Genomic DNA, 57171 nt, shown 5'->3' with positions numbered 1-57171 from the left:
CATGAGGCCACATTTGAATCGAGGCCTCACCCATGCAAACTGTCATCCGCGTCGAGAAACTGAGCAAGACCTTCCATCACAATAAGGCTCTGCATGCCGTTGATCTGACCGTCCAGCAGGGCGAAATGGTAGCGCTGCTGGGGCCATCCGGTTCAGGTAAATCCACCCTTCTGCGCCACTTAAGCGGCCTTATCACCTGCGATAAAACCTCAGAAAGCCACGTTGAGCTGCTGGGCAACACCGTGCAGCGCGCGGGTCGTCTGGCGGGTGATATCCGTAAAAGCCGTGCGCAGACCGGCTACATCTTCCAGCAGTTCAACCTGGTGAATCGCCTGACGGTGCTGGAGAACGTGCTGATCGGCGCGCTCGGCAGCACCCCGTTCTGGCGCACCTGTCTGCGCTGGTTCTCTCCTTCCCAGAAGCAAGAAGCGCTGCAGGCCCTGACCCGCGTTGGCATGGCCCACTTAGCCCACCAGCGCGTCTCCACCCTGTCCGGTGGACAACAGCAGCGCGTAGCGATTGCCCGGGCGCTGATGCAGAAAGCCAAAATCATTCTCGCCGATGAGCCGATTGCCTCGCTGGATCCGGAGTCGGCCCGCATCGTGATGGAAACCCTGCGCGACATCAACCAGAAGGACGGCATCACCATCGTGGTGACGCTGCATCAGGTGGATTACGCCCTGCGCTACTGCGAGCGCATCGTCGCCCTGCGCCAGGGGCACGTGTTCTTTGATGGTGCCAGCCATCAGTTTGATAACGACCGTTTTGACCATCTCTACCGCAGCATTAATCGCGTCGAAGAGAACGCGCAGGCTGCTTAACTAAACCCGATCCGAGGAAAGTCCATGAGCTACAAAGCCGTTGCCGCGCTGGCCTTTACCAGCATGTTCAGCCTCAGCACCCTGTTAAGCCCGGCGTACGCCCAGGAACAGGAAAAAGAACTGAACTTTGGCATCATTTCGACGGAATCACAGCAGAACCTGAAGCCGCAGTGGGAACCCTTCCTGAAAGACATGGAAAGCAAACTGGGCATCAAAGTGAACGCCTTCTTCGCACCGGACTACGCGGGCATCATTCAGGGGATGCGCTTTAACAAGGTCGACATCGCCTGGTACGGCAACCTCTCCGCCATGGAAGCGGTGGATCGCGCCAACGGTCAGGTCTTCGCTCAGACGGTAGCCGCCGACGGCTCCCCGGGTTACTGGAGCGTGCTGATCGTCAATAAAGACAGCCCGATCAACAACCTCAACGACATGCTCGCCAAACGTAAAGATCTGACCTTTGGCAACGGCGACCCGAACTCCACCTCAGGCTTCCTGGTCCCGGGCTACTACGTCTTCGCCAAAAACAACGTCTCCACCAGCGAATTCAAACGCACGGTCAACGCGGGGCATGAAACTAACGCCCTGGCCGTCGCCAACAAGCAGGTGGACGTTGCCACCAACAACACCGAAAACCTCGACAAGCTGAAGACCTCCGCTCCGGACAAGCTGAAAGAGCTGAAGGTGATCTGGAAATCCCCGCTGATCCCGGGCGACCCGATTGTGTGGCGCAAAAACCTCTCCGAAAGCACCAAGGACAAGGTGTACGACTTCTTTATGAACTACGGCAAAACCGCGGAAGAGAAGACCGTGCTGGAACGCCTGGGCTGGGCACCGTTCCGCGCCTCCAGCGACCTGCAGCTGGTGCCGATTCGCCAGCTGGCGCTGTTCAAACAGATCCAGGGCGTGAAGGACAACAAAGGCCTCAAGGAAGAAGAGAAGAGCAGCAAGATGTCTGAAATTCAGGCTCAGCTGGACGATCTCGACCGCCTGACCGCCGCGCTGGGCGCGATGACCAGCGTGAATAAAGTGGTGCAGTAGTGCCTTTCTCCCTCTCCCTGTGGGAGAGGGCCGGGGTGAGGGCATCAGCGCGCACATTTCCCCCCTCACCCTAACCCTCTCCCTCAAGGGAGAGGGAACTTAAACACCAAGGAACCGACATGCAAACCATTACTCTCCCACCGCCCAAACGCAGCTGGTTCTCGCTAATTAGCTGGGCCATCCTGCTGGCGGTGCTGGTTGTCTCCTGGAAGGGGGCGGAAATGGCGCCGCTCACGCTGATTCAGGATTCCGGCAACATGGCGACCTTTGCCGCCGACTTCTTCCCGCCGGACTTTAGCCAGTGGCAGGACTACCTCAGCGAAATGGCCGTCACCCTGCAAATCGCCGTCTGGGGCACCGCGCTGGCGGTGGTGCTCTCCATTCCGTTTGGCCTGATGAGCGCCGACAACATCGTGCCATGGTGGATTTACCAGCCGGTGCGTCGCCTGATGGACGCCTGCCGCGCCATCAACGAAATGGTCTTCGCGATGCTGTTCGTGGTGGCCGTCGGTCTCGGGCCGTTCGCCGGGGTGCTGGCGCTGTTCATCCACACCACCGGCGTGCTCTCCAAGCTGCTGTCGGAAGCGGTAGAAGCCATTGAGCCCGGCCCGGTGGAAGGCATTCGCGCTACCGGCGCTAATAAGCTGGAAGAAATTCTGTACGGCGTCCTGCCGCAGGTGATGCCGCTGCTCATCTCCTACTCCCTATACCGCTTTGAGTCCAACGTTCGCTCCGCAACGGTGGTGGGCATGGTCGGCGCGGGCGGGATTGGCGTCACCCTGTGGGAAGCGATTCGCGGTTTCCAGTTTCAGCAAACCTGCGCCCTGATGGTGCTCATCATCGTGACGGTTAGCCTGCTGGATTTCCTTTCTCAACGTTTGCGTAAGCACTTCATCTGAGAAGCGAGGCTTTGATTTGTATGCACTTATCCAGACATCCGACCAGTTACCCCACCCGCTGGCAAGAGATTGCCGCGAAGCTCGAAGTGGAGCTGCGCACCCACTACCGCTGCGGGGACTACCTGCCTGCTGAGCAACAGCTCGCCGACCGTTATGAAGTGAACCGCCACACCCTGCGCCGCGCCATTGACCAGCTGGTCGAGCGCGGCTGGGTGCAGCGCCGCCAGGGTGTCGGCGTGCTGGTGCTGATGCGCCCCTTCGACTACCCGCTCAACGCCCAGGCGCGCTTCAGCCAGAACCTGCTGGATCAGGGCAGCCACCCCACCAGCGAAAAACTCCTCTCGGTGCTGCGCCCGGCCTCCAGCCACGTTGCGGACGCGCTGGGGATTTCGGAGGGCGATAACGTCGTCCACCTGCGCACCCTGCGCCGGGTCAACGGCGTGGCGGTATGTCAGATCGACCACTACTTCGCTGACCTGGCCCTCTGGCCGGTGCTGCAAAACTTCGCCAGCGGCTCGCTGCACGACTTCCTGTTTGCGGCCACCGGGATTGCGCTCAAGCGCACCCAGACCCGCATCAGCGCCCGCCGCGCGCAGGCCAAAGAGAGCAAGGTGCTGGAAATTCCCAACATGGCGCCTCTGCTCTGCGTACGCACCCTTAACCACCGTGACGGCGAGATCAACGCGACGGAGTACTCCGTCAGCCTGACCCGCGCCGACATGATTGAATTCACCATGGAGCACTGAATGCATTTCGATACCTCCACCCGCCAGCACTGGATGGCCGTACTGGCCCACAGCCAGCCTGCGGCCCTTGCCGGGCGGATGTCGGCGCTGAGCCTGACGCCCGCTTATGAACCGATCCGCGCCCCGGAAACCGGGCTGGTGCAGATCCAGGCGCGGATGGGCGGCACCGGGGCACGCTACTTTGCCGGTGATGCCACCCTGACCCGCGCCGTGGTGCGCCTGGCCAGCGGCACGCTCGGCTACAGCTACCTGCTCGGGCGCAACAAAGCGCATGCCGAGCTGTGCGCCGTCGTGGACGCCCTGCTGCAGGAAGCCCCGCACTTTCAGACCTTAATGGAAACCCTTATTGCCCCGCTGGAAGCCGACCGCGCCGCACGCCTTGCCGCGCGCCAGGCCGAGGTCAACACCAGCCGGGTCGACTTCTTTACGCTCGTTCGCGGAGACAACGCATGACCCTTCAACCTGCTTTTACCCTTGCCGTGCAGGATGCCCAACACAGTTTTCGCCGTCTGCTGAAAGCGATGAGCGAACCGGGGGGTGATCGTCTCCCTGCACCAGCTGAAACACGGCTGGCAGCCGCTGAACCTCGCCACCACCAGCGTCCTGTTGACCCTGGCCGATAACGACACCCCGGTCTGGCTGTCGGGCGCGGTGAGTAACGATATCGTCAGCTCTAACCTGCGTTTTCACACCAGCGCCCCGCTGGTGGATCAGCCCCAGCTGGCAGTGTTCGCCGTCGCGGACGAGCAGATTAGCCACGAGCAGCTCAACGCCCTGAGCGAAGGCAGCGCCGTCGCGCCGGAGACCAGCGCCACCCTGATTTTGCAGGTCCCGAGCCTGAGCGGCGGGCGCATGCTGCGCCTGACCGGAGCCGGAATTGCCGAAGAACGCATGGTCGCCCCGCAGCTGCCGGAGTGCATCATCCATGAGCTGACCGAACGCCCGCACCCATTCCCGCTGGGCATCGACCTGCTGCTGACCTGCGGCGAACGCCTGCTGGCGATCCCGCGGACCACCCATGTGGAGGTGTGCTGATGTACGTTGCCGTTAAAGGGGGCGAGAAGGCGATCGCCGCCGCCCATGCTTTGCAGGAGCACAGACGCCGGGGCGATGAGCAGCTACCCGAGCTGAGCGTCGCCCAGATCGAACAGCAGCTCAACCTCGCCGTGGATCGGGTGATGACCGAAGGCGGCATTGCCGACCGCGAGCTGGCGGCGCTGGCGCTGAAGCAGGCCAGCGGCGATAACGTCGAAGCCATCTTCCTGCTTCGCGCGTACCGCACCACCCTGGCGAAGCTGGCGGTGAGCGAGCCGATTAACACCGCGGAGATGCGCCTTGAGCGCCGTATTTCGGCCGTTTATAAAGACATCCCCGGCGGCCAGCTGCTCGGCCCGACCTACGACTACACCCACCGCCTGCTCGATTTCACCCTGCTGGCGAACGGCGAAAATCCGCCTCTGAAAACCTCAGACGCCCCGCAGGATGCGGCCCCGCACGTCTTTAGCCTGCTGGCCAACCAGGGGCTGGCGAAAGCGGAAGAGGATAATGGCAGCGAGCCGGACGACATCACCCGCACCCCGCCGGTCTACCCCTGCTCCCGCGCCTCGCGCCTGCAGCAGCTGATGCGCGGCGACGAAGGCTATCTGCTGGCGCTGGCCTACTCCACCCAGCGCGGCTACGGGCGTAACCACCCCTTTGCCGGCGAGATCCGCAGCGGCCACGTCGATATTGAAATCGTGCCGGAAGAGCTGGGTTTCGCGGTAAACGTCGGCGAACTGCTGATGACCGAGTGCGAAATGGTCAACGGCTTTGTCACCCCGGATAACGACGCCCCGCACTTCACCCGCGGCTACGGGCTGGTGTTCGGCATGGGCGAGCGCAAGGCGATGGCGATGGCGCTGGTCGACCGGGCGCTCCAGGCCCCGGACTACGACGAAACGGTTTCAGGCCCGGCGCAGGACGAGGAGTTCGTGCTGGCCCATGCCGATAACGTTGAGGCCGCCGGGTTTGTCTCGCACCTCAAGCTGCCGCACTACGTCGATTTCCAGGCCGAGCTGGAACTGCTGAAACGTCTGCAACAGGAGCGCGAACATGGCTAACCTCAGCGGCTATAACTTTGCTTATCTGGATGAGCAAACCAAACGCATGATCCGCCGCGCCATCTTAAAAGCGGTGGCCATCCCCGGCTATCAGGTACCGTTCGGCGGGCGTGAGATGCCGATGCCCTACGGCTGGGGCACCGGCGGGATCCAGATCACCGCCAGCGTGATTGGCGAAGCCGACGTGCTGAAGGTCATCGACCAGGGCGCTGACGACACCACCAACGCCGTGTCGATCCGCCAGTTCTTTGAGCGCGTCACCGGGGTGAATACCACCGAGCGCACCGAAGACGCCACGCTGATCCAGACCCGCCACCGCATCCCGGAAACCCCGCTGGTTGAAGATCAGATTTTGATTTTCCAGGTGCCGATCCCGGAGCCGCTGCGCTTTATCGAGCCGCGCGAAACCGAAACCCGCACCATGCACGCCCTGGAAGAGTACGGCGTGATGCAGGTGAAGCTGTACGAGGACATCGCCCGCTTCGGCCATATCGCCACCACCTACGCCTACCCGGTGAAGGTCAACGGGCGCTACGTGATGGACCCATCGCCGATCCCGAAATTCGATAACCCGAAGATGGACATGATGCCCGCCCTGCAGCTGTTCGGTGCCGGGCGCGAGAAGCGCATCTACGCCGTGCCGCCGTACACCCGGGTCGAGAGCCTCGATTTCGACGACCACCCGTTCAGGGTCCAGGAGTGGGACGAGCCGTGCGCCATCTGCGGATCGAAACACAGCTATCTCGATGAAGTGGTGCTGGATGACAGCGGCAACCGAATGTTTGTCTGCTCCGACACCGATTTTTGCCGCCAACAGAGCGAGGCCAACAGCCAATGAAACCGCTGCTTTCGGTCAATAACCTGACCCACCTCTATGCGCCGGGCAAAGGCTTCAGCGACGTGTCGTTTGACCTCTGGCCGGGCGAAGTGCTGGGGATTGTCGGCGAGTCCGGCTCCGGCAAAACCACCCTGCTGAAGGCGATCTCCGCCCGTCTGGCCCCACAGCATGGCGAGATTTTGTATGAAGACCACTCCCTGTACGGCATGAGCGAGGCCGAACGCCGCCGCCTGCTGCGCACCGAGTGGGGCGTGGTGCATCAGCACCCGATGGACGGCCTGCGCCGCCAGGTATCGGCGGGGGGCAACATCGGTGAGCGGCTGATGGCCACCGGCGCGCGCCATTACGGCGATATCCGCGCCACCGCGCAGAAGTGGCTGGTCGATGTGGAGATTCCGGCATCGCGCATCGACGACCTGCCGACCACCTTCTCCGGCGGGATGCAGCAGCGTTTACAGATTGCCCGCAACCTGGTCACTCATCCGAAGCTGGTGTTTATGGACGAGCCCACCGGCGGGCTGGACGTGTCTGTTCAGGCGCGTCTGCTGGATCTGCTCCGCGGTCTGGTGGTGGAGCTGAACCTGGCGGTGGTGATTGTCACCCACGATCTGGGCGTTGCCCGCCTGCTGGCGGACCGTCTGCTGGTAATGAAGAGCGGCGAGGTGGTGGAAAGTGGGCTGACCGACCGGGTGCTCGACGATCCGCACCATCCCTACACCCAGCTGCTGGTGTCATCGGTATTGCAGAACTGAGTTTCGCCGGGTGGCGCTGCGCTTACCCGGCCTACGGACCGCGCTCTTTGTAGGCCGGGTAAGCGAAGCGCCACCCGGCAAGAAAACGCCACGAGGCCAAGATGATCCACGTACAAAACGTCAGTAAAACCTTTGTGCTCCACCAGCAAAACGGCGTGCGCCTGCCGGTGCTGCAAAATGCCTCCCTTGAGGTCAACAACGGCGAATGCGTGGTGCTGCACGGCCACTCCGGCAGCGGCAAATCCACCCTGCTGCGCTCCCTGTACGCTAACTATCTGCCGGACGAAGGCCACATTCATGTTCGGCACGGTGACGAATGGGTGGATCTGGTGCAGGCCCCGGCGCGCAAGGTGCGGGACGTTCGCCGCACCACCATTGGCTGGGTCAGCCAGTTTTTACGGGTTATCCCCCGCGTCCCGGCGCTGGAGGTGGTGATGCAGCCCCTGCTGGATCTCGGCGTGCCGCGCGACACCTGTGCCGCCAAAGCCGCCAGCCTGCTGACGCGCCTCAACGTGCCGGAGCGCCTGTGGCATCTCGCCCCCTCGACCTTCTCCGGCGGGGAGCAGCAGCGGGTGAACATCGCCCGCGGCTTTATTGTCGATTACCCGATTTTACTGCTCGATGAACCGACCGCTTCGCTGGATGCGAAAAACAGCGCGGCAGTTATAGAACTGATCGAAGAAGCCAAAGCGCGCGGCGCGGCGATCGTCGGGATCTTCCACGACGACGCGGTGCGGGATCGCGTGGCGGATCGTCTGCACCCGATGGGGATCACCGCATGATCGTAAACAACGTAAAACTGGTGCTGGAAAACGAGGTCGTTGACGGCTCGATCGAGGTTCAGGACGGCATCATCCGTACTTTTGCCGAAACCCAGAGCCGCCTGTCGGAGGCGATGGACGGCGAAGGCGGCTGGCTGCTGCCGGGGCTGATCGAGCTGCACACCGACAACATGGACAAGTTCTTCACCCCGCGGCCAAAGGTGGACTGGCCCGCCCATTCGGCGATGAGCAGCCACGACGGGATGATGGTCGCCAGCGGCATCACCACCGTGCTGGACGCGGTAGCGATTGGCGACGTCCGCGACGGCGGTGACCGGCTGGAGAATCTGGAGAAAATGATCAACGCCGTGGAGGAGACGCAGAAGCGCGGCCTCAACCGCGCCGAGCACCGCCTGCACCTGCGCTGTGAGCTGCCCCATCACACCACCCTGCCGCTGTTCGAGAAGCTGGCGGGCCGCGAGCCGGTGACCCTGGTGTCGCTGATGGATCACTCCCCGGGCCAGCGTCAGTTCGCCAACATCGAGAAATATCGCGAATATTATCAGGGCAAATACTCCCTCAATGACGAACAGATGGCGCGCTACGAAGAGGAGCAGCTGGCCCTTGCTGCACGCTGGTCGCAGCCTAATCGCCAGGCCATTGCCGCCCTGTGCCGGGAGCGTAATATCGCGCTGGCCAGCCACGACGACGCCACCGCCGATCATGTGTTTGAATCCCGGCAGCTTGGCAGCACGATCGCCGAATTTCCCACCACCTTTGCCGCTGCCGAAGCGTCACGCCAGCACGGCATGAACGTGCTGATGGGCGCACCGAACATCGTGCGCGGCGGCTCGCACTCCGGCAACGTGGCGGCCAGCTCGCTGGCGTCGCTCGGGCTGCTGGATATTCTGTCGTCCGATTACTACCCGGCCAGCCTGCTGGATGCGGCGTTCCGGGTGGCTGACGACGAGGACAACGCTTTTACCCTGCCGCAGGCGATCCGTCTGGTGACGAAAAACCCGGCGCAGGCCCTGAACCTGCACGATCGTGGCGTGATTAGTGAAGGCAAGCGGGCGGACCTGGTGCTGGCGCACCGCAAAGGCGAGCATATTCATATCGACCACGTCTGGCGTCAGGGAAAACGGGTGTTCTGATGGGAAGAGTGATCTGGTTAATGGGGCCGTCGGGCTCCGGAAAGGACAGCCTGCTGGAGGCGTTACGCCAGCAGACCCACCCGCAGCTGCTGGTGGCGCACCGCTACATCACCCGCCCCGCCAGCGCGGGAAGTGAAAACCATATCGCCCTCAGCGAGCCCGAGTTTTTTACCCGCGCCGGGCAGCAACTGTTTGCCCTGAGCTGGCACGCTAACGGCTATTATTATGGGGTGGGTCTGGAGATCGACCTCTGGCTGCACGCCGGGTTCGACGTGGTGGTCAACGGCTCGCGCGCCCATCTGCCGCAGGCTCAGGCGCGCTATGCAGAGGCGCTGCTGCCGATCTGCCTGCAGGTATCGCCAGAGATCCTGCGCCAGCGCCTGCAAAGCCGTGGCCGGGAGAACGCCCGAGAGATCGACCAGCGGCTGGAGCGCGCCGCCCGCTATACCCCGTCCGATTGCCCTGTCCTGAATAACGACGGCAGTTTGCTCCAGTCTGTCGAACACTTTCTTTCACTCATTCACCAGAAGGAGAAAACCCATGCCCGAGTGTGAGTTGCGTCCCGCCACCGCGGAGGACGTCGACGCCGTCTATGGCCTTATTTGTGAGTTAAAACAGGCGGAGCTGGATCGGTCAGCGTTTCATGCCGGTTTTGCGGCCAATCTGCAGGATCACAATATGCGCTACCAGCTGGCCGAGCAGGATGGACACATCATCGGCATGATCGGCCTGCATATGCAGTTTCACCTGCATCACGCCAACTGGATCGGCGAGATCCAGGAGCTGGTGGTGATGCCGCAGGCGCGCGGGCTCAGGGTTGGCAGCCAGCTGCTGGCCTGGGCAGAAGAAGAGGCCCGCCACGCCGGGGCGGAGATGACCGAGCTTTCCACCAGCGTAAAGCGCCTCGACGCGCACCGCTTTTATCTTCGTGAAGGGTACACACAGAGCCATTTCCGCTTTACCAAACCGCTGTAAGGGGGCGCGATGAGTCTGACCATGACGTTAACAGGAACCGGTGGTGCCCAGCTGGTGCCCGCTTTTGGCTGTGACTGTCCGGCATGTCGCCGGGCGCGTTTGCAGGACGACTATCGCCGTCGCCCCTGTAGCGCGGTGGTCAAATTCAACGACGCGGTGACGCTGCTGGATGCGGGGATCCCGCACCTGATGGACGACTGGCCGGCGGGCAGCTTTCAGCAGATTTTACTCACCCACTACCATATGGATCATGTCCAGGGGCTGTTCCCGCTGCGCTGGGGCGTGGGGGCGACCATTCCGGTCTACGGCCCGCCGGACGACGCCGGCTGCGACGATTTGTTTAAGCATCCCGGCATTCTCGACTTTAGCCATACCCTGGAGCCCTTTGTGGTGTTTGAACTGCAGGGGCTGCGGGTGACCCCGCTGCCGCTTAACCATTCTAAGCTGACGTTTGGCTATCTGCTGGAGAGCGCCCACAGCCGGGTGGCCTGGCTGTCGGACACCGCCGGGCTGCCGGACAAAACGGTGAAGTTTTTACTTAACAACCACCCGCAGGCGATGGTGATTGACTGCAGCCACGAGCCGCGAACGGAGACGCCGTGCAACCATTGCGATCTGAATACGGTGATCGCCCTGAATAAGGTCATTGGCTGTCCGCGGGTGATCCTGACCCATATCAGCCATCAGTTTGACGTGTGGATGATGGACAACCCGCTGCCGGAGGGGTTCGAAGCGGGATATGACGGGATGGTGCTGGTACTGGATTAACGATTTTCTCCCTCTCCCTGTGGGAGAGGGCCGGGGTGAGGGCATCAGGCCGCACGTTACTGCCGGGTGGCGGCTACGCCTTACCCGGCCTACGGTTCGCGGCCATTTGTAGGCCCGTGCAAGCGAAGCGCCGCCGGGCATCAGCGCCGATCGTAATCATCCTCTAACCGACGCTCGTCATCTTCCAGCCGACGTCGGTCTTCGTCCAGCTGGCGCTGGCGCTCATCTAAACGCTGGCGTCGGTCCTCAAGCTGCCTGCGACGATCGTCATACTGACGGCTGTCGCTGCTGCGACGGCTATCTTCATAGCGATCGTCATCGGAATCACGATTGTTGCTGTTGGGGTTGTAGGCGTCGTTGATCGCCTGCTGAATATTGCCGATCGCATCATCAACGACGTCGGCATGCGCCAGCTGGCTGGTTAAAGAGAGCAGACCAAATAACAGAGCAGTAGAGGTACGTTTCATAAAGCCAGTCTCGCAGGATAAGCTGGCCTTACGGTAATAAACGGCAGGTAGAGCGAGTAGCGGAGGAATCTCAAATTCTGTCGCGTGAACTCTCCTCCATCATTTGATTCGCTCGTTGCCTGTTTTCCGCCACTAAAACGACACCATGACATTTTTGGTCAGGCGAAATACTCCAGATACGCTCCTCAGGAATACAGCCGCCATCGTAAATCACTTTGCTGCCATCACAGGGCCAAAATGCGCCTTGCTCAGTATCCAGGACGAAAACAGCGATTTGATCGGACTCACGCGCTATCTTTTGCCAAAGCATCTTACCGCCTTCGTACTGGTCGAAATCGCTTACCAGTGTGATACCACAGCGCAGGATCAACGCCTCATACAACCGGGTTGCCAGCCCTTTATCTCGCTCTGCGGGATCGACACATATCCCCTCGACCTGAATAATATTGGCATCTTCCCAGCAGCGTTCGACAGCAACAATATCTTTGCCCAGGGTGGGTTTTCGCTGCAAATCCAGCGCCGCCACCACCCGATGGCGCGGTACTCCCTCAAAGGTTTCGATATCCGCTTCAATAATGGCCGCACGAGGCGTCTGTGGATCGTAAATAACATGCAGCAGTCGCCCGGAGAGTTCAAACTCTTCCACCTGTTTAAAGGCGCGTGCGACTGTCATCGGGCTATAGGTTGTAGGCATCACGATCATATGTGAGTCCCCTCTCGTCAGTACCGGCATAATTCCCTTTATATCCTAATCCGCTTATTTTTGCGCAGATTAGCACCACCGATACCGCAGAAACGATTGATTAATTCTTAAACACTGCGGCGGATTTTCTCCGCATTCGTACCGATTTTACGCAGCGCCTGCGCCAGCTGCCCGCGGGTGAACGGCTTACGCAGCAGCTCCACCTCGGGCAGCTGCGGGTTGTGCGCCGGACGCAGATCCTGACCGCTCATCAGCAGCACCGGAAGATGGGGAAAATGCTGGCGCACATGCTGGATCACCTCCGCGCCGCTCAGATTGCCGGGCAGCATTAAATCGCTGATAAACATCTCGATATCCGCAGAGGCGTCCAGCATCTCCAGCGCCTGCTCGCCGGTTTCAGCCTCCAGGGTCAGGTAGCCCAGCTGGTGGAGCTGCTCGCACAGCGTCTGTCGGACGTCGGTCTGATCGTCCAGCACCAACACCAGCCGGTCGCCTGGCGGCGAAGTCAAAGTAGCACCGGCTTCCGGGGAGGGGACCGCCTGTAAGGTGGCGCGCGGCAGATGCAGCCGCACGGTGGTGCCCTGTCCCGGGGCACTTTCGATCTCCACCCGTCCGCCGGACTGGCGCACGAAACCGTAGACCATCGACAGCCCCAGCCCGCTGCCGCTGCCGGTCTGTTTAGTGGTGAAGAAGGGTTCAAAGACCTGGGATTTGATCGCCTGCGACATCCCGGCGCCGTGGTCGATGACCTCCAGCGCCACCATGTCCTGCCTGCGCCCGTCGCTGCGGGTGACACGCTGGTTCCAGGTGCGGATTTTGATGGTCCCGCTGTGCCCTTCCATCGCATCGCGGGCGTTCATTACCAGGTTGATGATGGCGTTTTCCAGCTGGCCAACGTCAATCCACGCCGGCCACGCCGGGGACTGCGCTTCGATATCCAGCGCCACCGTGGCGGGCAGGGAGTGGCGCATCAGCTCGGCCAGGTTCTCCAGCAGGGGCTTCATCTCCACGGCGTGTGGGTTCAGGGACTGTTTGCGGGAGAAGGCCAGCAGGCGCTGGGTCAACAGCGCCCCGCGCTCGGCGGCCTTCAGCGCGCGGCCGATGCGCGGGGCATCCGGCGAATGGGGATCGGCCAGCTCCAGGCTGCCGATGATCACCGCCAGCAGGTTATTGAAATCATGCGCCAGCCCGCCCGTCAGTTGCCCAACCGCCTTCATCTTCTGGCTGTGCAGCAGCGCCTCCTCCAGCCCCTGGCGTTCGAGGCGATCCACCTCCATCTGCGAGGTCTTCTCCTTCAGCAGCCGGGTGGTGTGCTCCAGCGAGGCGGTATTGCGGGCAAAGACGTTAAACGCCCGCGCCAGCTCGCCCAGCTCATCCCGTCGTTGCAGCGCAGGCACCGAGACATCCTGTTCGCCGTGGGCCAGCCGCGACATCGCCCGGGAGATGGCGGTCAGGTTGGTGCCCAGATTGCGGTAGATATACCAGCAGGCAAAGGCGGTGATGATCAGCGCCAGCACGGCGAACAGGGTGATAAAGACGCTGATGGAGCGTAGCTCCTGATGACTCTCGGCGGTGCGTAATTGCGAGGCCTGGGCCACCTGCTCCACGTAGCGGTTGATATCGCTGTTCAGGATCGCCACTAGCGCCTTGATGTGGAACATATACCAGTTGATCGACAGATCGCTCTCTTCCAGCTGCCCGGAGAGCGGGCCGAGCTTGTTGAGTTCGGCATTAAAATCGGGCAGGACGAAGCTCACCACCGGCTGCGTGGCCTGGCGGGGCAACATCGCCGTCACCGTATCCAGCTGCTGAAGGGTTGCGCGCGGCGAGGGGGTTTCGATGGCGGCGACGATCAGCCGGTCCATCTCGCTGAGCAGCCGGGCGTCAGGCAGGTTACTGGCATCGCGGCGGTTGATGTCCTGCAGATGGCGAAGATAGCTCTGGCTCTGGTAGAGCGAACTGAGCAGGGCGTTACGCTGCAGGTGGCGTCGCTGCCCGCGCTCCAGCATGCCGGTCACGCTTTGCTGAAGTTCGTTGCTGCGCTGGATGATCCGCGCCACCAGCCCCGGCTCCTGCTGCGCCAGCGGCGCATCGGCAAGCTGCTCCAGCGCGTGACCGAGCGCCGTCTGGGTCTGTTTCAGGCGGTTGGCTTCGTCTTTATACTCCAGCGCCCCCACCACCTGCGACAGCCGCACCGCCGCCGTCGCCACGTTGGCGGTTTCCCGCGCCAGGTTCATGCTGCCGGTCATGTCATCCAGGGTCTGACGCTGCACCTGCTCCTGGATATGACTGGCATGGCGAAAGCCCAGCACCGCCACGCCGCTGACCATTAACGTCACCGCCACCACCAGCAGATTGAAGATCAGCAGGCGGCCACGGGCGCTGGTGAAGAAGGGGGGACGGCGTGAGGGCATTTATGTCAGCTCCTGTGCGGTGTGATGCCCTTACCCCTCACCCTAACCCTCTCCCCAAAGGGGAGAGGGAACGATTACACCCTCTCCCCTTTGGGGGAGAGGGCCGGGGTGAGGGGAGAAAGCGATTAAGTAGCGTAACTGTGATCCACATTAACTATTCATAACTATGACAAATATGAACGACTTCTGACATTTTGCATTTACCGGGGTGTGATGAAGTGCGGATATCGAACGTCACAGGAGATCCGCCATGAGCAGAACCCCGGTTTTAGAGATGCGCAACATTGCCAAAACCTTTGGCAACTTCCACGCGCTGAAGGGTGTGGATCTGACGGTCTTCCCCGGTGAAATCCACGCCTTAATGGGCGAAAACGGTGCCGGAAAAAGCACCCTGATGAAGATCCTCGCCGGGGCCTACATTGCCAGCGGCGGTGAGATCCTGATCGACGGCAAGCCGTTTCATATCAAAGGCCCGAAAGACGCCCTGGCGGCAGGCATTACTCTGATCTATCAGGAGATGCAGCTCGCCCCCAACCTCACCGTGGCAGAGAACATCTTCCTCGGCAGCGAGCTATCGCGCGGCGGGCTGGTACAGCGCAAAGAGATGGCGGCCCAGGCCCAGGCGGTGATCGATCGCCTCGGCGCTAACTTCAAAGCCACCGACCTGGTGATGAAGCTGACCATCGCCGAGCAGCAGCAGGTGGAAATCGCCCGCGCCCTGCACCGCAACAGCCGCATCCTGGTGATGGATGAACCCACCGCCGCCCTCTCCTCGCGCGAAACCCACCGTCTGTTCGAGCTGATTTTGCGCCTGCGCGACGAAGGGATGGCGATTATCTATATCAGCCACCGCATGGCCGAAGTCTATGAACTGTCGGATCGCGTTAGCGTGCTGCGTGACGGCCAGTACGTCGGCAGCCTGACCCGCGACAAGCTCAACGCCTCTGAACTGGTGCGGATGATGGTCGGGCGGCCGCTGAGCGATCTGTTCAATAAAGAGCGCGATATCCCGCTCGGCAGCCCGCGCCTTAACGTCCATCACCTGACCGACGGCGGCAAAGTGCAGCCCTGCAGCCTGCAGGTGCGTTCCGGCGAAATCGTCGGCCTCGCCGGGCTGGTGGGGGCCGGACGTTCCGAGCTGGCGCAGCTAATTTTCGGCGTGCGCAAGGCCACCGGCGGGATGATTGAGGTGGATGGCGAGCCGGTGGTGATCCACTCACCGCGCGCCGCCATCGATCACGGGATCGGCTTTTTAACCGAGAACCGCAAGGAGCAGGGGCTGTTTCTCGAGCTGGCGGCGCAGGAGAATATCACCATGGCGACCCTGGAGCGCGACGCCAGTTTCGGCATGCTGAACCGCAAAAAAAGCCCAGTCGATCTCCGATGACGCCATCGCCCTGCTCAATATTCGCGTGCCGCACTCTCAGGTGCGGGCAGGCGGTCTCTCCGGCGGCAACCAGCAGAAGCTGCTGATCTCCCGCTGGGTGGCGATTGGCCCGCGCATTCTGATCCTCGACGAGCCGACCCGCGGCGTGGACGTCGGGGCCAAAAGCGAGATCTACCGGATCATGAACCAGATGGCGCGTAAAGGGGTGGCGATCCTGATGATCTCCAGCGAACTGCCGGAAGTGGTCGGCATGAGCGATCGCGTGTACGTCATGCGTGAAGGGAGCATCGCCGGGGAACTTCATCGGGCCGATATCACACAAGAAAACATCATGACGCTGGCGACCGGCGTTAACGACTCTCACCATCGGGCGGTATAACCATGACGCAACCTAACACTCCGCAACAGGTGGCCAAAGCGGCCTCCGCCAAAAAAATGCTGATGGGCGATCTGATGCAAACCATCGGTATCCTGCCGATATTGATCCTGATTGTCGCGGTATTTGGCTTTATCGCGCCGAACTTCTTTACCGAGAGCAACCTGCTGAACATCACGCGTCAGGCGTCGATCAACATCGTGCTGGCGGCAGGGATGACCTTCATCATTCTGACCGGCGGCATCGACCTGTCGGTGGGCTCGATTCTGGGCACCACCGCGGTGGCGGCGATGGTGGTCTCGCTGATGCCGGAGCTGTCGATGCTCTCGGTGCCGGCGGCGCTGATGCTCGGTATGGTGCTGGGGCTGTTCAACGGCGCGCTGGTGGCTTTTGCCGGGCTACCGCCCTTTATCGTCACGCTCGGCACCTATACGGCGCTGCGCGGGGCGGCCTACCTGCTGGCCGACGGCACCACGGTGATCAACTCCAGCATCAGCTTTGAGTGGATCGGCAATAACTATCTCGGACCGGTGCCGTGGCTGGTGGTGATTGCCCTGGCGGTGATCGTCGTCTGCTGGTTCATCCTGCGCCGCACCACGCTCGGGGTGCATATCTACGCGGTGGGCGGCAACATGCAGGCCGCGCGCTTAACCGGCATCAAGGTCTGGATGGTGCTGCTGTTTGTCTACGGCATGAGCGGCCTGCTCTCAGGCCTCGGCGGGGTGATGAGCGCATCAAGGCTGTACAGCGCCAACGGCAATCTCGGCACCGGCTATGAGCTGGATGCTATCGCGGCGGTGATCCTCGGCGGCACCAGCTTTGTCGGCGGGATCGGTACCATCACCGGTACGCTGGTGGGGGCGCTGATTATCGCCACCCTTAACAACGGCATGACGCTGATGGGCGTCTCCTATTTCTGGCAACTGGTGATCAAAGGGGCGGTGATCATCATTGCGGTGCTGATCGACAAATACCGTACCCGACACCATCAAAGTGCATAACAACAATATTTCCCTAAATCATTCTGGTCGCAGGAAGGCGGCAAGTGAGTGAATCCCGATGAGCTTACTGTAGTAAGTGATTCGGGTGAATGAGCGCAGCCAACGCATCTGCGGCCAGAAGGATGACGGGAAACCCTACGTGAGGAATACAGCATGAGATTAAAGCCATTAGTTACCGCGCTCTGTGCTGGCGCACTGCTTGCAGCAAGCCCGTTTGTTCAGGCCAAAGAGCTGAAGTCCATCGGCGTGACGGTGGGCGATCTGGCCAACCCGTTCTTTGTGCAGATCACCAAAGGGGCGGAACTGGAAGCGCGCAAACTGGCGGGGGATAACGTGAAAGTGACGCTGGTGTCCAGCGGCTACGATCTCGGCCAGCAGGTTTCTCAGATTGATAACTTTATCGCCGCCAAAGTCGATATGATCATTCTCAACGCCGCCGACTCGAAAGGGATCGGCCCGGCGGTGAAGCGCGCGAAAGACGCCGGGATCGTGGTGGTGGCGGTTGACGTGGCGGCAGAGGGCGCCGATGCGACCATCACCTCCGACAACACCCAGGCCGGTGAGATGGCCTGTAAGCTGATCACCGACCGCCTGAAAGGCAAAGGCAACGTGGTGATCATCAACGGACCGCCGGTGTCTGCAGTACAAAACCGGGTGGAAGGCTGCAAGACGGAATTTAAAAAACACCCGGATATCAAAGTGCTTTCCGATAACCAGAACGCCAAAGGCAGCCGCGATGGCGGGCTGGAGGTGATGACCTCCCTGCTGGCAGCCAATCCGAAGATCGACGGTGTGTTCGCCATCAACGATCCAACGGGGATCGGTGCCGATCTGGCGGCGAAACAGGCGCAACGTAACGAGTTCTTTATCGTAGGCGTCGATGGCTCGCCGGATGCGGAAGAGGCGCTGAAGCGCGAAAACTCCCTGTTTATTGCCACCCCGGCGCAAGATCCGCAGGTCATGGCGGCAAAAGCGGTGGAGATCGGCTATGACATTCTACAGGGCAAACCGGCACCGAAAGAGCCGGTGTTGATCCCGGTGACGATGATCGATAAGAGCAACGTCGGCAATTATAAGGGCTGGACGGTTAAGTAAGACACTGTGCGGTCTGATTCCCTCACCCTAACCCTCTCCCACGGGGAGAGGGAAGTTATCCCCCCTCTCCCTTGTGGGAGAGGGCCGGGGTGAGGGGGTTTTGCACATCACTTAAGGAGTCCACATGAAACGCTCCGAAATTAACGAGATCCTCGGCCACACGCGACAGTTTTTCTCCATGCACGACGTGCATCTGCCCCCCCTTTGCCAGCTTTCCTCCCACCCGCTGGCAGCAGCTTGATCCCGACGCCTGGCAGGAAGTGTTCGACCTGCGGCTCGGCTGGGACGTGACCGCGTTCGGCGGCGACAATTTTGCGGCACAGGGCTTAACCCTCTTTGCCCTGCGCAACGGCTCTCCGGGCGGCAAGCCGTGGGACAAATGCTACGCCGAGAAGATCATGCACGTGCGTGAGGGCCAGGTCACGCCCCTGCACTTTCACTGGCGCAAACGTGAGGACATCATCAACCGCGGCGGCGGGAATCTGATCGTCGAGCTGTGGAACGCCGATGAAAATGAACAAAAAGAGGACGGCGATATCCAGGTCGCCATCGACGGATGCCAGCAGACCCACGTGGCGGGCAGCCATATCCGCCTCGCGCCGGGGGAGAGCATCTGTCTGCCGCCCGGTCTGTACCACAGTTTCTGGGGAGAACAGGGCTTTGGTGACGTGCTGGTCGGGGAGGTCTCGTCGGTGAATGACGACGAGCACGATAACCACTTCCTGCAGCCCACCGCCCGCTATAACAACATCGACGAAGACGAACCGGCCGTGCTGGTGTTGTGCAACGAGTACAGCCTGTTTCGCCTGTAAGGAGTGAACATGCCGCTTATTTCTCTCGCCGACGGGCTGGCGCACGCCCGCGAGCACCGTTACGCGTTGGGGGCCTTTAACGTCCTCGACTCTCACTTCCTGCGGGCGCTGTTTGCCGCCGCACGTCAGGAGAACTCGCCCTTTATCATCAATATTGCCGAAGTGCATTTTAAGTATGTGTCGCTCGACTCGCTGGTGGAGGCGGTCAAATTCGAAGCCGCCCGGCATGACATTCCGGTGGTGCTGAATCTCGATCACGGCCTGCATTTCGAGGCGGTGGTGCGGGCGCTGCGCCTGGGGTTCAGCTCGGTGATGTTCGACGGTTCCACGCTGAGCTACGAGGAGAACATTCGCCAGACGCGGGAAGTGGTGAAGATGTGCCACGCGGTGGGCGTGTCGGTGGAGGCGGAACTGGGTGCCGTGGGCGGCGATGAGGGCGGAGCCCTGTACGGCCATGCCGACGAAGCCTTTTTCACCGATCCTGGGCTTGCGCGGGAGTTTGTCGACCAGACCGGCATCGACGCCCTGGCGGTGGCGATCGGCAATGCCCACGGCAAATACAAGGGCGAGCCGAAGCTCGATTTCGCCCGCCTTGATGCCATCCGCCAGCAAACTGGCCTGCCGCTGGTGCTGCACGGCGGGTCTGGCATCAGCGACGCCGATTTCCGCCGCGCCATTGAGCTGGGGATCCACAAGATTAACTTCTACACCGGCATGTCCCAGGCGGCGCTGGCGGAGGTGGAGCAGCGAATGGCCAACCGCCAGCCGCTGTACGATGAGTTTGCCGAACTGCTGCTGGGCATCGAAGAGGCAATTACTGATACCGTTGCTGCGCAGATGCGCACCTTTGGCAGTGCGGGGTACGCCTGATGGAACGCCGGGGGGATTATCGCGGCGGGCAATATGCTGGTGGATCACGTCCACCAGATTGTGCAGTGGCCGGAGCGCGGCTGGCTGGCTGAGATCGTCCACAGCGAACGCGCCACCGGCGGGGCGCCGCTCAACGTGCTGCTCACCCTGGCAAAAATGCATGCCGGCATCCCACTGCAGGCGGTCGGCCTGGTAGGGGATGACCACGACGGGGATTACATTCTGGCCATGCTCGACCAGTATCACGTCAATCGCCAGCGGGTGCAGCGCACCACCTTTGCCCCCACCTCCATGTCGCAGGTGATGACCGACCCCAGCGGCCAGCGCACCTTTTTCCACTCTCCGGGGGCCAACCGGCTGCTGGATCTGCCCGCCTTCGACCGACTCGACAACAGCCTGAAGATCTTCCATCTGGGCTACTTGCTGCTGCTGGATAGCCTCGATATGCCGGACGAAGAGTACGGCACCCGCAGCGCGCGGCTGCTGGCGCAGATGCACGAGCTGGGATTTCAGACCTCCCTCGACCTGGTGTCACGCAAGGGCGATCCGCGCTACCAGCCGCTGGTGCTCCCTGCACTGCGCCATCTCGACTATCTGGTGATCAACGAGCTGGAGGCGGGCGAGTTCAGCGGCCTGCCGATGCGCGATGACCAGGATGCGCCCGTTATCGGTAATATTGCCGCGGCGGCGGCCGAGCTGCTGGCGGCGGGCGTGAAGGCGCGGGTGGTGATGCACTGTCCGGAAGGCGCCTGGGGGCAAGAGCCTGATCGGGAGGGGTGCTGGATCCCCTCGTGGCGGCTGACGCAGGAGGAGATTGTCGGCAGCGTCGGGGCGGGAGATGCCTTCTGCGCCGGATTTTTGTATGGCTGCCACGAATCGCTGTCGCTGGCGGAGAGCATCCGGATGGCGCATGCCTGCGCGCGGGCCAGCCTGCTGGCGGCCAATGCCATCGACGGGGCGAAAACCCTGTCGGAGCTACAGCTGTTTATTCAGGAGAACCCGCTGACCTAAGCCGCCCTGTCGCCGTGCTGCACGTCGGCGGCAAAGACGTAGCCCAGCCCGCGGATGGTTTTAATCAGCAGCGGCTGATGGGGGTTGATTTCGATTTTGCGGCGCAGGCGCATGATCAGCACGTCGATGGTGCGATCGAACACCTCCGCGCTTTCGCTGTGGGTCAGCTCCAGCAGCTGTTCACGGCTCAGCACCCGCCGGGCGTTTTGCGTCAGGGCCAGGAGTAAACCGTACTCGCCCTGGGTCAGGGCGACCACGCCGCGCTGAGGGTCAATCAGTTCACAGCGGGTGGTATCCAGGGTCCAGCCGTTAAAGCCGATCCCGGCCGTCCGCGCAACGACCGGTTCGGCCGCCAGCGCGCCGGTGCGGCGCAGCACGGCTTTGACCCGCGCCACCACCACCCGGGGGTTGAAGGGTTTGCCGATGTAATCATCTGCCCCCATTTCGAGGCCCACCACCACGTCCGATTCACTGCCGAGGCCGGTGAGCATAATCACCGGCAGCTCCGGGCGCTGCTTTTGCAGCTGCTGGAGCACCTGCAGGCCGTTGATATCCGGCAGCATCATATCCAGCAACACCAGCGCGATCTCCGGTACCTGCTGCGCCAGCCGCAGAGCATCCTGGCCGTTGTGGCACACATGCACCGTGAAGACGTGCTCGTTGAGCACATCCTGCAACAGTTCGCAGACCGCGGTGTCGTCATCGACCACCAGAATTGCTGGTTTCATTACGGGATTCCATCAGGGAGATAGAGATCAGTCTGGCCCATTCTGTGCAAGGCTCCAGCCAAAACGCCCTTTCCATCACGGATCTTCAACCGCCGTCACATCCCCATCGCTTCTGCTGCCGCAATTTTTGACGCGGGCCTGTTTTTCGTCAGGGTTTTGACCAGGATTCGCCCGTAAAGTCAGGGTAATCCCACAACAAAAATGTGGTATAGAAGCGGCATACTAAACCGACATGTCAGCATCATTTGAATCTGGAGCGAGACCGATGAAAAACGTCATCACGGTGTGCCCCTATTGCGCCTCAGGATGCAAAATCAACCTGGTGGTCGATAACGGCAACATCGTCCGGGCGGAGGCGGCCGAAGGGAAAACCAACCAGGGCACGCTGTGCCTGAAGGGCTATTACGGCTGGGATTTTATCAACGACACCCAAATCCTCACCCCGCGGCTGAAAACCCCGATGATCCGGCGCGTTCGCGGCGGCAGGCTGGAGGCTGTCTCCTGGGAGGAGGCGCTGGACTATGTTGCCCACCGGCTCAGCGAAATTAAAGCGCAGCACGGTCCGGATGCGATTATGACCACCGGCTCCTCGCGCGGCACCGGGAATGAAACCAACTACATCATGCAAAAATTTGCCCGCGCGGTGATTGGCACCAATAACGTCGACTGCTGCGCACGCGTCTGACACGGCCCCTCGGTTGCAGGTCTGCACCAGTCGGTCGGAAATGGCGCCATGAGCAATGCCATCAACGAGATTGATGACACCGATCTGGTGTTTATTTTTGGCTATAACCCGGCGGATTCGCACCCCATCGTCGCCAATCACATTCTGCGCGCGAAGCAGAACGGGGCAAAAATTATCGTCTGCGATCCGCGGCGCATCGAAACCGCGCGTATTGCCGATATGCACATCGCGTTGCGAAACGGTTCGAACATCGCCCTGCTCAATGCTATCGGCCACGTGATTATTGCCGAGGAGCGCTACGATCGGGCCTTCGTTGCGACCCGCACGGAAGGCTTTGATGCGTATCGTCAGATTGTCGAACGCTACACGCCGGAGTCGGTCGAGGCCATTACCGGCGTAAGCGCGCGGGAGATCCGCCAGGCGGCGCGACTGTATGCCGGAGCGAAAACGGCTACCCTGCTGTGGGGAATGGGCGTTACGCAGTTCTGGCAGGGGGTGGAGACCGTGCGCGCGCTCACCAGCCTCGCCATGCTGACCGGCAACCTCGGCAAAGCCCACGTCGGGGTCAACCCGGTGCGCGGGCAGAATAATGTGCAGGGTGCCTGCGACATGGGGGCGCTGCCGGATACCTATCCGGGCTACCAGTTTGTTAAATTCCCGGAAAACCGCGAGAAATTCGCCAGGGCCTGGGGCGTTGAGAGCCTGCCGGCGCACCCCGGCTACCGTATCAGCGAGCTGCCGCACCGCGTGGCCCATAAAGAGGTGCGGGCGGCGTATATTATGGGTGAAGATCCGCTCCAGACCGATGCCGAACTTTCGGCGGTGCGGAAGGCGTTTGAGGATCTTGAGCTGGTGATTGTCCAGGATATCTTTATGACCAAAACCGCAGCGGTGGCGGACGTTGTCCTGCCCTCCACCTCCTGGGGCGAGCATGAAGGGGTCTACACCGCGGCCGATCGCGGCTTCCAGCGCTTCTTCAAGGCCGTCGAGCCGAAGTGGGATTTGAAAACCGACTGGCAGATCATCAGCGAGATTGCGACCCGGATGGGTTATCCGATGCATTACGACAACACGCAGCAAATCTGGGATGAGCTGCGCCAGCTGTGTCCGGGCTTTAAAGGGGCGACCTACGAGAAGATGGGCGAGCTGGGCTATATCCAGTGGCCGTGCCGGGACGCGTCGCCGGAGGATCAGGGCACTTCTTACCTGTTCGAGGAGAAATTCGATACCCCGAACGGGCTGGCGCAGTTCTTCACCTGCGACTGGATGGCGCCGATCGACAAGCTGTCGCCAGAGTATCCGTTGGTGCTCTCTACCGTGCGCGAAGTGGGTCACTACTCCTGCCGCTCGATGACCGGCAACTGTGCCGCCCTGTCGGCGCTGGCCGATGAGCCCGGCTACGCGCAGATCAACACCGAGGATGCCAAACAGCTGGGCATTGAGGATGAGGCGCTGGTGTGGGTCACTTCACGTAAAGGTCGGGTTATCACCCGCGCCCAGGTAAGCGATCGGCCTAACGTCGGGGCGGTATACATGACCTATCAGTGGTGGATCGGGGCCTGCAACGAGCTGGTGACAGAAAACCTGAGCCCAATAACCAAAACGCCGGAATATAAATATTGTGCCGTGCGCGTCGAGCCGATAGCGGATCAGGCTGCCGCCGAGCAATATGTAATTGATGAATATAATAAGCTGAAAAAAGCGTTACGGGAAACCGCGATGGGTTGATGCAATTAAAGGAGCAATTAATAAAAGCGGGGTGAAATATTCACCCCGCTTTTACTTGCATAATAACAACGAAATATGGCGAATATTATTTTGCGAGCATGATTCCAGATAAATGTAATTGCCCACAAATTGAATTACATCTTTTCTTTTTAGTTCATAGGGATAAGGTTACCGACGGGTGCTTAAGGCTTTCTGTCTTGAGCATAAGTTGAGGGACAGAAAGTGAAAAACCCCGGAAATGTTTCCATTAACCGGGGCTATCCCTCAACTCCAAACAAGTCGAGGATAGCCTCTTATTCTTTTCTTAGCAAGGAGTAAAAGGCATGACGCCATTAAAAGCAGCGTTAGGGATAATATTTATTATCTGTCTGACCATCGGGATATTCACCTTTATTAATCGCGGGAAGTTATGCGAACTGACAATAAAGACGAAACAACACGAAGTGGCGGCTAAATTAGCCTGCGCAGCAGGCTAACGTCAGCGGGCGGGGAAACCCGCCCGGCTTGTGGGGAGTGGAGGTCTTAACGCACCCATTTTTTTCTGCTCTTCCCGCGCTTATACTGCCCGTTATCTATCCCTACGAAAATAACGCATGAAACCTCTTTATCTGTTGTTGATCCTGTTTTCTTCCCTGGCAGGCGCCGAGGAGATTGGCAGCCAGTATTTGAAGCAGGCTGAGGCGGGCGACAGCCGGGCTCAGTATTACCTTGCCGAAACGTATTACAGTTCGGGTGATGATAAGCAGGCCGAAACCTGGGCCGAAAAAGCCGCCAAAAACGGCGACGTGGATGCCATGGCGCTGCTGTCGCAAATCAAGTTTAAGCACGGCGATCTGGCGCAAGCGAAAGGGCTGGCGCAGCAGGCTACCGTGGCGGGCAGCTCGCCAGGTGCGGTAATGCTGGCGCGGTTGCTGGTCAATACACGGGCCGGAAAAACCGATTACCCGCAGGCGCTGAGTTTGCTGCATAAAGTGGCAGAGAATACCGAAGATGACGCCGCCGTTGATGCCCAGCTGCTGCTGGGGCTGATCTACGCCAACGGCGTGGAGGTGGCGCAGGATGATGTCCAGGCCGCGCGGTGGTTTAAGCAGAGTTCCACCCTCTCGCGTACGGGTTACGCGGAGTACTGGGCAGGTCAGGTGTTTCAGCAGGGCGAGGACGGGTTTATCACCCCGAATAAACAGAAGGCGCTGTACTGGTTAAATCTGAGCTGTAGCGAAGGCTTTGATACCGGCTGCGAGGAGTTTGAGGCGTTAAGCGGAGAGTAGTGCGGTCTGCGTGCCGGGGGCGCTTCGCTTGCCCGGCCTACAGGACCGTAGGCCGGGCAATGTACTTTACTGGTCTGCGGTTTTATCGAAACGACCCAGCACATCGCGTTCATACGCCAGGGCTTTCTTGCGGTCGAACTTGTGTTCCCACTTGGCAATCACCAGCACCGCCAGCGCATTACCCACCACGTTCAGCGCGGTACGCGCCATGTCGAGGATACGGTCAACACCGGCGATAAACGCCAGTCCTTCCAGCGGAATACCCACGCTTCCCAGGGTCGCCAGCAGCACCACAAAGGAGACGCCCGGTACGCCGGCAATCCCTTTTGAGGTCACCATCAGCGTCAGCACCAGCACGATCTCCTGCCACAGGGAGAGGTCGATACCGTACAGCTGGGCAATAAAGATCGCCGCGATACTCTGGTACAGCGTAGAGCCGTCGAGGTTGAACGAGTAACCTGTCGGCACCACGAAGCTGGTGATCGACGCAGGCGCCCCGTAGGCTTCCATCTTCTCAATAATACGCGGCAGCACGCTCTCGGAGCTGGCGGTGGAGTACGCCAGAATCAGCTCGTCTTTCAGGATGCGGATCAGGATCCAGATGCTCAGGCCACACATCCGCGCCACCAGCCCCAGCACCACCAGGGCGAAGAACAGGATCGCGAAGTGCACCAGCAGCACCAGCTTCGCCAGCGGCCACAGGGAGGCAAAACCGAAGTTCGCCACGGTGACGGCGATAAGCGCAAACACCCCTACCGGCGCGTAGCGCATCACCATGTGGGTCACTTTAAACATGGTTTCGGAGATAGAGCGGAACACGGTCACCAGTGGTTCGCGATGCGTCGCTGGCAGAGAAGAGAGTCCCAGACCAAACAGCACCGAGAAGAAGATGATCGGCAGCATTTCGCCCTTCGCCATCGACGCTACGATGTTGGTCGGCACCAGCGACAGGATGGTCCCCATCAGGCCATGAGCATGGCTTTGCACATCTGCGGTCGTGCTTTGGTATTTCGAAATATCCACCGTCGCCAGCTGCGACATATCAATGCCCGCGCCAGGCTGGAACACATTCGCCAGCGTGATGCCGAGAACGATCGCCACCGTAGTGATCACTTCGAAATAAAGGATGGTTTTTGCGCCGATGCGGCCAAGCTGCTTCGCGTCACCGACCCCGGCAATCCCTACCACCAGCGTCGAGATGACAATCGGCACCACAATCATCTTGATCAGATGGATAAAGATATCACCCGCAGGCGACAGTAAGTTGGCGATCAGCCATTCGCGGCTGTCACTGTGATAATGCAGATAACTACCCAGCAAGATACCCAGCACAAGGGCCAGCAAAATTTGCCAGGCCAGGCTGACTTTCAAATTTTTCATGACAAGAAACTTCCTCAATGAAGTGTTCGTACTCGTAAAACGATGGGGACGACACATACTGAAAGGGTATGAATTGTGTTGCGTTCATTTATGGGGTTTTTTAACGCGCGGTATCAGTACCATTTGCACGGCATGCTGCGCAAGCCTTTAAGAACAAGGCATTTGACTGACAAAAGGCGTTATTACGCTAATTTGTATTAGTGATGATAAATAACCTTTTGTTATAAAAACGCTTTTTTATCCATAAATGCAAATAATCCGCAAGAGTAATTATTTTTCTTCAAAGTGTCATTTGCTCAATTTTCGAACTCTTTAATTTTTGCGTGATCTGTCGCCCAAATAGTAAACAAAGGTCCCAAAGCCCCTACAATTAACGTTTTTGCGACATATTATTAACATTCTACAAGGAGAACAAAAACCATGAGCCAGGTCCATAAACACGACATTCCCGCAAATATTGCGGACCGCTGCCTGATTAACCCGGAGCAGTACCAGGAGAAGTATCAACTGTCTATTACCAACCCTGACGCCTTCTGGGGCGAGCAGGGCAAAATCCTTGACTGGATCACCCCGTATCAGACGGTCAAGAACACCTCTTTTGCGCCCGGCAACGTCTCTATTAAATGGTATGAAGACGGCACGCTGAACCTCGCCGCCAACTGCCTGGATCGTCACCTCGCCGAGCGCGGCGACCAGACGGCGATTATCTGGGAGGGCGATGACGCCACCCAGAGCAAAAATATCACCTACCGTGAACTGCACCGCGATGTCTGCCGCTTTGCCAATGTGCTGCTGGCACAGGGCATCAAAAAAGGCGACGTGGTGGCTATTTATATGCCGATGGTGCCGGAAGCGGCCGTGGCGATGCTGGCCTGCGCCCGTATCGGCGCCGTGCACTCCGTGATCTTCGGCGGCTTCTCGCCGGAAGCGGTCGCCGGACGCATTATCGACTCCAGCTCAAAACTGGTGATCACTGCCGATGAAGGCGTGCGTGCTGGTCGTGCCGTTCCGCTGAAAAAGAACGTCGACGACGCGCTGAAAAACCCGAATGTGAACAGCGTTAACAGCGTGATTGTGCTGAAGCGCACCGGCAATGCCATTGAATGGCATGAAGGCCGCGACCTGTGGTGGAGCGACCTGATCGAGCAGGCCAGCGACCAGCACCAGCCGGAAGCGATGAACGCGGAAGATCCGCTCTTTATCCTTTATACCTCCGGATCCACCGGCAAGCCGAAGGGTGTGCTGCACACCACCGGCGGCTATCTGGTCTATGCCGCGACCACCTTCAAGTATGTCTTTGATTATCATCAGGGCGATATCTACTGGTGTACCGCCGACGTGGGCTGGGTCACCGGTCACAGCTACCTGCTGTACGGCCCGCTGGCCTGCGGCGCGACCACCCTGATGTTCGAAGGGGTGCCCAACTGGCCGACCCCGGCGCGCATGAGCCAGGTGGTGGATAAGCATCAGGTTAATATTCTCTACACCGCTCCAACCGCCATCCGCGCCCTGATGGCCGAAGGCGACAAGGCGATTGAAGGGACCGACCGCTCCTCCCTGCGCATCCTCGGATCCGTGGGCGAGCCGATCAACCCGGAAGCCTGGGAGTGGTACTGGAAGAAGATCGGTAACGAGAAGTGCCCGGTGGTCGACACCTGGTGGCAGACCGAAACCGGCGGGTTCATGATCACCCCGCTGCCGGGCGCTACCCAGCTAAAAGCCGGCTCCGCGACCCGTCCGTTCTTTGGCGTCCAGCCTGCGCTGGTGGATAACGAAGGTAACCCGCTGGAAGGGGCCACCGAGGGCAACCTGGTCATCACCGACTCCTGGCCGGGCCAGGCGCGAACCCTGTTTGGCGATCACGATCGCTTCGAGCAGACCTACTTCTCCACCTTCAAAAACATGTACTTCAGCGGCGACGGCGCGCGTCGTGATGAAGATGGTTACTACTGGATCACCGGGCGCGTGGACGACGTGCTGAACGTCTCCGGCCACCGTCTGGGGACCGCCGAGATTGAATCGGCGCTGGTGTCGCATCCGAAGATTGCCGAAGCGGCGGTCGTCGGTATTCCGCACAGCATCAAAGGCCAGGCGATCTACGCCTACGTCACCCTGAACCATGGCGAAGAGCCGTCACCGGAGCTGTATACCGAAGTGCGTAACTGGGTGCGTAAAGAGATTGGCCCGCTTGCCACCCCGGACGTGCTGCACTGGACCGACTCGCTGCCGAAAACACGCTCCGGCAAGATCATGCGCCGCATTCTGCGCAAAATCGCCGCGGGGGATACCAGCAACTTAGGAGATACCTCAACGCTCGCCGATCCTGGCGTGGTTGACAAACTGCTCGAAGAGAAGCAGGCCATCGCCATGCCATCGTAATTTTTTTTCACCCTCTCCCTGTGGGAGAGGGCGGGGTGAGGGTATTCCACCGCACCTTCCCCCCTCACCCTAACCCTCTCCCTCAGGGAGAGGGAATAAAAACAAGCCCTACCTTACCTCGGAGACTTCTGTGATGAATGACAATATTTGTCAGCAGATAGAGAATAGTGCGCACTACAGGGAGCTCGTCGATAAGCGGCAACGGTTTGCCTTCACTTTATCTATCATCATGTTAATCATTTACGTCGGCTTTATTCTGCTGATCGCCTTCGCCCCTCACTGGCTGGGCACCCCCTTACATGCCGGGACCAGCGTCACCCGCGGCATCCCTATCGGTATCGGGGTGATTGTCATTTCGTTCGTGCTGACCGCCGTGTACGTCATTCGTGCTAACGGTGAATTTGATCGTCTGAATAAAGCGGTTCTGCGTGAGGTAAAAGCATCATGAAGCGAGTTCTGACGGCGCTTGCCGCCACCCTCCCCTTTGCGGCAAATGCCGCCGATGCCATTACCGGCGCCGTTGAACGCCAGCCAACCAACTGGCAGGCGATTGTGATGTTCCTGATCTTCGTGGTGCTGACGCTGTATATCACTTACTGGGCGTCGAAACGCGTGCGCTCCCGTAACGATTACTACACGGCGGGCGGCAACATTACCGGCTTCCAGAACGGGCTGGCGATCGCGGGCGACTTTATGTCGGCGGCCTCCTTCCTCGGGATCTCCGCGCTGGTCTACACCTCCGGCTACGACGGGCTGATTTATTCCCTCGGCTTCCTCGTCGGCTGGCCCATTATTCTGTTCCTGATCGCCGAACGTCTGCGTAACCTCGGGCGTTATACCTTTGCCGACGTGGCCTCCTATCGCCTGAAGCAGGGACCGATCCGTACCCTCTCCGCCTGCGGCTCGCTGGTGGTGGTGGCTCTGTACCTGATTGCCCAGATGGTGGGTGCCGGTAAACTCATCCAGCTGCTGTTCGGCCTGAACTACCATATCGCGGTGGTGCTGGTGGGCGTGCTGATGGTGATGTACGTCCTGTTTGGCGGCATGCTTGCCACCACCTGGGTGCAGATCATCAAAGCCGTGCTGCTGCTGTTCGGCGCCAGCTTTATGGCCTTTATGGTCATGAAGCACGTCGGATTCAGCTTCAACAACCTGTTCAGCGAAGCGATGGCGGTCCACCCGAAAGGGGAAGCGATCATGAGCCCGGGCGGGCTGGTGAAAGATCCGATCTCGGCGCTGTCGTTAGGCCTCGGCCTGATGTTTGGTACCGCAGGTCTGCCGCACATCCTGATGCGTTTCTTCACTGTGTCAGATGCGCGTGAAGCGCGTAAGAGCGTGCTCTACGCCACCGGCTTTATGGGTTACTTCTACATCCTGACCTTTATCATCGGCTTCGGCGCCATCATGCTGGTGGGCGCTAACCCGGCGTTCAAAGACGCGGCGGGCGCGCTGATTGGCGGCAACAACATGGCAGCGGTGCATCTGGCTGACGCGGTGGGTGGCAACCTGTTCCTCGGCTTTATCTCCGCCGTGGCCTTCGCCACTATCCTGGCGGTGGTCGCAGGCCTGACGCTGGCCGGTGCTTCGGCGGTCTCCCATGACCTCTATGCCAACGTCTGGCGTAAAGGGGCCTCCGAGCGCGATGAGCTGAAAGTCTCCAAAATCACCGTGCTGATCCTGGGCGTGGTGGCGATCCTGCTGGGTATTCTGTTCGAGAACCAGAACATCGCCTTTATGGTGGGACTGGCCTTCTCCATTGCCGCCAGCTGTAACTTCCCGATCATCCTGCTCTCCATGTACTGGTCAAAACTGACCACCCGTGGGGCGATGGTGGGCGGCTGGCTGGGCCTGCTGACCGCGGTGATCCTGATGATCCTCGGCCCAACCATCTGGGTGCAGATCCTCGGCCACGAAAAAGCCCTCTTCCCTTACGAATACCCGGCGCTGTTCTCCATTGCCGTGGCGTTCATTGGGATCTGGTTCTTCTCCGCCACGGATAACTCGCCGGAAGGGAATCTGGAGCGTGAGAAGTTCCGCGCTCAGTTTATCCGTTCCCAGACCGGCCTGGGTGTCGAACAGGGCCGCGCGCATTAACATCCCCTCCCCGGCCGCTGGTCGGGGATCACATTTTTTTCCCCTTCTGGTGACCTTTATCACGTCGCCAGAACGGAAAAAGCCGATGCACATCACAGCCTTTATCTGCGATCCGCAAAGGCCATCACACTTTTCCCGTTTTCACGTCAATCCCCGTCTTTCCCTCTGCCCCCCCGTACAGACAATTCCCGTCTCAGTTTTTATTCTTTGGTTACAGCGACGCGCTCAGGCTTCTGGCAAAGCGCTCCAGCCGCTCCGGGCTCAGCAACAGCGGCAGGAATAACGGGCCGCTGGCGGGTGGATCAGTCAGCCAGCGATCCAGAGTGTCGGCGTACTGAAGCAGCCGCTGCTGATGCTTCTGCAGGGTGTCGGCAGGCAGGCTGTTGGTGCCGTAATGGTCGAGCCACAGCACGTCGGTCACCGCAGCGGCCACGTGGGAGAACATCTGGCTGTAGATCTCCGCGCTGCGCCAGGCGGCGAGCAGGATCGCCAGGCTGTCGTCCGGGCAGGTAATACGCGGCATCAGCTCACGCAGGTTTTGCAGCGTGCGTGATGCGAGGAAGCAGGCGGCCTCTTTCTCCAGCGCCATTCGCTCCCGCTGCTCTTTGCCAAGCGCAGGATCGTCGGTGGGCATCAGCGGCTGCCAGGCGTGCAGCCAGTTGGCGCTGCGGGTGTCCATATGCAGCAGCTGCTGCGCCTGGGCAATGCTCTCCGGGATCTGGCTCTGATAGTGCAGCCGTCGTCCGAGGAGGTTCGGCGTTTTGCACAGCCAGTCGTAGCTGGCATGGACGATGGCAGAGAGCTGATGCCTGTCCTGCAGGGAGCGAAAGCCGAGCTGATGGTGTTCCGCCCAGCGATCGAAGGTGGCGGGCAGCGCCGCATCGGCAGCCTGGTTGGCGGCGGTAAGCCCGAACAGGTTAATGGCGTTGGCGGAATCCATCACCCGGCTGTCGGGCAGCCACTGCCAGCTCACGCGGGAGGTAATGGCTTCAATTTCGTTTTCGGCGGCGCTGAGCGCCCAGCTTAAGCGGCCGCTGATTTCATCGGCCAGATAGCACGGCAGCGCGGTCCAGCCGTAGCCGGTGCCGAAGAGGTCGTACTCGATCCACTTTTTATGCCCGGGCAGGGTGGCGATGTGCGGATGGTTGGCAAAGCCAGGGTGATAATCCAGCTCGGTGGCTTTTACCGAGGCACGTACGTCGTCCGGGAGCGTCGCCAGGATGTTAGAGAGCTGCTGGCGTGGCCAGCTGTTATCAATGAAGTCGCGCAGGATCAGCTTCTTGCCCCGGGCGCGCAGCAGGCTCCAGACATCATGCAGGCTTTGCTGCCAGCGGGCGGTCTGAAAATCCGGTGTCGTCAGGCTGAGAATAAGCCCGCTGAGATGGGGCAAGGCGTGTAATAGCGGATGCAATATCGCGGCATAAAAAGGGTGCCAGAAATCGTGCGCGCTTTTTTCGTCGAACGTCAGTTCCGGAAATTTACGCTTAATAATGTCGTCATCAGGCGCGGCTTCACCCTGAAGCCAGAACGACAGGTTATTTTCCGCCAGATAACGATCGACGCGGATTAAATATTGCAGGGCGTAATTTTGCTGATGAATAAGGTTCTCGACGTTGAGTTTCTGGCTCAACGGTGAGGGCGTCGCAAGTACCGAAAGCAGTTCCTGTTGGTGCAGGATGATCCCAGTGAAACCGTGCTGTTTCGCGCTTTTTACCCCCTGAATAAACCAGGGCCAGTGCCAGATAAAAGTGCTGTTCAGCTCCATCAGTTGATGGGGAATACGTTTCATTGGGCCACCTTGCTGATTTTTTATTATTCATATTAATCGAGGATGCCATGAAAACTTATGCTCTGGTAGGAACCGGTGGACGCGCAGGTTTATATATTTCCGCCATCGGTGGCACCTGGCGGGAAAATGCCAGAATGGTCGCGTTCTGCGATACCAACACCACGCGCATGCACTACGCTAATCAGCTATTAAAAAACGAAGGGGCAGCGCCGGTCTCCACCTGGCAGGCTGCGCAGTTTGAGGAGATGATCCGCGAGACGCGCCCTGATGTGGTTATTGTCACCACCATGGACCGCACTCACGACGACTACATCGTTCGCGCCCTGCACGCCGGCTGCGATGTGATCACCGAAAAGCCGATGACCATCGACGAACAGCGCGCCCTGCGCATTCTCGACGCCATCGAAGAGACCGGTCGCAGCGTGCGCGTGGCCTTCAACTACCGCTACGCCCCGCACCACAGCAAGGTGCGCGAGCTGCTGATTCAGGGGACGATTGGCAAGGTCACCTCGGTGCACTTCGAGTGGCTGCTCAACACCGAACACGGCGCGGACTACTTCCGCCGCTGGCACCGGGAAAAACGCAACAGCGGCGGCCTGCTGGTGCATAAATCCACCCACCACTTCGACCTGATGAATTTCTGGCTCGGCAGCTATCCGGAACGGGTTTACGCCGAAGGCAGCCTGCAGTTCTACGGCCGGGAGAACGCGGAGAAGCGCGGGGTGACACAATTCTACCCGCGCGCCCACGGCTTTGCCGAAGCGAAAGCGGATCCCTTTGCCCTGCAGATGGCAGAGAACGCCCAGCTCAAAGCGCTCTATCTCGATGCAGAACATGAAGATAACTACTTCCGCGACCAGAGCGTGTTCAGCGACGGCATCACCATCGAAGACACGATGTCAGTGTTGGTGAAGTACCAGAACCAGGTCCAGCTCACCTACTCCCTCAACGCCTACCTGCCGTGGGAAGGGCTGAACGTGGTCTTTAACGGCACCGAAGGCCGCCTGGAGATGAAGATCGTCGAGAAATCCTACGTCAACGCCGGGGGCAAGCGCGAAAACGAGGGCAGCCTCGAGCAGTGCGATCTCACCGTCTTCCCGATGTTTGCCGAACCCTGGAAAGCGGAGTTCAGCCTCGGCGAGGGGGGCCACGGCGGCGGCGACAACGCCATGCTGGCCGACCTGTTCGGTACGCCGGGCCATGACCCGCTGCAGCGCGCCGCCGACCACCGCGCCGGGGCGATGTCCATCCTCACCGGGATTGCGGGCAATATCTCCATGCAGCAGCAGCGTCCGGTCAACTTTAAGGAGTTTGAGCTGGTTTCCCGTCTGAAGAAGCGCTAAGGACGTTGGGCCGTTATTCACCTGTTTAATAATAAAAGTCACGGAGAAAAATAATGAATAAGCTCCTGTCAGGTGTCATCGCATCGCTGTTATTTTCCTGTACCTCTGCCTGGGCGCAGCCCGTTGAATTACGCATGTCGTGGTGGGGTGGCAACAGCCGCCACCAGGCTACGCTGAAGGCGCTCGAGGCCTTTGAAAAAGCGCATCCGGAGATCAAAGTGAAGGCCGAATACACCGGCTGGGACGGTCACCTTTCGCGCCTGACTACCCAGATGGCGAGCGGCACCGAGCCGGATGTGATGCAGACCAACTGGCCGTGGCTTATCGTCTTTTCTAAAAACGGCGAAGGCTATTACGATCTCGACAAGCTGAAAGCGGAGCTGGATTTAAGCCAGTACCAGGCGCAGGATCTGCAGTCCACCACCGTCAACGGCAAGCTCAACGGCCTGCCGATCTCGGTCAACGCCCCGGTCTTTTACTACAACGACGTCACCTGGCAGAAGGCCGGGCTGGCGTACCCGAAAACCTGGGACGACTTTTTTGCCGCCGGGAAAGTCTTCCAGCAAAAACTGGGTAACAACTATTACCCCTACGCGATGGTCGATCAGGACGTCATTCTGCTGCTCAATGCGTATATGATGCAGAAACACCAGAAGCCGATGTTCAACAGCGACGGCACCTTTGCCTGGAACGACGCTCAGTGGGAGGAGGCCTTCAGCTTTGTGAAGCGCCTGAGCGACGACCATGTTCTCCCGTCGCCCAAAACCCTCTCCTCCTACGGCAAAGGCAATTTGTATGAGATGAAGCCGTGGATTAACGGCGAATGGGGCGGCCTGTTCACCTGGAATATCACCATCCGCATGTTTGCCAACAACATGACGCCGCCGGCGAAGCTGGTGCTGGGCGACTACGTGATGCAGCCCGGGACGGAGGAATCGGGGGTGTACTTCAAAACGGCGCAGATGCTGTCGGTGGCGAAATCCACGAAGCATCCAAAAGAGGCGGCGATACTGGTGAACTACCTGCTTAACGATCCGCAGTCGGTGGACGCCCTGGGGCTGGAGCGCGGTATTCCGCTCAACAAGGCGGCAGAGACGCAGCTTACGGAGAAAGGGGTGATTGACCCACAGGATCCGGTGATTGCCGGGCTGCGCCAGGCGCAGGCGCTGCACACCACCGCCGTCGCCACGCCTTATATTGAGGATTTGCAGGTGATCGACCAGTTCACCTCAGCGCGGGAGAAACTGGAGCAGGGCCAGACGCCCGCCCAGGTCGCGGCGGATTTCCGTCAGAAAGTGGAGCGGATTGTGCGTCGTTTGAATCGTTAGCATTCATTGCCCGGCGGCGCTACGCTTGCACGGGCCTACGGTTTTGTAGGCCGGGTAAGCGCAGCGCCACCCGGCAGAAAACGGCTCAGAACATCAACCAGCCCACCAGCGGGGCCACCAGCACCATCACCACTCCGGAGAGCATCATCACCAGGCTGGCGACCACCCCCTCCTGCTGACCCAGCTCATAGGAGCGGGCGGTGCCGGCACCGTGCGAGGCCGCACCAAACCCGGCCCCTTTCGCCATCCCTTCGCGGATCGAGAGCCGTAAAAACAGCATATCCCCCACCGCCATGCCAAACACCCCGGTTACCACCACGAACAGCGCCACCAGATCCGGCTGCCCGCCGAGTGGTTTTGCTGCGGCCAGCGCAAAGGGGGGTGGTGACGGAGCGCACCGCCAGGCTGCGCTGGATCTCGTCCGACAGAGTAAACAACCGCGCCAGCCAGACCGAGCTGGTGACCGCCACCACCGTGGCGGTGATCACCCCGGCGGAGAGCGACATCCAGTGGCGTTTGATCACCGCCAGGTTGTCGTACACCGGCACCGCAAAGGCGATGGTCGCCGGGCCGAGCAGCCACAGCAGCCAGTGCGCTTCCCCGATATAGTTCTGCCAGGAGATATGGCCCCACACCAGCATCATCACCAGCAAAATCGGGGTGAAGACCAGCGGCATCAGGGGCAGTTTACGAAAGCGGCGGTACAGGCGCTTGTTGGCAAAATAGATCGCCAGGGTTACCACCAGACAGAGGACGCTGACCTGAAAGTTAGTCATGTTTCTGCCTGCTGATTTCATAGCGGTAGACTTTATCCACCACCCAGGCGGTGGCACCCAGCACCATCAGCGTGCTCAGGGCAATCACCGCAAAGATACGCCAGCCGTCCACCATCAGCAGCTGGACGTAATTGACCACCGCCACCACCGCCGGCACAAAGAACAGCAGCATTTCCGCCAGCAGCCAGCGCGAGCCTGCCCGCACCCAGTTCAGGGGAATGATGCGGCAGAGGATCAGGCTGAACATCAGCACCATGCCAACCAGATTGGCCGGCAGCGGCAGATGTAGCCAGCCAACAAGGTATTCAGCGAAGACAAAAAGACCCGCATAAAGCAGTACCTGAACCGGTACCTGGAGTCGTTGCACGACGGCAGGCGTAACGCGACCTAACGCCACGGTCATGGGGGATTTCCTCAAAATGAGAGAGAGCGCCAGTATAGTCAGCGCCCGTAATTGACTGAAATGAATTAAAATCATCAAAGGTATAGTTTCGAGGAATAGTCATGGACATACGCACGCTGCGTTACTTTGTCGAAGTGGTCCGCCAGCAGAGTTTCACCCGCGCCGCGGAGAAGCTTTTTGTCACCCAACCCACCATCAGCAAAATGCTGAAAAACCTCGAAGATGAACTGAACTGTACCCTGCTGATCCGCGACGGACGCAAGCTGCTGTTAACCGACACCGGCCGGGTGGTGTTTGAGCGCGGGCTGGCGATCCTCGCGGAATTTCGCCAGCTGGAGGCCGAGCTTGGCGACATCAACCACCTGAATAAAGGCGTACTGCGCCTCGGGATCCCGCCGATGGTGGGGATGATGATGGCCGGGCCCATCGGCCTGTTTCGCCAGCGCTATCCCGGCGTGGAGCTGAAAATTTCTGAATTTGGTGGCTTAACCGTCCAACAGGCGGTGATCAACGGCGAGCTGGATCTGGCGATGACCGCCCTGCCGGTGGAGGAGGACAGCGGTCTGACGGCGCTGCCGCTGTTCAGCCATCCGCTGTGCGTGCTGGTGCCGCGCTCCGGCAGCTGGTTGACGCTGGAGGCCATTAATCCGGAGCTGTTGGCCGAGCACCCGCTGCTGATCTACAACGAAGATTTTGCCCTCAGCCGCCAGCTGATGCAGCTCTTCAGCCAGCACGGCGTGAAGCCGCGCATCGCGGTGCGCAGCGGGCAGTGGGACTTTCTGGCGGCGATGGTGCAGGCGGGGGTGGGGATTGCGATATTGCCGCAGCCCATCTGCGAGCGGCTGGACAAAAACACCCTGCGCTGGATCCCGCTGCAGAGCGATCTGCACTGGCAGCTGGGGATGATCTGGCGTGAGGGGGTCTATCTGTCGAACAGCGCCCAGGCGTGGCTGAAATGCTGTGAGGGATTCTGGACTTCGGTGGAATAGCGCCGGGTGGCGGCTTCGCCTTACCCGGCCTACGGTCAACATGTAGGCCCGGTAAGCGCAGCGCCACCGGGCAACAAACGGTTACTGCTTCTCTATCAACAACGCTTCCATCAAATCGAGATCGTGCAGCAGCTTCTGCAGCGTCTCGTTGCTGATCTCCCGGGTCGCGCGCAGGTGGTACAGCTCCGCGCGTTCAGAGCGCAGCGCGGCCAGACGGAAGCGGCGTTCGAGATTCTCTTCCATCAGCGAGCTTTCCACATCGTTGCGGCCATCCGCGCGGCGGCGCAGGTTGCCAATTACCCGCGAGCTCACCTCTTTCAGCAGCTGGTTATCGATGTTCTCTTCGGTATCGGCGGCCAGACGCTCCTCCATCTTCTGGATGGCGACAATCGCCACTTCAGCGGTTGCTGCCCGGGCAATACGCGCCTCTTTATGCTGCTGAACGTGATCGCCGACCTCCATATGTTGCAGCAGGATCGGCAGCATCACCACGCCGACAAACAGCGAGAAGAGGATGACTCCGGCGGCCAGGAACACCAGCTCGTAGCGGGCCGGGAAGACGTCGCCGGTCGGCAGCAGCAGCGGAATGGAGAGCACACCGGCGAGGGTGATGGCCCCACGTACCCCGGCGAAAGTGGAAATCAGCAGTTCACGGGTGGTCCAGGAGCCAAACTCCATCGGTTTCTTTTTCAGGAAACGCACGCTGAACTTTTTCATCGTCCACAGCCAGCCGAAACGCACCAGCATCAGCGCGGCGTAAATCAGCACGATGTCGGTAAACAGCATCCAGGTTTCGACATTCGGATCGGCCTCGGCCGCCACCAGCGAGGACTCGAGGATCCCCGGCAGCTGCAGGCCCAACAGCAGGAACACCATGCCGTTAAAGACAAATTCCAGCATCGACCAGGTGCTGTTGGCGCGCAGGCGCATCGCCAGCGGCGCACGGCGCATAACCCCGGCGCGGGTGATGGTCATCCCCGCCGCCACCGCGGCCAGAATACCCGACACCCCGATGTGTTCTGCAATCAGATAAGAGGCGAACGGCAGCAGGAACAGCAGCACGATTTGCGTGGCGGGTTCGTCGCCGCCCCAGCGGCTGAGGAAGCGCAGCGAACGGCCATACAGCCAGCTCACCACAAACCCAGCCAGAATGCCGCCAATGGCCACTTTGAAGAATTCAACGGACGCCCCGCCGATGGTGAAGACCATGGTGCCCATCGCCACGGCGACGGCAAATTTCAGCGCCACCAGGCCGGAGGCGTCGTTCATCAGCGCCTCGCCCTGCAGGATGCCCATGATTTTCTTCGGAATGCGCCCTTCACCGACGATCCCGGACAGCGCCACGGCATCGGTGGGTGACAGTACCGCCGCCAGCGCAAAGGCCGGTATCAGCGGGATCCCCGGCACCACCCAGTAGATGAGGAAACCAATCCCCACCACGGTGACCACCACCAGCGCCAGCGCCAGGCCGAAGATTTCGCGCCCGTGTTCGAGAAACTCACGGGTCGGGGTTTTCCAGCCGTCGGCAAACAGCAGGGGAGGAATAAACAGTACCAGAAACAGTTCGGGATCAAACTCGACGTGCAATCCGAACGTCGGCCACGCCAGCAGAGCACCGATGGCGATCTGCATCAGCGGAAGCGGTAACTGGAAGGGCAGTACGCGGGTAACTACCCCGGAGAGGGAGACCAAAAGGGTCATGATGAGTATTGTGAAGAAGATTTCCATGCGTTCCCTGTTTGCGAGATTTCTGTACGTTTACATCACTGGCATCTTGCCACAGTGTATCTCCCCCCAGAGTAACGCATAAGGCAACAAGATGTGTTCCGAAAATAAAAACGGGCGGCCTGAGCCACCCGTCTTTTTACGCAGTTGACAGCTTAGATAGCCCAGCCGCCCGCGTAGAACGCCACCAGCGCCACGGCAATCACTACCGTTCCGATGTTCAGCTTGCGCCATTCACCGGAGACGATACGGCCGATCACCAGCGAGGCGAAACCGATCATGATGCCGGTGACGATGTTACAGGTCAGCACGATGAACACCGCGGTGATCAGCCCGGCCATCGCATCAACGAAGTCGGCAAAATCGATTTTCGCCACGTTGCTCAGCATCAGCAGGCCAACATACATCAGCGCAGGTGCGGTCGCGTATGCCGGAACCAGATACGACAGCGGAGCAAGGAACAGGATCAGCAGGAACAGCACGCCGATGGTGATCGCCGTCAGACCGGTTTTACCGCCTGCCGCCGTACCCGCCGCAGATTCGATATACACGGCTGCCGGCGCGGCACCCACCAGACCGGAGAAGACGCTGCTCAGGGAGTCGGTGGTCAGCGCTTTGCCGCCATCGATAATCTGACCGTCTTTATCCAGCAGGTTCGCCTGGCCCGCTACCGCGCGGATGGTGCCGGTGGCGTCGAAGACCGCGGTCATCACCAGCGCCAGCACGCTTGGCAGCACCACCGGGTTCAGCGCGCCCATGATATCCAGGCTGCCGATCAGCGAGTTGCCGTTTTCATCGCTCAGGGATGGCATGGCGAACACGCCGGAGAAGTGTACTGCCGGATCGAAAATCAGCCCCACCACAGAAACGCCAATGATGGTCAGCAGGATGCCGCCCGGCACTTTCAGTTTTTCCAGACCAATGATCACCGCCAGGCCAATCAGCGACATGATCACCGGGAAGCTGGCGAAATTACCCAGCGCAACCGGCAGACCGTCCAGCGGATTCTTGATCACCAGACCTACGCCGTTAGCGGCAATCAGCAGCAGGAACAGGCCGATACCAATCCCGGTGCCGTGCGCAACGCCCTGCGGCAGGTTGCGGAGGATCCAGCTACGGATACCGGTGGCGGAAATAATGGTAAACAGCACACCCATCAGGAACACAGCACCCAGCGCAACCGGCACGCTGATGTGCTGGCCCAGTACCAGGCTGAATGCGGTAAAGGCGGTCAATGAGATGGCGCAACCGATCGCCAGCGGCAGGTTGGCCCACAGACCCATTACGATGGAGCCGACACCGGCCACCAGACAGGTGGCGACAAAGACCGCCGCCGGTGGGAAACCGGCTTTGCCCAGCATGCCCGGCACCACGATCACCGAGTAGACCATCGCCAGGAAGGTCGTCAGACCGGCAACGATCTCCTGACGCACGGTACTGCCGCGGGCAGAAATTTTGAACATGGCGTCGAGTGAACCGCCGGTACGCGCAGATGGCGTAGACATAGAAAACATCCCCTGAAAATTATTATCGTCGTCGGTCAGCGTGATGGACACTCCACGACCAGCGAAACGTCATATCCCTGTGCTGCGTTTATGACAAAGAGGGGCGTCATAAAAAAAGCAAACGTTTAGCTTCGCGCTGACAAAACGGGTGTTGAATTAAAGGCAAACGATTATCCGGCTTAAACATGGGCATTTTCAACTTAACTTTGCCGTTTTTCGCTAATTTCCGTACGGGGTGGTGAAGAAGTAGACAGAGTATGCGCAAACGTTATCGTGAATGCGCAATTTGATAACATTTTCAGGGCTCGCCGGGGATTTCGAACGGACCGCCCTGCTGGATCGCCCGCTGCCAGGCTGGCCGCATTTCGACGTTTTTCTTCCACGTCTGCAGGTGAGGAAGATCCTCTATGCCGCCACGCTCCAGCAGGGCAAACACCGGAAAGCTCATCTGCACATCCGCCATGCTGAGACGATCCCCGGCAAACCAGCGGTGATCCTTAAGCCAGGACTCCAGAAAACGGGCGTGGGTTTCCAGCTGTTTGTTGAGATACGCTTTCTGCACCCCCCTGCCCCAGCACTTTGCCCAGCGAGCGCAGGCCAAACGGGATCGGCGGTTTACCGAGGCTGGAGAAGACCAGCTTCATCAGCAGCAACGGCATCAGGGAGCCTTCCGCGTAGTGGAGCCAGAAACGGTAGTGCAGTTTCAGCTCGCGATCCTGCGGCTTAAGCTGCGAGCCGGGATCGTAGGTCTCCTGCAGGTATTCGAGGATCGCGCCCGACTCCGCCAGGATCAGGCCGTTATCCTCCAGCACCGGAGATTTGCCCAGCGGATGGACTTTGCGCAACGCGGCGGGCGCCATCATTGTCTTATCCCGCTGATAACGTTCAATCTGATAGGGCAGTGAGAGCTCTTCCAGCGCCCAGAGCACACGCTGGGATCGGGACTGGTTGAGGTGGTGGACCTTAATCATGGTCATCTCCAGTTGGGCTTATCCACTAACTATAGAAAATTGCACAACCTGGCGAAAAAATTTCGCCGAGTTTTTGTACTGTGCCGCTGGCAAACCCGGGCTCCCGGCCTAGACTTAAATTGTCAGCACAAACCGGAACCTCCAAAGCATGCTCGACTGAGGGGTGTTGATGTCGGGGGAAACCCTCCTGTGAACCAGCGGGATAGAGAGAAAGACAAAGACCGGGAATAAACTAAAGCGCCTCTGTGGCGCTTTAGTTTTTACTGCGTCGGGCTAATCTTCTTCCAGCAGCCGCGCGCCGGTGCCCTGTTCGCCCAGTCTGTCGCCAGGGTTACGCAGAGGGCAGTCACTGCGCGACAGGCATCCGCAGCCAATGCAGCCGTCAAGCTCATCGCGCAGCGCCTCCAGGGTATGAATGCGCCGATCCAGTTCGTCGCGCCACTGGGAGGACAATGCTTTCCACTCCTTCGCACTCAGGGTATGCCCCTCCGGCAGGATGCCAAACGCCTCGCCAATGGTGGCGAGCGGGATGCCAATGCGTTGGGCAATCTTAATGATCGCCACGTAGCGCAGCACGTCGCGGGTATAACGCCGCTGGTTACCGGTGTTGCGAATGCTTTTAATTAACCCTTTGCTTTCATAGAAATGCAGTGCTGACACCGCCACGCCGCTACGCCTGGCCACCTCGCCCGGCGTCAGCAGCGGTTTTATCCGCGGTAATTTCTTTTCCATAAAATCTCTTTACCTCAAGTTAACTTGAGGAATTATACTCGCCCGCAGACAAAACGACGAATCTATAGACACAGGTGTACCCAGAGGGAGGCTGCTTTATGTCGCATCAACAAATTATTCAGACACTTATTGAATGGATGGATGACCATATCGATCAACCCTTGAGTATTGATGTGGTGGCGAAAAAGTCAGGTTATTCGAAGTGGTACTTACAGAGGATGTTCCGCGCCGTGATGCACCAGACGCTGGGCGAGTACATTCGCCAACGCCGGTTATTATTGGCCGCTCAGGCGCTGCGCACGACCCAGCGACCTATTTTTGATATCGCCATGGATCTGGGCTATGTCTCGCAGCAGACCTTTTCCCGCGTATTCCGCCGCGAGTTTGATCGCACCCCCAGCGACTACCGTCATCAGCTGAATTAGTGGCTGTGGGCGAGTGATGCCGCGACAGGCTGTTGCTGCCAGGTCATGAAATCCTGCGGCGACATCGCCTTCGCAAAGTGCCAGCCCTGACAATACTGCACGCCGCGCTTGTTTAACCACGTGACCTGTTCCGCCGTTTCCACCCCTTCCGCGATGGTTTTTAAGCGCAGGCTCTGGGCCATTTCGATAATGTGCTCGACGATCAGGTGGCTGGTGCTGTTGGTGGTCAGCGTATCGATAAAGGATTTATCGATTTTCAGGATATCGACGTTCAGGGAGTAGAGGTTGTGCAGGTTGGAATAGCCGGTACCAAAATCATCGATCGCCACTTCATATCCCGCCTGACGAAACGCCTGGATCACCGGTGTGGTTCTCGGTACGTCGATGAACCCGCGTTCGGTCACTTCGATTTTAATCTGCTGGGCCCGAACGTTGTAGTGACGGGCCTTATCGGTGATCATCGCAATCAGGCGTGAAGAGTGGAAGTCCGTGGCTGACAGGTTAATGGAGATATAGATATGCGGGTTGCAGGCCAGGAAAGGGCCCAGATCGCTGAAGACTTCTTCCACCACGTAGTCGGTAATGCGCTCGCTCATGCCTTCTTCTTCTGCCAGCGGGATAAATTCTACCGGGCTCATCACCGGGCCGTTAAAACCAGGCCATCGCAACAGCGCCTCTGCCCCGACACAGACGTTGGTTTTAATATCAATAATCGGCTGGTAGTGCAGGCAAAGCTGTCTTTTATTTAATGCCCGATGCAATAAGCGACCCGGGGAATTAAATTCCCGTCGCGTCCGCGACCACATCAGTAAAATAATAATGCTGCTGATCATCCCCAGCGGCAGGGTTAATGTCGCCTGATGATAGAGCACTTCGTAAAATCGCTGGTTTGTCGTTGAAACAATGGCGGCAATCGGGCGTTTGTCCGAGCGCACAATAGTATAAAAGCGGCCTTGTTTCTGGAACGAAAGATCGTTATCGCCAATCAGCGTTTTTAATTCATTTTGATTAGCCTGTTCGCTGACCGAGAAAAAAGCATTGGTCACTGTATCAAATACACCCCACGCCAGAGAGCGATCCGAAGACATGACTTCGCTATAGGTCAGGGGGTTAACCACCACCACATAATGCCCTATTTGCATATAAGTCATCTTATATCCCGCGTAAAACGGCGTATCGCGGTAATAATAGATAGAGACGTCAGGCTGGCGTTGGTAATTGGCGTCGGAAATTGTATAGGGGTTATCGGGGGTGCTCGTCGTGGAGCAGAGGAATTCACGGCCATCAGCATAGAGCAGGTCGGCAATGTAAAGTCGGCCCCGGACGATATTTAACATATTCTGTCGGTGTGCCGGCGTGCAAATATCACCCGAATACTGTTCAGCCGCCTGACGCGCCAGCTCCACCTGCTGAATCACCAGTTCAGTTTTGTCTAAAGCGAGTTGAGCAAAGGAGCTGAGTTGGCTGCGTGTTTCGTTGACCGCGCGTTGCTGGGCAAACCATAGCGCAAGCATCACAGGTAGCGAAACTACCATGATAACCCCGACTATCCTCAGCACCTTGTCCCGTGCGCTACGATTCATTTCCGCCCTTTTTCCCTGCTTTTTATGTGCCTGTAATCATGAAGGCCGGATGCTTTGCTAAACAGGTGATTACGTTGCATGAATCATGCGAAGTTAGCAACTGACTTTTAACACCAATAACCTAATATTTGGTTATGCCGATAATATTTGTCCGTAAGCCAAACTGAAAGTATTCGTTTCCTGTTTATTAAGTAAAATAATTACCCATTTCGAAAGCCAGGCTCCCGGATAACTCAACAGAATGTCGTCGATTAAGTCAAACTACCGACAGCGTGAAAAAAGCGCAACTTCCTCATGAAATTTTGTGCTATTTATCCCACGATAATGATTAAAGTGATTTATAAATAATCAACCGCAACGATTGTTTTTCCTCTTCCCGCGCGTTTGGCATCATAAAGTGCCTTATCTGCGCTAATGAGTAACGAGGAGGTATCGTGCTGTTCGCCGCTTACCTCTACCACTCCCGCGCTAAAAGAGAGGATCAGCGTCCGGCTGCCAACGTTAAGCGGCGTCACCGACAGCGCCTGGCGGAGCCGGTTGGAGAGATGCACCGCCGCATCGCTGCAGGTTTTCGGCAGCAGCAGTAAAAACTCTTCTCCGCCGACCCGACCCAGCGCCGAACCGGGCGGAAGCAGCGCCCGCAGGCAGTCGCAGAAGTGCACCAGCGCCGCATCCCCCACCAGGTGGCCCCACTGATCATTGATCTGCTTAAAGAAATCCAGGTCGAACATCAGCACCGAGAAGTAGCTGTCGGCCTCCTGCCGCTGGCTGGCCTCCAGGGCGGCGGCAATCTGCTGCAGGATGGCAAAGCGATTCAGGCAGCGCGTCAGATCGTCGGTCATGGCCTTCATCTCCAGCTGCCGCTCCGCTTTTTTACGGGCAGTGATATCGAGCCCGATATTGAGGATCGAGCCGTCCGGCAGGGAGATGTTCGACCACAGGATGGTCAGCTGCATACCGTCCCGGCGCACCGGGTGCCATTCATACATATCGTTCAGCGGGGTGATGTTAACCGAATCGTGCACCCGGCGGCGCACCTCCGGGTCAGGATAAAACAGCGCCAGCGGATCGGCATGGGCGTTGATCTCCGCCATCGTCCAGCCAAACACCTTTTCACATTCGGCATTCCACAACACGCAGCGGCTATTCCTGTCGAAAGAGTTCATCAGCACCGGCGCCCGTTCAAACAGCGTTTTATACTGGGCGAGCATCCGCTGCATCTCTTTTGCCGTGCGTTCACGGGCGACGAGCCCGGTGACAAAATCCTTCAGCTTTTCCACCAGGATAATCACCACCTCTTTCAGCACGGTAATGCTGCTTTGCGGTTGCGCAAAGCCCAGGAAAAAGTAGCCGTGCTGATGCGGCGCCATTTTACACAGCACCCCGCACTGTAATTGTTGATGTCCTGGATGGCCGGAAGGAAATATCAGCGCGCCCATATTCTCTTTCCAGCCGATGACCTGCCATGAACGGCGTTGGCGCTGCAATAACAGGCTGGCAAGAAACGCATTAATTTCCAGCGGATGGCAGGTTAATTCACCGGCACTGACAAACTGCGGCTGGCCCGTATCATCCTGCATCATCACCCAGCTGAGCTGGGCGCCAAAGGTATGATTAATCGTCCCCAGCAGATCCGTTAAGGTGACGTGGGATGATAACTTTGGCATTAATTTAGCTAATGCGTGCAGGGCTCGGGTACTGTCTTTAATATTCTCTCGATTTACTTGCTTCATTGTTTATTCGCAGCTCATTAACGAGACAGAAATACCGCAACGAATTAATCAGGAATAAAGTGATATTCAGTCGACATAAATTAATGCGACTCTCTTACAGGGATGCGTGTGTAAAAATTAAATGACAAAGAATAATAAAAAACAAAAAGCGCTAGCCTGATTTATTTATTACGAACTGAGTAAGCAACCGCAAGAAGCATAATCCATAGCCCTGAGGCTGTAAATATTGTACATCGACGCCCGCTCTGTACACGTTTTCTTATCCCGATGAATTATCAGTAAAGTTATCATAATTACACCGATTAGCAGGCTAAATATATATTTCAGATCGCAATAACCATGATAATAACAGGGTTAAAAAAGACCATTTTTATGCATTTGCCCAGTGGTGAATAAAAGAACAAACGTGATATAGTTCACATATCTTATGTAACAAGAAACATTGTTTCATTGTTGTGAGTCTGAGCCTGCCGATAGCCAGTTTGCCACAGTGTCTGGGCAACGTCGCGCTTTACCCGGCGGCGGTTATCTTTGAGGATCGTTTTTATGGCAGCTATTACCACCGGTGTTGTGTTTGCACGCTGGGAGTTGTTGAGCGCAGTGCTGATGTTTCTGGCCAGCACGCTGAACATTCAGTTTCGTAAATCAGATTACACCGCGCTGGCGGTGGTCAGCACCTGTCTGGGTCTGGCGGCAGCATGCTGGTTCGCTACCGGCCTGCTGGGCATCACCCTGCTGGATGTGGCCGTTATCTGGAACAACGTTAAAGAAGTAATGGTCGAGGCGATGAGCCATACGCCACCAGACTGGCCAATGATGTACACCTAGTGAATATAAAAAAACCCAGACATCGTCTGGGTTTTTTGTGGTTGCGAAACGCAGGTTCTGCTTATCAGAACGGGATATCGTCGTCGAAATCCATTGGCGGTTCGTTGGACTGCGCCGGTGCAGACGGCTGCTGCGGACGGGACTGTGCGCCGCCGCTGAACTGGTTGCCGCCCTGCGGCTGCTGAGGTTGACCCCAACCGCCCTGCTGCTGCTGGCCGCCACCTGCTGGTGCGCCACCGCCCTGACGGCCACCCAGCATCTGCATGGTGCCGCCGACGTTAACCACTACTTCGGTAGTGTATTTTTCTGCGCCGGACTGATCGGTCCATTTGCGGGTACGCAGCTGGCCTTCGATATAGACCTGGGAGCCTTTACGCAGATATTCACCGGCCACTTCGGCCAGTTTGCCAAACAGCACAACGCGGTGCCATTCGGTCTGCTCTTTCATCTCACCGGTCGCTTTATCGCGCCAGGATTCGGACGTCGCCAGCGTAATGTTGGCCACTGCACCACCACTCGGCATATAGCGTACTTCCGGGTCCTGGCCCAGATTACCGACGAGAATCACCTTGTTTACGCCTCTGCTGGCCATGATCGTGTCTCCTGAAAACGTGTCTGAAAATAGTGTAAGCGCGCGAGTGTACCATTTCCACGTGGTCTTCCGATAGTTTCGAAGCATCTTCCAGAGTTCTCACGAAGGTTACATTGTTGCACAAGTAATCAGAAGATGCATTCCAATACTGTATATCCAGCCAGGTCAGTTTGTGTCATAATTAATCGTTTCTGCCGGTTGTCCTTCAAACAAACCAGGCATTCCGTGTATCTACCTACCGGGAAAGGTGAATGGATAAGATAGAAGTTCGGGGCGCCCGCACCCACAATCTCAAGAATATCAACCTCGTCATCCCTCGCGACAAACTGATCGTCGTGACCGGGCTTTCAGGCTCAGGCAAATCTTCACTGGCTTTCGACACCCTGTATGCCGAAGGGCAGCGTCGTTACGTTGAATCGCTCTCTGCGTATGCGCGTCAGTTTCTGTCGCTGATGGAAAAACCGGACGTCGACCATATCGAAGGGTTGTCGCCGGCCATCTCCATTGAGCAGAAGTCGACCTCCCATAACCCGCGCTCCACCGTCGGGACCATCACCGAAATCCATGACTACCTGCGTCTGCTGTATGCCCGCGTGGGCGAGCCACGCTGCCCGGACCACGATGTCCCGCTGGCGGCCCAGACCGTCAGCCAGATGGTGGATAACGTGCTGGCGCAGCCGGAAGGCAAACGCCTGATGCTGCTGGCACCGATCATTAAAGAGCGTAAAGGCGAGCACACCAAAACGCTGGAGAACCTGGCCAGCCAGGGCTATATCCGCGCCCGTATCGACGGGGAAGTGTGCGATCTCTCCGATCCGCCGAAGCTGGAGCTGCAAAAGAAACACACCATCGAGGTGGTGATCGATCGCTTCAAGGTGCGTGATGACCTGACCCAGCGTCTGGCAGAGTCGTTCGAAACCGCGCTGGATCTCTCCGGCGGTACGGCCGTGGTAGCCGATATGGACGACCCGCAGGCGGAAGAGCTGCTCTTCTCCGCCAACTTCGCCTGTCCGGTGTGTGGCTACAGCATGCGCGAACTCGAACCGCGCCTGTTCTCGTTCAACAACCCGGCCGGCGCCTGTCCGACCTGTGATGGCCTGGGCGTGCAGCAGTATTTCGATCCTGACCGGGTGATCCAGAATCCGGAGCTGTCGCTGGCTGGCGGCGCGATCCGCGGCTGGGATAAGCGTAACTTCTATTACTTCCAGATGCTGAAATCGCTGGCTGAACACTATAAATTCGACGTCGAAGCGCCGTGGGGCAGCCTCAGCCCAACCGTGCACAAAGTGATCCTGTTCGGTTCTGCGAAAGAGAACATCGAGTTCAAATACATGAACGATCGCGGTGATACCTCGGTGCGCCGTCATCCGTTTGAAGGCGTGCTGCACAACATGGAGCGCCGTTACAAAGAGACGGAATCCAGCGCGGTACGTGAAGAGCTGGCGAAGTTCATCAGCAACCGCTCCTGCGCCACCTGTGACGGCACCCGTCTGCGCCGCGAAGCGCGCCACGTGTATGTTGAAAACACGCCGCTGCCGACCATCTCTGACATGAGCATCGGCCATGCGATGGACTTCTTCAACAACCTGAAGCTCTCCGGCCAGCGCGCGCAAATCGCCGAGAAAGTGCTGAAAGAGATCGGCGATCGCCTCAAGTTCCTGGTCAACGTCGGCCTGAACTACCTGACCCTTTCCCGCTCGGCAGAGACCCTGTCCGGCGGTGAAGCGCAGCGTATCCGTCTGGCGAGCCAGATCGGTGCGGGCCTGGTGGGGGTGATGTACGTGCTGGATGAGCCGTCCATCGGCCTGCACCAGCGCGACAACGAACGCCTGCTCGGAACGCTGATCCACCTGCGTAACCTCGGCAACACGGTGATTGTGGTTGAGCACGACGAGGATGCTATCCGCGCGGCCGATCACGTGATCGACATCGGCCCGGGAGCCGGCGTCCACGGCGGCCAGGTAGTGGCGGAAGGTCCACTGGACGCCATTATGGCGGTACCAGAATCCCTGACCGGCCAGTACATGAGCGGCAAGCGCAAGATTGAAGTGCCGAAACAGCGTGTACCCGCCGACCCGGAAAAAGTGCTGAAGCTCACCGGGGCTCGCGGTAACAACCTGAAAGACGTGACCCTGACCCTGCCGGTTGGCCTGTTCACCTGCATCACCGGGGTGTCGGGTTCCGGTAAATCAACGCTGATTAACGACACCCTGTTCCCGATTGCTCAGACTCAGCTGAACGGCGCAACCCTGGCTGAACCGGCGCCGTATCGCGAGATCCACGGCCTTGAGCACTTCGACAAGGTGATCGATATCGACCAGAGCCCGATCGGTCGTACGCCGCGCTCCAACCCGGCGACCTATACCGGCGTGTTTACGCCGGTACGTGAACTCTTTGCCGGCGTGCCGGAATCGCGTTCACGCGGCTATACGCCAGGACGTTTCAGCTTTAACGTTCGCGGCGGTCGCTGTGAAGCCTGTCAGGGCGATGGCGTCATCAAGGTTGAGATGCACTTCCTGCCGGACATCTACGTGCCGTGCGACCAGTGCAAAGGCAAGCGCTATAACCGCGAAACGCTGGAGATCAAATATAAAGGCAAGACCATCCACGAAGTGCTGGATATGACCATTGAAGAGGCGCGTGAGTTCTTTGATGCCGTTCCGGCGCTGGCGCGCAAGCTCCAGACCCTGATGGATGTCGGTCTGACCTACATTCGTCTGGGCCAGTCAGCGACCACCCTGTCGGGCGGGGAGGCGCAGCGCGTGAAGCTGGCGCGTGAGCTCTCCAAACGCGGTACCGGGCAGACGCTGTACATTCTGGACGAGCCGACCACCGGTCTGCACTTTGCTGATATCCAGCAGTTACTCGACGTGCTGCATCAGCTACGCGATCAGGGCAACACCATCGTGGTGATTGAGCACAACCTGGACGTGATTAAAACCGCGGACTGGATTGTCGATCTCGGTCCGGAAGGCGGCAGCGGCGGCGGCGAAATCCTGGTTTCCGGCACCCCGGAAACCGTCGCGGAGTGCGAAGCCTCGCACACGGCCCGCTTCCTTAAACCGCTTCTGAACTAGTCACACCGAAAGCTGCTGCCGGGTCATCTCCGGCAGCAGTTCCACCGCCTGCTTGTACGAGGCATCCACCAGGTAGTAAATCTGCGAATCCGGTATCGACCCATCGAGATAGACCGTGCTCCAGTGCGCTTTATTCAGGTGCTTGCTGGGACGCACGTCGGTGTGCTGCTGGCGCAGCAGATCCGCCAGTTCCGGGCTGGTTTTTAGCGAGGCAGCCGGACGCCCCTCCACATCTTTCACCATCGCAAACAGCACGTCTGCGACCTTAATCTGGGTTGCCTTCCAGTCACTGTGCACGCTCTGCTCCGCACCCGGCTTATTCATGCAGTACTGAAGTATCTCCGAAATTGTCATCATTATTCCCCTTGTAGCGTAGCGATAATTTTGCGCGAACCGCCATGGATACGATGTTCTCCCAGCCAGATCCCCTGCCAGGTGCCGAGCTGCACGCGGCCGTGATTCACCGGCAGCAGCAAAGAGACGCCCAGCAAGGAGGATTTAATATGGGAAGGCATGTCATCTGGCCCCTCGTCATCATGTTCCCAGCGAGCATCGTCGGGAACGGATTTGAGAAAATGCTGCTCCATATCGGAACGGACGGTGGGATCGCAATTCTCGTTGAGAGTGAGAGAGGCTGACGTATGTTGCAGCAACAGATGCAGTAAACCGACCTTGATGCGGGGGGAGATCGCGGATCTGTCCGAGGACCTCGTCCGTCACCAGGTGAAAACCACGAGACCTGGCGCGCAGGGTCAGGGTTTGCTGATACCACATGTGCTGCTCCGTATTACAGGATAATCCTTCTAAGTGTGCAGCAATACGACGAAAGGTAAAACCCGTAGCGGGTAAATCTGCTTAAAAAAGCGTCTTTTCTGCCCGAATACTCAATATTCTGAATTGACGATCACCTCTTCACCAAACGCCCCTGCCTGTGGCAGCGGTTTCCAGGTCGAGTTCGAGGCGCGCAGCACCCGGATGCCCCGGGCACCCGCCTCGCGGGCCGCGATGATGTCGCTGTCGGCGTCACCGTAATAAATTTTGACCTGTTTCTGCTCTATCCACCGGGCTTTGTTATTTATGCCAGCCTTCTCACCGGCAAAAATGACCGGGTTCATAGCCGCGGCGGGGATCAGAAAGGCATCCTGCAACGCTTTGGTGACGGTTTCGGTTTTAGTGGGATGGCGCCCGGTAATAAACCAGATCCTGTCGCCACGCTTAACGTGCATGGCAATCAGCGCGCGGGCCACCTCTTTCGGAATGCTGAACTCATCCCAGCCGTTGTTCATCTGCTGCCAGAAGGCCGGGTTTTTCAGGTAATCGTCGCTGTCCGGCGACCAGGTTTTTTTACCCCGCCAGAAGCCCGGGCTGGAGAACAGCACGGTGTCATCAATATCAAATCCCACCGACATCGGCGGACGGCCCATCAGGCTGTTTTCAATCTGGGCAACGGACACCCAGTGGATCGGTGCCTGCTCGGCCAGTCTGGCGGCGTTGGTGCCGGTGTATAACGGTGGAGGTGATGAGGGGCGCGCCACCACCGGGTGGCTGAGCGAGAGCAATAAACAGACAGCGCTGAGCGCCAGTGTGATTTTGCGCATGTTTTCCCCTGAATATTCAAACCGTTATTTTTTATTTTGATCGGATGGTCAAAAACCACCCCGAAAATAACCGTAGCCGGAGGGGAATGAAAGGGAATTTTTTATATAAGTCACAATAAAAAGAGGGGTATCACAAAGCGGGGTTTTACCCATTCCGGCCCCCTTCGCAACCGAAGGAGGCCGTGAGTAAGTGCTTACATTACCGCGGCAAAGGCCTGTGCCACGCGCTGAACGTTGCTGCTGTTCAGGCCCGCTACGCACATGCGTCCGCTGGCAATCAGGTAAACGCCGAACTCATCACGCAGGCGATCCACCTGCTGCGCGCTGAAGCCGGTGTAACTGAACATGCCGCGCTGCTGCAGCAGGTAGTCGAAGTTGTGCCCCGGCACCGCCTCTTTCAGCACGTCGACCAGCGTCTGTCGCATGGACAGGATACGGGTACGCATCGCTTCCACTTCAGCCAGCCACTCCGCTTTGAGTTCATCATCGCCCAGCACGGTCGCCACCACCTGCGCACCAAAGTTTGGCGGGCTGGAGTAAATGCGGCGCACGGTGGCTTTCAGCTGGCCGAGCACGCGCCCGGCAGCATCCTGATCTTCACAGACCACCGACAGGCCGCCGACACGCTCGCCATACAGCGAGAAGATTTTGGAGAAGGAGTTGCTGACCAGCGCCGGCAGGCCTGCGCTGGCGATGGCGCGAATGGCATAGGCGTCCTCTTCCATCCCGGCACCAAAGCCCTGATAGGCAATGTCGAGGAACGGGATCAGGTTGCGGGCCTTCAGCACCTCAATCACCGCATCCCACTGATCGTTAGTCAGATCGGCACCGGTCGGGTTATGGCAGCACGGGTGCAGCAGCACGATACTGCGTTCCGGCAGGGTGCTCAGTTTTTCCAGCAATGCGCCAACGCGCACGCCGTTGGTCTGGTCGTCAAACCACGGGTAGGTTTGCACCGTGAAACCTGCGCCTTCAAAGATGGCAACATGGTTTTCCCAGGTCGGGTCGCTCACCCAGACCCCGGATTCCGGGAAATACTTGTGCAGGAAGTCGGCACCGACTTTCAGCGCGCCCGAGCCACCCAGGGTCTGGATAGTGGCAACGCGCTTTTCCACCAGCACCGGATGCTCTGCGCCAAACAGCAGCGGAGCAATTGTGTGACGATAGCTGTTCAGCCCTTCCATCGGCAGATAGAGCGACGCGCCGTGCGGCGTGGCATTGAGACGCGCTTCGGCTTTGGCCACCGCCTGCAGCTGCGGAATAATGCCTGCTTCGTTGTAGTACAGACCGATACTGAGGTTAACTTTATCGCCCCGGGGATCTTCTTTGAAACGCTCCATTAAGGAGAGGATGGGGTCGCCAGCATAGGCGTCGACTTTCTGGAACACGCGATGGTTCTCCGGATAATAATGAGGCAGGGAATTCAACAATAAACCGGAAGCGGGAGAAGATCGAGAGGATGTTAAGGAAGATGGGGCATGGGCGACAGAACCTGCGGTGCGGTCTGTTCCCCCCTCACCCTGACCCTCTCCCCACAGGGGAGAGGGAACATAGCCATCAGTCGAGGTAGTGCATCGCCACCCGCGACGTCAGGCGCGTGATAAGTTCGTAAGCACTTACTTTTGTGATTTCCGCGATCCGCTCTACGGGTAAACCTTCGCCCCACAGGGTTACCGGATCGCCCGCTTTCTCCTGCGCCTCTGGCCCGAGGTCAACGCAGATCATGTCCATCGCCACACGTCCGACGATGTTCACTTCGCGGCCGTTCACCAGCACCGGCGTACCTGAGGGTGCAGCGCGCGGGTAGCCATCGCCGTAGCCCATCGCCACCACGCCCAGACGGGTATCGCGCTCGCTCACCCAGGTGCCGCCGTAGCCCACCGGCTCTCCGGCTTTGTGCTCGCGCACCGCAATCAGGCTGGAGGTGAGCGACATCACCGGCTGAAAACCGAAGTCCGGTCCCCAGGGTTTACCCTCCAGCGGCGAGACGCCATACAGGATTATGCCCGGACGCGCCCAGTCGAAATGGGACTGCGGCCACAGCAGAATGCCGCCGGAGGCCGCGATCGAGCGCATCCCCGGCTTGCCTTCGCAGAAGGTGTTGAAAATATCGAGCTGCTGCTCGGTCGCGCCACACTCGGGTTCGTCGGCGCGGGCAAAATGGCTGACGATGTTGACCGGCTGGCGGACGTTGTGGCACTGGCTTAAGCGCTGATAAAAGGCCTCTGCCTGCTCCGGCCGCACGCCCAGACGGTGCATGCCGGTATCGAGCTTCATCCAGACGGTGACGGGCTCGCTGAGTACCGCGTTTTCCAGCGCCTCGAGCTGCTCAAGGTTGTGCACCGCGGTGTGCAGCCTTTTTTCGGCGATGGTCGGCAGGTCATCGGCATTAAAGAAGCCTTCGAGCAGCAGGATCGGCTGGGCGATCCCCCCTTCGCGCAGGCGCAGGGCTTCTTCGAGACGGGCGACGCCAAAGGCGTCGGCATCGGGGAGCGTTCGCGCGGTCTCGATCAGACCGTGTCCGTAAGCGTTCGCTTTCACGACTGCAACCAGTTTGCTGGCGGGAGCCAGTTCACGCAGGCGTTGCAGGTTGTGTCGCAGAGCGCGGCGGTTAATCACTACAGTTGCCGCTTGCATTTGAATTCCTTAGAAATTACTCATCATCATATTGAGGACCGGCATAGTTGTCGAAACGCGACCACTGTCCGTTAAAGGTCAGACGCACCGTACCGATAGGGCCGTTACGCTGCTTACCGATAATAATTTCTGCGATCCCTTTCAGGTCGCTGTTCTCGTGATAGACCTCATCGCGGTAGATGAACATGATCAGGTCGGCATCCTGCTCGATGGAGCCGGATTCACGCAGGTCGGAGTTGACCGGGCGCTTGTCGGCGCGCTGCTCCAGGGAGCGGTTAAGCTGCGACAGCGCCACCACCGGCACCTGCAGCTCTTTCGCCAGCGCTTTCAGCGAGCGGGAGATTTCGGCAATTTCCAGGGTACGGTTATCCGACAGTGACGGGACGCGCATCAGCTGGAGGTAGTCGATCATGATCAGGCCAATGCCGCCATGCTCACGGGCAATTCGGCGCGCGCGGGAACGCACTTCCGTCGGCGTCAGGCCGGAGGAGTCATCGATATAGATGTTCCGTTTTTCCAGCAGAATACCCATGGTGCCGGAGATCCGCGCCCAGTCCTCGTCGTCCAGCTGGCCGGTACGAATGCGGGTCTGATCCACACGCGACAGCGAGGCCAGAGAACGCATCATAATCTGCTCGGAGGGCATCTCCAGGCTGAAGATAAGAACCGGTTTATCCTGCAACATCGCCGCATTTTCGACCAGGTTCATCGCAAACGTCGTTTTACCCATCGACGGACGCGCGGCGACGATGATCAGATCCGACGGCTGCAGACCGGCGGTCTTTTTGTTCAGATCGTCATAGCCGGTGTTAACGCCGGTGACCCCGTCGTGCGGCTGCTGGAATAGCTGCTCAATACGCGAGACGGTGGCATCCAGCACCTCGGCAATGTTTTTCGGCCCTTCGTCTTTATTGGCGCGGCTTTCGGCGATTTTAAACACCCGGGACTCGGCCAGGTCGAGCAGTTCGTCGCTGTTACGCCCCTGAGGATCGAAACCCGCTTCGGCGATCTCGTTGGCGACAGAGATCATGTCGCGCACCACCGCACGTTCGCGAACGATATCGGCGTAAGCGCTAATGTTCGCCGCACTTGGGGTGTTTTTCGATAACTCGGCCAGATAAGCGAAGCCGCCCACGGTTTCCAGCTGCCCCTGACGCTCCAGCGATTCCGCGAGCGTGATCAGGTCGATGGGGCTACCGGATTCCTGCAGACGCGCCATCTCGGTAAAGATATGGCGGTGCGGGCGGGTATAGAAATCGTCGGTGACAACGCGCTCGGCAACGTCGTCCCAGCGCTCGTTATCCAGCATTAAACCGCCCAACACCGACTGTTCCGCTTCAATCGAGTGCGGCGGGACTTTTAACCCGGCTAACTGCGGATCGCGTTCACGGGGTTCAGTCTGTTTGTTGAAGGGTTTGTTTCCTGCCATAGTGAATGGAGTTACCGAGATAGAGAGTGGGTCGAAAGATTACCATATTTTCTAAGTCTAATGGAGGGAGCATGGCAACGCGTATTGAATTTCATAAGCACGGCGGCCCGGACGTTCTCAGGGCGGTAGAGTTCACGCCCACCGCGCCTGGCGATAACGAAGTCCAGGTCGAAAACAAAGCCATTGGCATTAACTATATCGACACCTATATCCGCGGTGGCCTCTATCCGCCCCCGGCCCTGCCAAGCGGGCTGGGCACAGAGGCGGCCGGGGTGGTGATCAAAGTGGGCAGCGCCGTTAAGCATATAAAGGAGGGCGACCGCGTGGTGTATGCGCAATCCGCCCTCGGCGCCTACAGCTCGATCCACAACGTCCCGGCGGATAAAGCTGCCATCCTGCCCGACGCCATCTCCTTTGAGCAGGCCGCCGCCTCCTTCCTGAAAGGGCTGACGGTCT

At 59.0% G+C, this 57171-nt stretch carries 48 protein-coding genes and 6 pseudogenes (1 of these 54 only partly in view); 33 read left to right on the top strand and 21 right to left on the bottom strand.

The features are described from left to right. Positions 1 to 32 precede the first annotated feature (32 nt). The 14 genes and pseudogenes from phnC to phnP all read left to right on the top strand — a co-directional run bounded on the left by phnC (position 33) and on the right by phnP (position 10854). A complete protein-coding gene (gene phnC / locus AAHB66_RS01590) occupies positions 33 to 821 on the top strand; it encodes a phosphonate ABC transporter ATP-binding protein (RefSeq protein ID WP_347114974.1) in 789 nt (262 codons plus the stop codon). Positions 822 to 845: 24 nt separating this feature from the next. Continuing rightward, complete coding sequence (gene phnD, locus AAHB66_RS01585) at positions 846 to 1862, top strand: phosphonate ABC transporter substrate-binding protein (RefSeq protein ID WP_347114973.1); 1017 nt, start codon at positions 846 to 848, stop codon at positions 1860 to 1862. A gap of 119 nt (positions 1863 to 1981) precedes the next feature. Next, positions 1982 to 2761 (top strand): phosphonate ABC transporter, permease protein PhnE, encoded by a 780-nt coding sequence (gene phnE, locus AAHB66_RS01580; RefSeq protein WP_347114972.1) that lies wholly within the window; start codon positions 1982 to 1984, stop codon positions 2759 to 2761. A 20-nt stretch (positions 2762 to 2781) separates the two neighbouring features. Beyond that, positions 2782 to 3507, top strand: a complete 726-nt coding sequence (gene phnF, locus AAHB66_RS01575; RefSeq protein ID WP_347114971.1) for a phosphonate metabolism transcriptional regulator PhnF — start codon at positions 2782 to 2784, stop codon at positions 3505 to 3507. Next, positions 3508 to 3960, top strand: coding sequence for a phosphonate C-P lyase system protein PhnG (gene phnG, locus AAHB66_RS01570; RefSeq protein ID WP_347114970.1), 453 nt, complete (start codon positions 3508 to 3510; stop codon positions 3958 to 3960). Next, positions 3957 to 4542 (top strand): annotated as a pseudogene (gene phnH / locus AAHB66_RS01565) (phosphonate C-P lyase system protein PhnH). The gene phnG and the pseudogene phnH overlap by 4 nt, the downstream one beginning before the upstream one ends. Further along, a complete protein-coding gene (locus tag AAHB66_RS01560; RefSeq protein WP_347114969.1) occupies positions 4542 to 5606 on the top strand; it encodes a carbon-phosphorus lyase complex subunit PhnI in 1065 nt (354 codons plus the stop codon). The pseudogene phnH and the gene AAHB66_RS01560 overlap by 1 nt, the downstream one beginning before the upstream one ends. Continuing rightward, entirely contained in the window at positions 5599 to 6444 is an 846-nt protein-coding gene (phnJ, locus tag AAHB66_RS01555) for an alpha-D-ribose 1-methylphosphonate 5-phosphate C-P-lyase PhnJ (protein WP_347114968.1), read from the top strand. Before AAHB66_RS01560 ends, phnJ begins: the two co-directional genes overlap by 8 nt. Further along, a complete protein-coding gene (gene phnK, locus AAHB66_RS01550; RefSeq protein WP_347114967.1) occupies positions 6441 to 7196 on the top strand; it encodes a phosphonate C-P lyase system protein PhnK in 756 nt (251 codons plus the stop codon). Before phnJ ends, phnK begins: the two co-directional genes overlap by 4 nt. Positions 7197 to 7297: 101 nt before the next feature. Beyond that, positions 7298 to 7978 (top strand): phosphonate C-P lyase system protein PhnL, encoded by a 681-nt coding sequence (gene phnL / locus AAHB66_RS01545; RefSeq protein WP_347114966.1) that lies wholly within the window; start codon positions 7298 to 7300, stop codon positions 7976 to 7978. Further along, the gene (phnM, locus tag AAHB66_RS01540; RefSeq protein ID WP_347114965.1) at positions 7975 to 9111 is read left to right on the top strand and encodes an alpha-D-ribose 1-methylphosphonate 5-triphosphate diphosphatase; all 1137 of its coding nucleotides are present in this window, start codon (positions 7975 to 7977) and stop codon (positions 9109 to 9111) included. The genes phnL and phnM overlap by 4 nt, the downstream gene beginning before the upstream one ends. Further along, entirely contained in the window at positions 9108 to 9665 is a 558-nt protein-coding gene (phnN, locus tag AAHB66_RS01535; RefSeq protein WP_347116402.1) for a ribose 1,5-bisphosphokinase, read from the top strand. The genes phnM and phnN overlap by 4 nt, the downstream gene beginning before the upstream one ends. Next, a complete protein-coding gene (phnO, locus tag AAHB66_RS01530) occupies positions 9652 to 10086 on the top strand; it encodes an aminoalkylphosphonate N-acetyltransferase (protein WP_142487885.1) in 435 nt (144 codons plus the stop codon). Before phnN ends, phnO begins: the two co-directional genes overlap by 14 nt. Positions 10087 to 10095: 9 nt before the next feature. Beyond that, a complete protein-coding gene (phnP, locus tag AAHB66_RS01525) occupies positions 10096 to 10854 on the top strand; it encodes a phosphonate metabolism protein PhnP (protein WP_347114964.1) in 759 nt (252 codons plus the stop codon). A gap of 140 nt (positions 10855 to 10994) precedes the next feature. Here the strand turns inward: phnP and yjdP are convergent, their stop codons facing one another. The 3 genes from yjdP to AAHB66_RS01510 form a co-directional block, all read right to left on the bottom strand. Beyond that, positions 10995 to 11321: a DDRRRQL repeat protein YjdP gene (gene yjdP / locus AAHB66_RS01520; RefSeq protein WP_347114963.1), complete on the bottom strand. Its 327-nt coding sequence runs from the start codon at positions 11319 to 11321 to the stop codon at positions 10995 to 10997. Between the two features lie 70 nt (positions 11322 to 11391). Beyond that, complete coding sequence (locus tag AAHB66_RS01515; protein WP_347114962.1) at positions 11392 to 12024, bottom strand: GNAT family N-acetyltransferase; 633 nt, start codon at positions 12022 to 12024, stop codon at positions 11392 to 11394. 107 nt (positions 12025 to 12131) lie between these two features. Further along, positions 12132 to 14438 (bottom strand): ATP-binding protein, encoded by a 2307-nt coding sequence (locus AAHB66_RS01510; protein ID WP_347114961.1) that lies wholly within the window; start codon positions 14436 to 14438, stop codon positions 12132 to 12134. Between the two features lie 250 nt (positions 14439 to 14688). Here AAHB66_RS01510 and AAHB66_RS01505 point away from each other — a divergent pair. The 6 genes and pseudogenes from AAHB66_RS01505 to AAHB66_RS01480 all read left to right on the top strand — a co-directional run bounded on the left by AAHB66_RS01505 (position 14689) and on the right by AAHB66_RS01480 (position 20990). Then, positions 14689 to 16204, top strand: a pseudogene (locus AAHB66_RS01505) (sugar ABC transporter ATP-binding protein). A gap of 2 nt (positions 16205 to 16206) precedes the next feature. Next, positions 16207 to 17202: a ribose ABC transporter permease gene (locus AAHB66_RS01500; protein ID WP_156262707.1), complete on the top strand. Its 996-nt coding sequence runs from the start codon at positions 16207 to 16209 to the stop codon at positions 17200 to 17202. A gap of 153 nt (positions 17203 to 17355) precedes the next feature. Further along, positions 17356 to 18297, top strand: a complete 942-nt coding sequence (locus AAHB66_RS01495) for an ABC transporter substrate-binding protein (protein ID WP_337018515.1) — start codon at positions 17356 to 17358, stop codon at positions 18295 to 18297. A 124-nt stretch (positions 18298 to 18421) separates the two neighbouring features. Further along, positions 18422 to 19109, top strand: a pseudogene (locus AAHB66_RS01490) (D-lyxose/D-mannose family sugar isomerase). Positions 19110 to 19118: 9 nt separating this feature from the next. Next, positions 19119 to 19979, top strand: coding sequence for a ketose 1,6-bisphosphate aldolase (locus tag AAHB66_RS01485; protein ID WP_307763417.1), 861 nt, complete (start codon positions 19119 to 19121; stop codon positions 19977 to 19979). Between the two features lie 33 nt (positions 19980 to 20012). Beyond that, on the top strand, positions 20013 to 20990 hold the full coding sequence (locus tag AAHB66_RS01480; RefSeq protein WP_347114960.1) for a carbohydrate kinase family protein: 978 nt from the start codon (positions 20013 to 20015) through the stop codon (positions 20988 to 20990). On the opposite strand, the gene AAHB66_RS01475 is transcribed toward AAHB66_RS01480, so the two are convergent. Further along, a complete protein-coding gene (locus tag AAHB66_RS01475) occupies positions 20987 to 21718 on the bottom strand; it encodes a response regulator (protein WP_307763419.1) in 732 nt (243 codons plus the stop codon). The genes AAHB66_RS01480 and AAHB66_RS01475 overlap by 4 nt on opposite strands. Positions 21719 to 21983: 265 nt before the next feature. Between AAHB66_RS01475 and fdhF the strand changes: the two genes are divergently transcribed. The 3 genes from fdhF (at position 21984) to AAHB66_RS01460 (ending at position 25399) form a co-directional block, all read left to right on the top strand. Beyond that, on the top strand, positions 21984 to 24131 hold the full coding sequence (gene fdhF, locus AAHB66_RS01470) for a formate dehydrogenase subunit alpha (RefSeq protein ID WP_347114959.1): 2148 nt from the start codon (positions 21984 to 21986) through the stop codon (positions 24129 to 24131). 323 nt (positions 24132 to 24454) lie between these two features. Beyond that, the gene (locus tag AAHB66_RS01465; protein ID WP_347114958.1) at positions 24455 to 24607 is read left to right on the top strand and encodes a Hok/Gef family protein; all 153 of its coding nucleotides are present in this window, start codon (positions 24455 to 24457) and stop codon (positions 24605 to 24607) included. Positions 24608 to 24724: 117 nt separating this feature from the next. Then, positions 24725 to 25399 carry a tetratricopeptide repeat protein gene (locus AAHB66_RS01460; RefSeq protein ID WP_347114956.1) on the top strand — a complete coding sequence of 225 codons (675 nt, stop codon included), beginning with the start codon at positions 24725 to 24727 and terminating at the stop codon, positions 25397 to 25399. A gap of 66 nt (positions 25400 to 25465) precedes the next feature. Here AAHB66_RS01460 and gltP read toward each other — a convergent pair whose 3' ends face one another. After that, positions 25466 to 26779 carry a glutamate/aspartate:proton symporter GltP gene (gltP, locus tag AAHB66_RS01455; RefSeq protein ID WP_347114955.1) on the bottom strand — a complete coding sequence of 438 codons (1314 nt, stop codon included), beginning with the start codon at positions 26777 to 26779 and terminating at the stop codon, positions 25466 to 25468. A 420-nt stretch (positions 26780 to 27199) separates the two neighbouring features. Here gltP and acs point away from each other — a divergent pair, with 420 nt between their 5' ends. The 3 genes from acs (at position 27200) to actP (ending at position 31252) form a co-directional block, all read left to right on the top strand. Continuing rightward, positions 27200 to 29158, top strand: a complete 1959-nt coding sequence (gene acs / locus AAHB66_RS01450; protein WP_347114954.1) for an acetate--CoA ligase — start codon at positions 27200 to 27202, stop codon at positions 29156 to 29158. Between the two features lie 133 nt (positions 29159 to 29291). Further along, on the top strand, positions 29292 to 29606 hold the full coding sequence (locus tag AAHB66_RS01445; protein WP_142487870.1) for a DUF485 domain-containing protein: 315 nt from the start codon (positions 29292 to 29294) through the stop codon (positions 29604 to 29606). After that, entirely contained in the window at positions 29603 to 31252 is a 1650-nt protein-coding gene (gene actP / locus AAHB66_RS01440; RefSeq protein ID WP_347114953.1) for a cation/acetate symporter ActP, read from the top strand. Before AAHB66_RS01445 ends, actP begins: the two co-directional genes overlap by 4 nt. Positions 31253 to 31463: 211 nt before the next feature. On the opposite strand, the gene AAHB66_RS01435 is transcribed toward actP, so the two are convergent. After that, the gene (locus AAHB66_RS01435) at positions 31464 to 33041 is read right to left on the bottom strand and encodes a hypothetical protein (RefSeq protein ID WP_347114952.1); all 1578 of its coding nucleotides are present in this window, start codon (positions 33039 to 33041) and stop codon (positions 31464 to 31466) included. 47 nt (positions 33042 to 33088) lie between these two features. On the opposite strand from AAHB66_RS01435, the gene AAHB66_RS01430 reads away from it, so the two are divergent. Together AAHB66_RS01430 and AAHB66_RS01425 are read left to right on the top strand one after the other, a co-directional pair. Continuing rightward, positions 33089 to 34384, top strand: a complete 1296-nt coding sequence (locus AAHB66_RS01430) for a Gfo/Idh/MocA family oxidoreductase (RefSeq protein WP_347114951.1) — start codon at positions 33089 to 33091, stop codon at positions 34382 to 34384. A 53-nt stretch (positions 34385 to 34437) separates the two neighbouring features. Further along, a complete protein-coding gene (locus AAHB66_RS01425; RefSeq protein ID WP_347114950.1) occupies positions 34438 to 35712 on the top strand; it encodes an ABC transporter substrate-binding protein in 1275 nt (424 codons plus the stop codon). An 85-nt stretch (positions 35713 to 35797) separates the two neighbouring features. Here AAHB66_RS01425 and AAHB66_RS01420 read toward each other — a convergent pair. Next, positions 35798 to 36488: pseudogene (locus tag AAHB66_RS01420) on the bottom strand (LrgB family protein). Then, on the bottom strand, positions 36481 to 36891 hold the full coding sequence (locus tag AAHB66_RS01415) for a CidA/LrgA family protein (protein WP_347114949.1): 411 nt from the start codon (positions 36889 to 36891) through the stop codon (positions 36481 to 36483). Before AAHB66_RS01415 ends, AAHB66_RS01420 begins: the two are co-directional and overlap by 8 nt. Before the next feature lie 101 nt (positions 36892 to 36992). Here AAHB66_RS01415 and AAHB66_RS01410 point away from each other — a divergent pair, with 101 nt between their 5' ends. After that, positions 36993 to 37880: a LysR family transcriptional regulator gene (locus tag AAHB66_RS01410; RefSeq protein ID WP_347114948.1), complete on the top strand. Its 888-nt coding sequence runs from the start codon at positions 36993 to 36995 to the stop codon at positions 37878 to 37880. Positions 37881 to 37961: 81 nt separating this feature from the next. Here the strand turns inward: AAHB66_RS01410 and AAHB66_RS01405 are convergent, their stop codons facing one another. The 4 genes and pseudogenes from AAHB66_RS01405 to soxR form a co-directional block, all read right to left on the bottom strand. Beyond that, on the bottom strand, positions 37962 to 39608 hold the full coding sequence (locus AAHB66_RS01405) for a Na+/H+ antiporter (protein ID WP_347114947.1): 1647 nt from the start codon (positions 39606 to 39608) through the stop codon (positions 37962 to 37964). Between the two features lie 152 nt (positions 39609 to 39760). After that, positions 39761 to 41110: a guanine/hypoxanthine transporter GhxP gene (gene ghxP, locus AAHB66_RS01400; protein ID WP_333853624.1), complete on the bottom strand. Its 1350-nt coding sequence runs from the start codon at positions 41108 to 41110 to the stop codon at positions 39761 to 39763. A gap of 298 nt (positions 41111 to 41408) precedes the next feature. Further along, a pseudogene (locus AAHB66_RS01395) lies at positions 41409 to 42081 on the bottom strand (glutathione S-transferase). A 273-nt stretch (positions 42082 to 42354) separates the two neighbouring features. After that, positions 42355 to 42813 carry a redox-sensitive transcriptional activator SoxR gene (gene soxR / locus AAHB66_RS01390; RefSeq protein ID WP_337018548.1) on the bottom strand — a complete coding sequence of 153 codons (459 nt, stop codon included), beginning with the start codon at positions 42811 to 42813 and terminating at the stop codon, positions 42355 to 42357. A 98-nt stretch (positions 42814 to 42911) separates the two neighbouring features. Between soxR and soxS the strand changes: the two genes are divergently transcribed. Further along, positions 42912 to 43238, top strand: a complete 327-nt coding sequence (soxS, locus tag AAHB66_RS01385; protein ID WP_039031951.1) for a superoxide response transcriptional regulator SoxS — start codon at positions 42912 to 42914, stop codon at positions 43236 to 43238. On the opposite strand, the gene AAHB66_RS01380 is transcribed toward soxS, so the two are convergent. Together AAHB66_RS01380 and AAHB66_RS01375 are read right to left on the bottom strand one after the other, a co-directional pair. After that, the gene (locus AAHB66_RS01380) at positions 43235 to 44821 is read right to left on the bottom strand and encodes an EAL domain-containing protein (protein ID WP_347114946.1); all 1587 of its coding nucleotides are present in this window, start codon (positions 44819 to 44821) and stop codon (positions 43235 to 43237) included. The two genes, soxS and AAHB66_RS01380, sit on opposite strands and share 4 nt — an antisense overlap. Positions 44822 to 45159: 338 nt before the next feature. Further along, positions 45160 to 46488 carry a sensor domain-containing diguanylate cyclase gene (locus AAHB66_RS01375; RefSeq protein WP_347114945.1) on the bottom strand — a complete coding sequence of 443 codons (1329 nt, stop codon included), beginning with the start codon at positions 46486 to 46488 and terminating at the stop codon, positions 45160 to 45162. A 612-nt stretch (positions 46489 to 47100) separates the two neighbouring features. Between AAHB66_RS01375 and AAHB66_RS01370 the strand changes: the two genes are divergently transcribed. Continuing rightward, positions 47101 to 47382: a YjcB family protein gene (locus AAHB66_RS01370; RefSeq protein ID WP_347114944.1), complete on the top strand. Its 282-nt coding sequence runs from the start codon at positions 47101 to 47103 to the stop codon at positions 47380 to 47382. Between the two features lie 64 nt (positions 47383 to 47446). Here AAHB66_RS01370 and ssb1 read toward each other — a convergent pair whose 3' ends face one another. Further along, positions 47447 to 47974, bottom strand: coding sequence for a single-stranded DNA-binding protein SSB1 (gene ssb1, locus AAHB66_RS01365; protein ID WP_039031947.1), 528 nt, complete (start codon positions 47972 to 47974; stop codon positions 47447 to 47449). A 251-nt stretch (positions 47975 to 48225) separates the two neighbouring features. On the opposite strand from ssb1, the gene uvrA reads away from it, so the two are divergent. After that, positions 48226 to 51051: an excinuclease ABC subunit UvrA gene (gene uvrA / locus AAHB66_RS01360; RefSeq protein ID WP_347114943.1), complete on the top strand. Its 2826-nt coding sequence runs from the start codon at positions 48226 to 48228 to the stop codon at positions 51049 to 51051. Here uvrA and AAHB66_RS01355 read toward each other — a convergent pair whose 3' ends face one another. From AAHB66_RS01355 to dnaB, 6 genes and pseudogenes are all read right to left on the bottom strand, one after another. Continuing rightward, positions 51052 to 51405, bottom strand: a complete 354-nt coding sequence (locus AAHB66_RS01355) for an MmcQ/YjbR family DNA-binding protein (RefSeq protein WP_142490045.1) — start codon at positions 51403 to 51405, stop codon at positions 51052 to 51054. It abuts the gene before it with no gap. Positions 51406 to 51407: 2 nt separating this feature from the next. Further along, positions 51408 to 51825, bottom strand: a pseudogene (locus AAHB66_RS01350) (secondary thiamine-phosphate synthase enzyme YjbQ). A gap of 110 nt (positions 51826 to 51935) precedes the next feature. Then, entirely contained in the window at positions 51936 to 52649 is a 714-nt protein-coding gene (gene aphA / locus AAHB66_RS01345; RefSeq protein WP_347114942.1) for an acid phosphatase AphA, read from the bottom strand. Between the two features lie 194 nt (positions 52650 to 52843). Further along, complete coding sequence (gene tyrB, locus AAHB66_RS01340; RefSeq protein WP_347114941.1) at positions 52844 to 54037, bottom strand: aromatic amino acid transaminase; 1194 nt, start codon at positions 54035 to 54037, stop codon at positions 52844 to 52846. A 169-nt stretch (positions 54038 to 54206) separates the two neighbouring features. Further along, a complete protein-coding gene (gene alr / locus AAHB66_RS01335; RefSeq protein ID WP_347114940.1) occupies positions 54207 to 55286 on the bottom strand; it encodes an alanine racemase in 1080 nt (359 codons plus the stop codon). A 16-nt stretch (positions 55287 to 55302) separates the two neighbouring features. Then, on the bottom strand, positions 55303 to 56715 hold the full coding sequence (gene dnaB, locus AAHB66_RS01330; RefSeq protein WP_333853643.1) for a replicative DNA helicase: 1413 nt from the start codon (positions 56713 to 56715) through the stop codon (positions 55303 to 55305). A 71-nt stretch (positions 56716 to 56786) separates the two neighbouring features. Here dnaB and AAHB66_RS01325 point away from each other — a divergent pair, with 71 nt between their 5' ends. Further along, on the top strand, positions 56787 to 57171 hold the beginning of the coding sequence (locus AAHB66_RS01325) for a quinone oxidoreductase (RefSeq protein ID WP_347114939.1). Its footprint extends 599 nt past the window's final position; the window shows 385 of its 984 coding nt (coding positions 1-385); it begins with the start codon at positions 56787 to 56789; the stop codon falls past the right edge of the window.

Source organism: Leclercia sp. S52, assembly GCF_039727615.1.
GTDB classification, from domain to species: Bacteria; Pseudomonadota; Gammaproteobacteria; order Enterobacterales; family Enterobacteriaceae; genus Enterobacter; species Enterobacter adecarboxylatus_B.
Note: the sequence above shows the minus strand (reverse complement) of the source record. Positions and strands in the feature narration are given on the sequence as shown.

Excerpts from the sequence above, each read along its gene's own strand:
- phnC (WP_347114974.1), top strand. The coding sequence starts at position 33 with ATGCAAACTGTCATCCGCGTCGAGAAACTGAGCAAGACCTTCCATCAC.
- phnD (WP_347114973.1), top strand. The coding sequence starts at position 846 with ATGAGCTACAAAGCCGTTGCCGCGCTGGCCTTTACCAGCATGTTCAGC.
- phnE (WP_347114972.1), top strand. The coding sequence starts at position 1,982 with ATGCAAACCATTACTCTCCCACCGCCCAAACGCAGCTGGTTCTCGCTA.
- phnF (WP_347114971.1), top strand. The coding sequence starts at position 2,782 with ATGCACTTATCCAGACATCCGACCAGTTACCCCACCCGCTGGCAAGAG.
- phnG (WP_347114970.1), top strand. The coding sequence starts at position 3,508 with ATGCATTTCGATACCTCCACCCGCCAGCACTGGATGGCCGTACTGGCC.
- AAHB66_RS01560 (WP_347114969.1), top strand. The coding sequence starts at position 4,542 with ATGTACGTTGCCGTTAAAGGGGGCGAGAAGGCGATCGCCGCCGCCCAT.
- phnJ (WP_347114968.1), top strand. The coding sequence starts at position 5,599 with ATGGCTAACCTCAGCGGCTATAACTTTGCTTATCTGGATGAGCAAACC.
- phnK (WP_347114967.1), top strand. The coding sequence starts at position 6,441 with ATGAAACCGCTGCTTTCGGTCAATAACCTGACCCACCTCTATGCGCCG.
- phnL (WP_347114966.1), top strand. The coding sequence starts at position 7,298 with ATGATCCACGTACAAAACGTCAGTAAAACCTTTGTGCTCCACCAGCAA.
- phnM (WP_347114965.1), top strand. The coding sequence starts at position 7,975 with ATGATCGTAAACAACGTAAAACTGGTGCTGGAAAACGAGGTCGTTGAC.
- phnO (WP_142487885.1), top strand. The coding sequence starts at position 9,652 with ATGCCCGAGTGTGAGTTGCGTCCCGCCACCGCGGAGGACGTCGACGCC.
- phnP (WP_347114964.1), top strand. The coding sequence starts at position 10,096 with ATGAGTCTGACCATGACGTTAACAGGAACCGGTGGTGCCCAGCTGGTG.
- yjdP (WP_347114963.1), bottom strand. The coding sequence starts at position 11,321 with ATGAAACGTACCTCTACTGCTCTGTTATTTGGTCTGCTCTCTTTAACC.
- AAHB66_RS01515 (WP_347114962.1), bottom strand. The coding sequence starts at position 12,024 with ATGATCGTGATGCCTACAACCTATAGCCCGATGACAGTCGCACGCGCC.
- AAHB66_RS01510 (WP_347114961.1), bottom strand. The coding sequence starts at position 14,438 with ATGCCCTCACGCCGTCCCCCCTTCTTCACCAGCGCCCGTGGCCGCCTG.
- AAHB66_RS01500 (WP_156262707.1), top strand. The coding sequence starts at position 16,207 with ATGACGCAACCTAACACTCCGCAACAGGTGGCCAAAGCGGCCTCCGCC.
- AAHB66_RS01495 (WP_337018515.1), top strand. The coding sequence starts at position 17,356 with ATGAGATTAAAGCCATTAGTTACCGCGCTCTGTGCTGGCGCACTGCTT.
- AAHB66_RS01485 (WP_307763417.1), top strand. The coding sequence starts at position 19,119 with ATGCCGCTTATTTCTCTCGCCGACGGGCTGGCGCACGCCCGCGAGCAC.
- AAHB66_RS01480 (WP_347114960.1), top strand. The coding sequence starts at position 20,013 with ATGCTGGTGGATCACGTCCACCAGATTGTGCAGTGGCCGGAGCGCGGC.
- AAHB66_RS01475 (WP_307763419.1), bottom strand. The coding sequence starts at position 21,718 with ATGAAACCAGCAATTCTGGTGGTCGATGACGACACCGCGGTCTGCGAA.
- AAHB66_RS01465 (WP_347114958.1), top strand. The coding sequence starts at position 24,455 with ATGACGCCATTAAAAGCAGCGTTAGGGATAATATTTATTATCTGTCTG.
- AAHB66_RS01460 (WP_347114956.1), top strand. The coding sequence starts at position 24,725 with ATGAAACCTCTTTATCTGTTGTTGATCCTGTTTTCTTCCCTGGCAGGC.
- gltP (WP_347114955.1), bottom strand. The coding sequence starts at position 26,779 with ATGAAAAATTTGAAAGTCAGCCTGGCCTGGCAAATTTTGCTGGCCCTT.
- acs (WP_347114954.1), top strand. The coding sequence starts at position 27,200 with ATGAGCCAGGTCCATAAACACGACATTCCCGCAAATATTGCGGACCGC.
- AAHB66_RS01445 (WP_142487870.1), top strand. The coding sequence starts at position 29,292 with ATGAATGACAATATTTGTCAGCAGATAGAGAATAGTGCGCACTACAGG.
- actP (WP_347114953.1), top strand. The coding sequence starts at position 29,603 with ATGAAGCGAGTTCTGACGGCGCTTGCCGCCACCCTCCCCTTTGCGGCA.
- AAHB66_RS01435 (WP_347114952.1), bottom strand. The coding sequence starts at position 33,041 with ATGAAACGTATTCCCCATCAACTGATGGAGCTGAACAGCACTTTTATC.
- AAHB66_RS01430 (WP_347114951.1), top strand. The coding sequence starts at position 33,089 with ATGAAAACTTATGCTCTGGTAGGAACCGGTGGACGCGCAGGTTTATAT.
- AAHB66_RS01425 (WP_347114950.1), top strand. The coding sequence starts at position 34,438 with ATGAATAAGCTCCTGTCAGGTGTCATCGCATCGCTGTTATTTTCCTGT.
- AAHB66_RS01415 (WP_347114949.1), bottom strand. The coding sequence starts at position 36,891 with ATGACCGTGGCGTTAGGTCGCGTTACGCCTGCCGTCGTGCAACGACTC.
- AAHB66_RS01410 (WP_347114948.1), top strand. The coding sequence starts at position 36,993 with ATGGACATACGCACGCTGCGTTACTTTGTCGAAGTGGTCCGCCAGCAG.
- AAHB66_RS01405 (WP_347114947.1), bottom strand. The coding sequence starts at position 39,608 with ATGGAAATCTTCTTCACAATACTCATCATGACCCTTTTGGTCTCCCTC.
- ghxP (WP_333853624.1), bottom strand. The coding sequence starts at position 41,110 with ATGTCTACGCCATCTGCGCGTACCGGCGGTTCACTCGACGCCATGTTC.
- soxR (WP_337018548.1), bottom strand. The coding sequence starts at position 42,813 with ATGGAAAAGAAATTACCGCGGATAAAACCGCTGCTGACGCCGGGCGAG.
- soxS (WP_039031951.1), top strand. The coding sequence starts at position 42,912 with ATGTCGCATCAACAAATTATTCAGACACTTATTGAATGGATGGATGAC.
- AAHB66_RS01380 (WP_347114946.1), bottom strand. The coding sequence starts at position 44,821 with ATGAATCGTAGCGCACGGGACAAGGTGCTGAGGATAGTCGGGGTTATC.
- AAHB66_RS01375 (WP_347114945.1), bottom strand. The coding sequence starts at position 46,488 with ATGCCAAAGTTATCATCCCACGTCACCTTAACGGATCTGCTGGGGACG.
- AAHB66_RS01370 (WP_347114944.1), top strand. The coding sequence starts at position 47,101 with ATGGCAGCTATTACCACCGGTGTTGTGTTTGCACGCTGGGAGTTGTTG.
- ssb1 (WP_039031947.1), bottom strand. The coding sequence starts at position 47,974 with ATGGCCAGCAGAGGCGTAAACAAGGTGATTCTCGTCGGTAATCTGGGC.
- uvrA (WP_347114943.1), top strand. The coding sequence starts at position 48,226 with ATGGATAAGATAGAAGTTCGGGGCGCCCGCACCCACAATCTCAAGAAT.
- AAHB66_RS01355 (WP_142490045.1), bottom strand. The coding sequence starts at position 51,405 with ATGACAATTTCGGAGATACTTCAGTACTGCATGAATAAGCCGGGTGCG.
- aphA (WP_347114942.1), bottom strand. The coding sequence starts at position 52,649 with ATGCGCAAAATCACACTGGCGCTCAGCGCTGTCTGTTTATTGCTCTCG.
- alr (WP_347114940.1), bottom strand. The coding sequence starts at position 55,286 with ATGCAAGCGGCAACTGTAGTGATTAACCGCCGCGCTCTGCGACACAAC.
- dnaB (WP_333853643.1), bottom strand. The coding sequence starts at position 56,715 with ATGGCAGGAAACAAACCCTTCAACAAACAGACTGAACCCCGTGAACGC.